The sequence below is a fragment of the Paeniglutamicibacter sp. ZC-3 genome, from assembly GCF_025847175.2.
Taxonomy (GTDB): domain Bacteria; phylum Actinomycetota; class Actinomycetes; order Actinomycetales; family Micrococcaceae; genus Paeniglutamicibacter; species Paeniglutamicibacter sulfureus.
The window spans coordinates 1-57,671 of the sequence record NZ_JAOYTG010000003.1 but is presented as its reverse complement, the minus strand read 5'-3'; the positions used below and the strand labels follow the sequence as shown (position 1 = coordinate 57,671).

The window sequence follows — 57,671 nt, the reverse complement described above, 5'->3', positions numbered from 1 at the left end:
GCCCGGGAAATGGCGGCGGTGGATGCCCGGGCATCCACCGCCTTGCCCGTTCCCCGTTCCCCGGTTACCGTCCCGCGGGCCCGGAGAATGGGCCGATGAGCAGCTGTGCCCGTTGCCGGTGGGATTGGTGCAGCAGCGCGGTCTCGCGGGCCAGGTCCGTTCCGGAGCCGTGGCCTGCAACGATCCGCTGGCGGACCGCGGCAAGGTTCATCGCGGTGGTGGTGAACTGCTTCATGTGGCGGCTCCGGCCGATTCCTGCCGCCCATTGCCTGGCCCGGCGCCGGCCCGCGGGAGTGGCAAACATCTCGACCTCCGCGTCGGTGAACCACCCGGCATCCCGGTAGTCGGCAAGGCGCCGCAGCGTCAGCTTCCGCTCGGCCCGCTGCAATAGCACCACGGCGATCACGGCGGCCATGAACAGGGGAACCTGCAACAGGAAATAGAAGCTTAGGAAGTCGGCGAAGAAGATGCCAACCCCGCCGTTCCAGAGGAAGTGCCCGATCATCGCCGGGACAAGGCCCATCAGGAGATACAGCGGCCATCTGCCCCGCCTGCCGCGTTCGGCGCACAGCCCCAGGGCAAAACCCGTCCAGGCGGTGAACATCACGTGGGCGAAGGGGGAGAAGAGCCCGCGCAGCACAAAAACCGTGGCCAGTTCGCCCGGCGCCCCCGGTTCGGCATAGCTGGAGCCGAAGTAGAGGATGTTCTCGGTGAACGCGAAGCCGGCGCCGACGATGCCGCCGTAGACGATCCCGTCAATGGGCCCGTCGAAATGCGCGCGGTTGATCCAGAAGATCAGCAGCACACCGGCGCCCTTGGCCAGCTCCTCCACGATCGGCGCCTGCACCACCGCGCCGAAGAGGTCCATCCCAAGCCGTCCGGCCGGGTCGAAGAACAGCTCCATGAACACGTCTCCCACCAGCAGCGACCCGGCCACCGAGGCGCCCGCGCCCCACAACAGGCCCAGGGCCAACAGCGCGCGCGGTTCCGGATCCCAGCGATCCACCCAGCGCAGCCCCAACAAGCACAGTGCCAGGGGGACCATCGCCAGGGCGCCGAGCCACAGCACCGTGCCGGATCCGAAGACCCCGGAGAGGAACCAGGCGACGGCCAACAGCACTGCCGTGCACACCACCAGGGCCAGTGTGACGACGCCCCCGGGGCGGGTTGGAGGGGCGCCGCCGGGCGGCGCCTGCGCGGGCATGGAGCCCGGGGCGGTGCTGCCCGTCCACGGATCGTGCAGTGCGGGGTTGGGGGAGGGCTCCGGGGGCTGTGAGGTAACGCGCATGTCTCAAATCCTACGTGGAGCACCCGCTGTGCTAATTTTGATGGAGCAAGCAACCTTTAAATTCCGTCCAGTGAGGCGGGGAAGGAGGCCGCACATGAGCAACGAGCAGAACCATGCCCGTGCCACGGCGCCCGTCAGTGCCCGGATTGTCCTCTCCAGCGAAGACATCGATCGGGTCATCACCCGCATCGCCCACGAAATCATCGAGGCGAACAAGGGAACGGCAGACCTGGTGCTCCTGGGCATTCCCTCCCGCGGCTTCCCCCTGGCCCAGCGGTTGGCGCAGCGCATCAGTGCCACCGAGCCGGGCCTGGACGCAGCCGCCATCACCGGGCAACTCGACGTCACGATGTACCGCGACGACCTCCGCCACTCCACCACCCGCACCCCGGTGCCCACGCGCCTTCCGGCCGGCGGCATCGACGACAAGGTCGTGGTGCTGGTCGATGACGTGCTGTACTCCGGACGCACCATCCGCGCCGCGCTGGACGCCATCGCCGACCTGGGCCGCCCGCGCATCGTCCGCCTGGCGGTGCTGGTTGACCGCGGCCACCGTGAACTTCCCATCCGCGCCGACCACGTGGGCAAGAACCTTCCCACCGCGACCACCGAAAAGGTGCGCGTGCACCTTTCCGAGGTCGACGGGGAGAACAACAACGAGGTCGTCATCGAGGCCCACGCATGAAACACCTGCTCTCCACCGTTGATCTCTCGCGTGCCGACGCGATCCGCATCCTTGACATCGCCGAGGAAATGGCCGCCGTGGGCACCCGCGAGGTCAAGAAGCTTCCGGCGCTGCGCGGCCGCACCGTGGTCAACCTCTTCTTCGAGGACTCCACCCGCACCCGCATCTCCTTCGAGGCCGCTGCCAAGCGCCTGAGCGCCGACGTGATCAACTTCTCCGCGAAGGGCTCCTCGGTCTCCAAGGGCGAATCGCTCAAGGACACCGCACAGACCCTGCAGGCCATCGGCGCGGACGCGGTGGTCATCCGCCACGGCGCCTCCGGGGCCCCGGCCCGCCTGGCCGCCACCGACTGGATTGACGCACCGGTGGTCAACGCCGGGGACGGCACCCACGAACACCCCACCCAGGCACTGCTCGACGCGTTCACGTTGCGCGCCCACTGGTCCAAGGTCCGCGGTGAGGGCTCGCTCGGGGCCGACCTGGCCGGGATGAAGATCGCCATCGTCGGGGACATCCTGCACTCCCGGGTCGCCCGCTCCAACCTCTGGCTGCTGCGCACCCTGGGCGCCGAGGTCACCATGGTGGCCCCGCCGACCCTGCTGCCGCACGGCTCGCACGCCTGGCCGTGCACCATCAGCTACGACCTGGATGCCACGCTGGCCGGCGGCGTCGACGCGGTGATGATGCTGCGCGTGCAGGGCGAGCGGATGCATGATTCCTTCTTCCCCAACACCCGCGAATACTCGCGCCTCTGGGGCTTCGACGACGCCCGGCTGGCGGCGCTCGACGCGCAACCCGGGACCGAGACCATCATCATGCACCCGGGCCCGATGAACCGCGGCCTGGAAATCTCCTCGGCGGCCGCCGACTCGCCGCGTTCCACGGTGCTGGCCCAGGTGGCCAACGGCGTCGCGGTGCGCATGGCCGTGCTCTACCTACTGCTATCGGGGGACCAGCAGCGTCCCGCCGGCCTCTAAAGAACTTGTCAAGAAACGGGAGCCAATCCTCATGAGCACCACCAACAACGCCTACCTCATCCGCGGCGCCAGGCCGCTGGGCAACGCGGCCAGCGACATCCTGGTCCTGGACGGCAAGATCGCCGCCCTCGGCGCGGACGCCGCCACGCACGCCGCCGCCGCCGACGCCACCCTCATTGAGGCCGCCGGCCAGATCGCCCTGCCGGGCCTGGTCGATGTGCACACGCACCTGCGCGAACCCGGCCGCGAGGACGCCGAGACCGTGGAAACCGGCACGCGCGCCGCCGCACTGGGCGGCTTCACCGCCGTGCACGCCATGGCCAACTCCAACCCCGTGGCGGACACCGCCGGGGTCGTGGAGCAGGTCTGGTCGCTGGGCAAGCGCTCGGGCTGGGTCGATGTGCGCCCGGTCGGTGCAGTCACCGTGGGCCTGGCCGGTGACCAACTCTCGGAAATCGGCGCAATGGCCGACTCCCGCGCGCAGGTCCGCGTCTTCTCCGACGACGGCATCTGCGTCTTCGACCCGCTGATCATGCGCCGCGCCCTGGAATACGTGAAGGCCTTCGACGGTGTCGTCGCCCAGCACGCCCAGGAACCGCGCCTCACCGAGGGGGCCCAGATGAACGAGGGCGAGGTCTCCGCCGTGCTCGGCCTGGCCGGCTGGCCGGCCGTTGCCGAGGAGTCGATCATCGCCCGCGACGTGCTGTTGGCCGAGCACGTCGGCTCCCGCCTGCACGTCTGCCACGTCTCCACCGCCGGGAGCGTCGAGATCATCCGCTGGGCCAAGTCCCGCGGCGTGAACGTCACCGCCGAGGTCACCCCGCACCACCTGCTGCTCACCGACGAACTGGTCAAGAGCTACGACCCGGTCTACAAGGTCAACCCGCCGCTGCGGGCCGAGGCAGATGTCATGGCGCTGCGCGCCGGACTGGCCGACGGCACCATCGACGTCATCGGCACCGACCACGCACCGCACCCCTCCGAGGCGAAGGAGTGCGAGTGGGCCGCCGCGGCCATGGGCATGACCGGCCTGGAAACCGCGCTCTCGGTGGTGCAGCACACCATGATCGAAACCGGCATGATCACCTGGGCCGACTTCGCCCGCATCACCTCCACCGCCCCGGCGGCCATCGGCCGCGTCGCCGACCAGGGCCGCGAGCTGGCCGTGGGCGAACCCGCCAACATCACCATCGTGGATGCCGACGCGCGCTGGGTTGTCGACCCGTTCGCAATGGCCACCAAGGGTCGGAACTCCCCGTTCAAGGGGCTCACGCTGCCGGGCAAGGTCACCGCGGTGTTCTTCCACGGCCACCCCACGGTGCTGGGCGGAGAGTTGAACACCCCGCGGCCCACCGAGGCCGCCTAGATGGGCCAGTACACCGCAGCCGTGGTCATCACCCTGGCGATCGTGGTGCTGATGGTGGCGCTGATCCTGCTGGGTTGGCGCAACCGCCTGCGCCGCCAGGCATCCGTGCCGGCCCCGAGCCCGGTTCCCGAGGACGCCGACGGCACTCCCGCCCTGGGCGCGCAGCTCGGGGACAGTGCCGAGGGCATCTACGTGTGCACCACCACGGCCGGGGACTGGCTTGACCGCATCGCCGCGCATCGGCTGGGCATCCGCACCAACGCGGACCTGTCCATCCACGCTGCCGGCGTGCTGCTGGCCCGCCGCGGGGCATCCGACCTCTTCATCCCCGCCCACGACCTGACCGGGGTTTCCCGGGCCAGCGGCATGGCAGGGAAATTCGTGGAGAAGGACGGCCTGCTGGTCATCAGCTGGATGCTGGGCACCATGGCCGTGGACACCGGCTTCCGCCCCCGATACCACCAAGAACTCCCGGACCTCGCCGCGCGGATCGCCGCACTGGCAGGCACCGGAACCAACGACACGCAACCACCCGCCGAAACAAAGGAAAACCAGTGACAGCAGTACAGGGAACCGAGCAAGCCCTCTTGGTGCTCGAAGACGGACGGGTTTTCCGCGGCCGTAGCTACGGCGCCATCGGCACCGCCTTGGGCGAAGCGGTCTTCTCCACCGGCATGTCCGGCTACCAGGAGACCCTCACCGACCCCTCCTACGCCCGCCAGATCATCGTGCAGACCTTCCCGCACATCGGCAACACCGGGGTCAACGACGACGACGCCGAATCGAACCGCATCTGGGCCGCCGGCTACGTGGTCCGCGACGCCGCGCGCCGCCCCTCGAACTGGCGCGCCCAGCGCACCCTGGACGAGGAACTGCGGGCCTACGACGTCGTGGGAATCCAGCAGGTCGATACCCGCGCGCTGACCCGCCACCTGCGTGACCGCGGCGCCATGAAGTCCGGCATCTTCTCCGGCGACGCCGCCAAGGCGTCCGTGGAAGAGCTGGTGGCGGCAGTGAACGCCCAGCCGTCCATGGAGGGACAGAACCTCTCCGCACTGGTCTCCACCAGGGAGGCATACACCGTCGAGCCCAAGGACCACGGTTTCGCCGGAGAACCACTGTTCTCCATCGCCGCGATCGACCTGGGCATCAAGTCGATGACCCCGCAGCGCTTCGCCGAGCGCGGGGTGCGCGTCCACGTGCTGCCGCACAACGCCACCTTCGAGGACGTGGCGGCCCTCGGCGCCGACGGCGTGTTCATCTCCAACGGCCCCGGCGACCCGGCCACGGCAGCCACCCAGGTGGAACTGGTCCGCCAGGTGCTCGACGCGAAGATCCCGTACTTCGGCATCTGCTTCGGCAACCAGATCCTGGGCCGCGCCCTGGGCTACGGCACCTACAAGCTGCGCTTCGGCCACCGCGGCATCAACCAGCCGGTGCTCGACAAGGCCACCGGCAAGGTGGAAATCACCAGCCAGAACCACGGCTTCGCCGTCGACGCACCCCGCGAGGGCGCAGCAAACGCCCCGCTGGAGCGCTTCGGCCGCGTCGAGGTGTCCCACATCTCGCTCAACGACTCCGTCGTCGAGGGCCTGGCCTGTCTGGACATCCCCGCCTTCTCGGTGCAGTACCACCCCGAGGCGGCCTCCGGACCCCACGACGCCAGCCACCTGTTCGACAGGTTCATCACCAACATGCGCGCGGCCAAGAACACCGCCGCCACCGCATCCACCCAGGGAGAGAAGTAATGCCGAAGCGCGAAGACCTCAAGTCAGTCCTGGTCATCGGCTCCGGGCCGATCGTCATCGGCCAGGCAGCCGAGTTCGACTACTCCGGCACCCAGGCGCTGCGGGTGCTCAAGGAGGAGGGCCTGCGGGTCATCCTGGTCAACTCGAACCCCGCCACCATCATGACCGACCCGGAGTTCGCCGACGCCACCTACGTCGAGCCGATCACCCCGGAGGTCGTGGAGAAGATCATCGCCAAGGAGCGCCCCGACGCGATCCTGCCGACCCTGGGCGGACAGACCGCACTGAACACCGCCATCGCCCTGGACAAGGCAGGCGTGCTGGAAAAGTACAACGTCGAGCTGATCGGCGCGAACATCGAGGCCATTGAACTCGGCGAGGACCGCGAGAAGTTCAAGGGCGTCGTGGAGCGCTGCGGCGCCGAATCGGCCAAGTCCGTCATCGTGCACACCATGGACGAGGCCTTTGCCGCGGTCGAGGAACTGAACTACCCCGTGGTGGTGCGCCCGTCCTTCACCATGGGCGGACTGGGCTCGGGCATGGCCTACAACGCCGAGGACCTGCGCCGCATCGCCGGCGCCGGCCTGCAGTACTCGCCGACCACCGAGGTGCTCCTGGAGGAGTCGATCCTGGGCTGGAAGGAGTACGAGCTGGAAATGATGCGCGACAAGAACGACAACGTCGTGGTCATCTGCTCCATCGAGAACTTCGACCCGGTTGGCGTGCACACCGGCGACTCGATCACCGTGGCCCCGGCCATGACGCTGACCGACCGCGAGTACCAGCGCCTGCGCGACATCTCCATCGCTGTCATCCGCGAGGTGGGCGTTGACACCGGCGGCTGCAACATCCAGTTCGCCATCGAGCCGGACACCGGGCGCATCGTGGTCATCGAGATGAACCCGCGCGTCTCGCGTTCCTCCGCGCTGGCCTCCAAGGCCACCGGCTTTGCCATCGCGAAGATCGCCACCAAGCTCTCGCTGGGCTACACCCTGGATGAGATCCCCAACGACATCACGCTCAAGACCCCCGCGGCCTTCGAGCCGGCCCTGGACTACGTCGTGGTGAAGGTCCCGCGCTTCGCCTTCGAGAAGTTCCCGGCGGCCGACGCGACGCTGACCACCACGATGAAGTCCGTCGGCGAGGCCATGGCCATCGGCCGCAACTTCACCGAGGCCCTGCAGAAGGCCCTGCGCTCCCTGGAGCAGAAGGGATCCGAGATCGCGTTCAACAAGCCGATGGACTTCGAGATCGAGCAGCTGCTCGAGGACTCGGTCAAGGGCTCCACCGAGCGCCTGTACAACGTGCAGCGCGCCCTGCTGGGCGGCGCGTCCATCGAGCAGGTCTTCGAGAAGACGGCCATCGACCCGTGGTACCTTGACCAGCTGGTGCTGATCAACGAGACCGCCGCGATGATCCGCTCCAATCCCGACCTCAACGAGTACGTGCTGCGCGAGGCCAAGCGCCACGGCTTCTCCGACGCGCAGATCGCCACGCTGACCAACAAGTCCGAGGCCGTGGTCCGCGGGATCCGCCACGCGCTGGGCATCCGGCCGGTGTTCAAGACCGTTGACACCTGCGCGGCCGAGTTCGAGGCCTTCACCCCGTACCACTACTCCTCCTACGACGAGGAGACCGAGGTCGCGCTGCACGAGAAGCCCAGCGTGATCATCCTGGGCTCGGGTCCGAACCGCATCGGCCAGGGCATCGAGTTCGACTACTCTTGCGTGCACGCCACCATGGCGCTGCGCAATGCCGGCTATGAGACCGTGATGGTCAACTGCAACCCGGAAACCGTCTCCACCGACTACGACGTCTCCACCCGCCTGTACTTCGAGCCGCTGACGCTCGAGGACGTGCTGGAGGTCATCCACGCGGAGGAATCCACCGGCGGCGTGCTGGGCGTGTTCGTCCAGCTCGGCGGGCAGACCCCGCTGAAGCTCGCGCAGGAACTGGCAGACGCCGGCGTGCCGATCCTGGGCACCTCCCCGGAGGCCATCGACCTGGCCGAGCACCGCGGCGCCTTCCAGCGCGTGCTGGATGCCGGAGGCCTGATCGCCCCGAAGAACGGCACCGCCGTCTCCTTCGAGGAAGCCAAGCGCATCGCCGACGAGATCGGCTACCCGGTCCTGGTCCGCCCAAGCTACGTGCTCGGCGGGCGCGGCATGGAGATCGTGTACGACGAGGCCAACCTCGCCCGCTACATCACCAACGCCACCGAGATCACGGCCGACCACCCGGTGCTGGTGGACAGGTTCCTCGAGGACGCCATCGAGATCGACGTCGACGCCCTCTTTGACGGCAAGGACCTCTACGTCGGCGGCATCATGGAGCACATCGAGGAAGCCGGCATCCACTCCGGCGACTCCGCCTGCGTGTTGCCCCCCATCACCCTGGGCCGGGACGTGCGCGACCGCGTGGTCGAAGCCACCCGTGCCATCGCCGAGGGCGTGGGCGTGCGCGGGCTGATCAACATCCAGTTCGCGTTGGCTTCCGACGTGCTCTACGTGATTGAGGCCAACCCGCGCGCCAGCCGCACCGTGCCGTTCACCTCCAAGGCCACCGGCGTGCAGCTGGCCAAGGCCGCGGCGATGATCGGGGTCGGCGTGTCCATCGCGCACCTGCGCTCGGTGCACAAGATGCTGCCCGAATCCGGCGACGGCGCCAACCTGCCCGATGGCGCCCCGGTCTCGGTGAAGGAAGCCGTGCTTCCCTTCGCCCGCTTCCGCACCCCGGAGGGCAAGGTCGTCGACTCGCTGCTCGGCCCGGAAATGCGCTCCACCGGCGAGGTCATGGGCATCGACAAGTACTTCGACACGGCCTTCGCCAAGTCCCAGGCCGCTGCCAACAACCCGCTGCCGACCAAGGGCAAGGTCTTTGTCTCGGTAGCCAACCGCGACAAGCGCTCCATCGTGATCCCGGTCAAGCACCTGGCCGACATCGGGTTCGAGATCATCTCCACCGGCGGCACCGCCGAGGTGCTGCGCCGCAACGGCATCCCCTCCACCGTGGTCCGCAAGGTCCGCGAGGGTTCGGCCGAGGGCGAGTCCAACATCGTCGACCTGATCACCGAGGGGGAGATCGCCATGATCCTGAACACCCCCTCGGGCGGCGAGGCACGCGGGGACGGCTACGAGATCCGCGCCGCGGCCGTCTCGGTGGGCACCCCGATCATCACCACGGTGGCCGAATTCGGCGCCGCGATCCAGGCGATCGATGCGATGCGCCACTTCGAGTGGACCGTCACCTCGCTGCAGGAGCACGCCAAGACCCTGCAGGCTGCCGGCATTGCCGAGGCCAACGCCGCAGCGGCCGCGGTGAATCGGGACGGCGCGAATGCCTAGCGCCGAAGCGCGGGCGGCCGCGGCTGCCGCCCGCGCCCCCTTCGGGCAGCGGCTTGCGGCTGCCATGGCCGAGCACGGTCCGCTGTGCGTGGGCATCGACCCGCACCCCGGCCTGCTGGCGGCCTGGGGGCTGGGAGACGACGTGCACGGGCTGCGCAGCTTCTCGCTTTCCGTCGTGGAGGCCCTGGCCGGGCACGTCGCGGCACTCAAGCCGCAGGTGGCGCTGTACGAACGCCACGGCTCGCGCGGCCTGGCGGTGCTGGAGGAAACCCTGGCGCTGTGCGCCCACGGCCACGTCCTGTCCATCGCCGACGCCAAGCGCGGGGACATCGGCTCCACCATGGCCGCCTACGCGGATGCCTGGCTGGGGGAGGGCAGCCCGCTGGCTGCCGATGCCGTGACGCTGAGCCCGTACCTGGGCTACGAGTCGCTGCGCCCCGCCCTTGACCTCGCTGCGGCCACCGGCCGCGGCGTGTTCGTCCTGGGCCTGACCTCCAACCCCGAAGGCAAGTCCGTGCAGCACGTCGGCGGCGCCGACTCCGTGGCCAAGGGCATCATCGGACAGGTGGCCGCCGAGAATGCCGGCGCGACCCCGTTCGGGTCCACCGGACTGGTCATCGGCGCCACCGTGGGCGCGGCATTGGAGGAGCTGGGCATCGACCTGGCCGCCTCCAACGCCCCGATCCTGGCACCGGGCCTCGGCGCCCAGGGCGCAACGGGTGCGGACATGAAGGCGTCGTTCGGCGCGTTCTGGCCGCAGGTGCTCGGCACCTCCAGCCGCGACGTGCTCAAGGCAGGTCCCGACGCCGGAGCCCTGCGCGACGCCGCCGCGGCAACCCGGGATTCGCTGCTCTAGCCACGGGACGCCTGTGCAACCGGTATCGGTTCCAGGTCAATGCCCCCGGTGCACCCCCCCAAGGGGTCGCGCCGGGGGCATTGTCGTCCCCTTCGGGGCACCTCGGGGACGGGCGAAACGGCCAGGCCAGACCCGGCCGTGGCCTGATCCGTCCCGGCGCCGGGCGAGTGGCACATCGGTGCATGTGGGGCGCGCATCGGACGCCGGGAGAAGATTGCGGGATGATCTTGCTTACACCCGTGTCCCGGTAACCCGCCCCACGACCGGAATTTGCCACTCGTTCACGCATTTGCGGTAGCCACAGCGCGATTAACCATTGCATCGAGGCCCATCATTAGTTATCTTCAGTTCAGGGCTTGTTGCCCTGGTGCTTGACCCAATAGATGGAACGGCGGCAAAAGGCATGGTACTGCGAGAACTCTCAGACGAGGACCGTATTCGCGCACGGGCAAAGGCGTTGGCGGCCCGCACGCGCCGGGCCGAAATCAAGAACCAGTTCGGCGCCGGCAAGCTGGGCATCAATGAACTTCTGGACCTGGTTCCCCACGATGAGGCCATCGGACGACTGCGGGTCATGGACCTGCTGGAGTCGGTCCCCGGCGTCGGTGAAATCCGCGCCCACACGCTTATCGATAGACTAGGCATCTCACCCAGCCGACGCCTGCGCGGGCTGGGGCGCAAACAGCGCATCGCATTGGTGGATCATTTCCAGCAATCGCCACCCAAAACGAAAGAGTAACGAAGCACACCATGACGGTTAGCCCCCACCCCGCGGTCACAGTCCTCGCCGGTCCCACGGCCGTAGGGAAGGGAACGATCTCCACCTACATTCGCGACAACTATCCCCAGGTGTGGCTCTCGGTTTCCGCCACGACGCGCAACCCGCGCCCGGGCGAAGTCGACGGTGTGCACTACTTCTTCGTGGGTCCGGAGAAGTTCGGAGAACTGGTCGAAAACGGGGAAATGCTCGAGTGGGCAGTCGTGCACGGCCAGAACAGCTACGGCACCATCCGCACCAAGGTCCAGGAGGCGGTGGCCGCGGGGAAGCGGGTGCTACTGGAGATCGACCTGCAGGGCGCACGCCAGGTGAAAGAGAATTTGCCGGACGCGACATTCGTGTTCCTGGCCCCTCCCAGCTGGGAGGAATTGGTGCGCCGACTTGTGGGCCGCGGCACCGAAACCCCCGAGGAGCAGCAGCGCCGGCTGGAAACCGCTAAACTGGAACTTGCCGCGGAATCGGAATTTGACGTGACCATCGTCAACGACGACATTTCGCGGGCCGCAAACGAGCTGGTGACCCTCATGGGGCTGACCCCGCACGCACGCTAATAAACTTTTGTGCAAGACCCGCCGCGTCCCGGCGGATGCAGTACCCCCTTACGTCTTGATCCACCATCTAGTTATTTGGAGGCTTCGTGAACACGAACCTTGAAGGCATCATCAGCCCGTCCATCGACTCGCTGCTGACCACCACCGATTCGAAGTACGCCTTGGTGATCAACTCCGCCAAGCGCGCACGCCAGATCAACGCGTACTACGCACAGCTGCACGAAGGCCTCTTCGAGTACGTCGGCCCGCTGGTCGACACCCGCCTGAACGAAAAGCCGTTGTCCATTGCCCTGCGCGAAATCAACGAGGGCATGCTCAACGTCTCGAAGATCGAGGAAGCCGCCGAGTAGCCACTCGGCCGCAAACGATTACAACGCGTGGGTGCCGGCGCACCCGGGAGATGCGGCCGTAACGGGCCACACACCCCCGGGCCGGCGCGACGCACTAACGCATCGGTGGTAGCAGTGAAGCGCATTGTCCTAGGTGTATCCGCAGGGATCGCCGCCTACAAGGCAGCTTTGCTGCTACGGCTGTTTAAAGAGGCCGGCCACCAGGTCGACGTCATCCCCACGGCGGCCTCGCTCGAATTTGTTGGCCTTGCGACCTGGGAGGCGCTGAGCGGACGCCCGGTGCGCACCAGCGTGTTCGAGGCGGTGGACACCGTCAACCATGTCCGCCTCGGGCAGGAAGCGGACCTGGTGGTCATCGCACCCGCCACGGCCGACGTCATGGCACGGGCCGCCGCCGGGATGGCCAACGACCTGCTCACCGGCACGCTGCTGGCCACCGGCGCCCCGGTGGTCATGGCCCCGGCCATGCACACCGAAATGTGGGAGCACCCCGCCACCGTCGCCAACGTGGCACTGCTGCGCAGCCGCGGCGTGCACGTGATCGAGCCCGCCGTCGGACGCCTGACGGGCAAGGACTCCGGTGCCGGCCGGTTCCCCGAGCCCGAGGACATCTTCGCGGCCCTCGGGCCGTATCTGGCAGGAACGCCGGGTGCGTCCCTGCCCGACGCGGCGGGTGCGGTGGACCTGGCGGCAGGGGCCGCCTCTCCGCTGGCCGGGAAGATCGTCGCGATTTCCGCCGGAGGCACCCGCGAGCCGCTGGACCCCGTGCGCTACCTGGGCAACCGCTCCTCGGGCCGGCAGGGCATCGCCCTGGCCAAGGCAGCACTGGCCGCCGGCGCCACCGTCCGCTTCATCGCCGCCCACATGGATGTGCCGGCTCCTGCCGGCGTCGAACTCAGCACGGCCTCCACCGCCCGACAGCTGCAGGTGGCCGTCACCGAGGCCGCCCGAGGCGCGGATGCGCTGATCATGAGCGCAGCTGTCGCCGACTTCCGGCCTGCCCAATACGTGGATTCGAAGATCAAGAAGTCCGACGACCACGCCGACCCGGTGATCACCCTGGTGCGCAACCCGGACATCCTGGCCACGCTGGTTGCCGACCGCACCGCCGCGGGCAGCGCCGGCGACCTGCCGCAACTGATCGTGGGCTTTGCCGCGGAGACCGGCGACGCGGAGGCGGGAGTGCTCGAGTACGGGGCGGCGAAGCTGAAGCGCAAGGGCTGTGAAATGCTCGTCGTCAACGAGGTGGGGGAGAACCTGACCTTCGGGACAGACGAGAACTCGGTGACCATCCTCTTCGCCGACGGCGCCGCCGCGGTGCACGCCTCCGGGTCCAAGGACGAAGTGGCCGCCTCCGTCATCGATGCGGTGGGACGGGCGCTGGCCCCGGCCCGGCGGCACTGACGGCCCCGGCGGCCGGGAAAAGAGTCAAGTTTGCTTCCGCGCGGCGTTATGAAGCGCCGCGGTGCGCCACGAATTGTCATCATGACGGTGTGGCCACTTCCACATGACCTCGACGATCCGCTGATCTGACCGGCGTGTGCTGTTACCGGTAGAGTGGCACAGTGACTTTAGAATCCCCGCAGCTCCGCCTCTTCACCTCCGAATCGGTTACGGAGGGCCACCCGGACAAGATCTGTGACCAGATCTCCGATGCCATCCTCGACGCCATGCTGGCCCAGGACCCCAACTCCCGGGTCGCCGTGGAGACCTTGACCACCACCGGACTGGTGCACGTGGCGGGCGAGGTGACCACCGACGGCTATGTGGAGATCCCGGAGATCGTCCGCCGCACCATCCTGGACATCGGCTACGACTCCTCGGCCAACGGCTTCGACGGTGCGCGCTGCGGCGTCTCGGTGTCCATCGGGCAGCAGTCGCAGGAAATCTCCGACGGCGTCTTCAACTCGCTGGAGGTCCGCGAGGGCACCGCCGTTGACCCGCGCGATGCCCAGGGCGCCGGCGACCAGGGACTGATGTTCGGCTACGCCTCGGATGAGACAGCGACGTTGATGCCCACCCCGATCCACCTGGCGCACCGCCTCTCCGAGCGGTTGACCCAGGTCCGCAAGGACGGCACGCTGTCGCTGCTGCGCCCCGACGGCAAGACCCAGGTCACCATCGGCTACGACGGGGACCAGCCGGTCTCCGTGCAGACCATCGTGGTCTCTTCCCAGCACGCCTCCGAGTTCTCGCTGGAGGATTTGAAGGACGGCCTGTTGGCAGAGGTCGTCAACCCGGTGCTTGCCGGCACGGAGCTTGACACCTCCGAGACCCGCATCATCCTGAACCCCTCGGGCCCCTTCATCATCGGCGGGCCCGTGGGCGATGCCGGGTTGACCGGCCGCAAGATCATCGTCGACACCTACGGCGGCTACGCCCGCCACGGCGGCGGCGCCTTCTCCGGGAAGGATCCCTCGAAGGTCGACCGCTCGGCCGCCTACGCCATGCGCTGGGTGGCCAAGAACGTGGTCGCGGCCGGCCTGGCACGACGCGTCGAGGTCCAGGTCGCCTACGCCATCGGCGTGGCTCGCCCGGTGGGCCTGTACGTGGAGACCTTCGGCACCGAGACCGTCGACCCGGCCAAGATCACCGCCGCGATCAATGAGATCTTCGACCTGCGCCCGCTGGGCATCATCGAGGACCTAGACCTCAAGCGCCCGATCTACCAGAAGACCGCCGCGCACGGGCACTTCGGCCGTGAGGAGGCCGACTTCACCTGGGAAAACCTGGACCGCGTCGACGCCCTCAAGGCGTACTTCAACGCCTAAGGGGCGATTCTCCGGCCCGAAGACGTTTTGCGGGGATCGGGTGCCGCGCCCGCGAGGCGATGCGGCACCCGATTTTCGGTTAAGAGCGTTTCGACCGGGTTGGCCAAAGGTGGCCGGATGTCGACGGTAGGGTAATTCTCAAGGCGGGTAAAGGGGAGGTGCGGTGCATGGAGCGCTCGGCCCAACCATCGTTGTTGGCGGGCTTTGACCTGTCATCCCCTCTGCCCGGCATCCCCAACATGGCCGAGGAACTGCCAGTCGCCCGGGTCGTGATCGATTCCCCCGTCCCGCACCTGGACCGCCCCTTCGACTACCTGGTGCCGGCCGAGCTCGACGAGGCGGCGCAACCCGGGGTCCGGGTCAAGGTTCGCTTTGGCGGGCAGGAACTGGCGGGTCTCCTCGCCGAAAGGCTCGAGCACTCCGATCCCGGGATCAAGCTGCAGCCGCTGCGCACCGTGGTGTCGCCGGAGGTTGTCCTCTCCGCCCCGGTGCTTGCAGTGGCCCGCGCCGTGGCCGAACGCTATGCCGGCGGGGTCTGGGACGTGCTGCGCTCGGCCGTCCCTGCCCGCATGGCCAGGGTCGAGACCGAGAAATACGCCGTCAGGGATTCCCCGGCGGAGGAACCCTCGCCGGACGGGCCCGTCGAACCCTCCGCCGCCTTGCTCTCGGAGTACCACGGCGGGGCGGACTACGCCCAGGCGCTGCGGACCGGAGGAGCGCCGCGCGCGGTGCTCTCGGCGGTGCCCAACAGGCCCGGGGACTGGCCGGCGCTGTTGCTCGAGGCCGCCGAACTGACCCTGGCCTCCGGACGCGGCGTGCTCATCGTGGTCCCCGACGCCCGCGACCTCACCCGGCTTTGCACCACCCTCGATGAGCGCATCGGCGACCACGGCTACGCCCGACTCAGCGCCGAGGACGGCGCGACCCCCCGCTACCGCAACTTCCTGCGTGTCGCCCGCGGGCAGGCCCGGTTGGTGGTCGGCACCCGCAATGCCGCCTTCGCCCCGGTGAAGGACCTGGGCCTGGCGATCATCTGGGACGATGCCGACAATTCCCACGCCGAGCCGCGCGCCCCGTACCACCACGCCCGCGAGGTGCTGCTGCTGCGGTGCGGGATCGAGAACGCCGGCCTGCTGCTTGCTGCTCCCGGGCGAAGCGCCGAGGCGCAGCGGCTGATCCGCAGCGGCTGGGCCGCCGAACTTGTCGCGGAGCGGAAACTGCTGCGCGCCCACGCGCCGCGGGTCATCGCCGCCTCCGACGAATTCGAGGCCGACCGGGACCCGATGCTGCACGCGGCCCGGCTCCCCGCGGCAGCCTGGCGCGAGGCCAAGGCGGCGCTGGCCCACGGGCCGGTGTTGGTGCAGGTGGCACGGACCGGGTTCATGCCCGCGCTGCGCTGCGAACGTTGCCGCACCCCCGCCCGCTGCACCGCCTGCAACGGCCCGCTGGCCCTTGACGATGCCCGCGGGGCGCCGGCCTGTGGCTGGTGCGGACTGGTGGCAAACCCCTGGAACTGCGTCGAGTGCGGATTCATGCGCCTGCGCGCCGCATCCATCGGCGCGGACCGCACCGCCGAGGAACTGGGCCGCGCCTTTCCCCATGTCAAGGTAGTCGCCGCCACCGGGGCCAAGCCGCTGTACACCGTGCCTGCGGCCCCGGCGCTGGTCGTGGCAACCCCGGGTGCCGAGCCGGTGGCCCAGGACGGGTACGCGGCGGTGCTGTTGCTGGACGGGGACCGAATGATGGCCCGCGAAGGGCTGCGCACCGGCGAGGAAGTACTCAACCGCTGGATGGGTGCCGCGCACCTGGCCCGCGGGCGCGATGCGGCCGACGGCCGTCCGGGCGGCGGCACCGTGGTGGTTGCCGGGGAACCGGGCGAGCCGATGCGCGCCCTGGTGCGCTTCGACGCCGCAGCCTACGCGGAGGCCGAACTCGATGAGCGGCGCACCCTGGGCCTGCCCCCGGCCGTGCGCACCGCCATGGTCAAGGGGCCCGCGGCGACCGCCGACAAGTTCATGGCGGCGCTGGAGGTGGGCGATGAGGTGCGCCGGCACGGGCCGGTGCTGCTGGGGGAGGGAGAGCACCGTTGGCTGCTGTTCTTCTCCTACGCCCAGGGCCCTGCGGTCACCGCTGCCCTGCGCGCCCTGCGCGCCACCTTCAGCGCGGCGAAGGAGCCAGTCGTCTCCCTTCGCATCGATCCGGACGGGATCCTCTGATCGCGTGGTCGATCCGGTGGCAGATGCCGGCGTGGCGCGACGTTCGCCCGGGCCCTAGTTGTTGTGCTGTGCGTGGTTGCCTGTCGCCACACCCGCGGTCCGGTCACGGTACGTGGTGCGCGGCATGCCTTGCGGCGCCCAGGGATGCTCGGAGGCCAGGAAGTCCTCGATGAGCGATGCGGCCTCGGCCGCCTTTTCGTAGTGGATCAAGTGCCCGACATCGCCAATGACCCGCATCCGGGCCCGCGGGAAGCTGCGGGCGAGCGCGCGCTGGGCGCGGATCGATCCCAATTCGTCGTGCTCTCCGACCACCAGCAGCGTGGGCTCGTTGATGCGGGCCGCGACGTCGCGCACCGTCGCGGTGATCGAGGCGCCATAGGCCTCGCGCAGGGTGCTGCGCGAGGTGAAACCGGAGAAGTAGCGCCGGTGCTGGTCAACGACATAGGAGCGCATCGCCGGATCCCTGGACTTGAGCATGGCCAGCGACATGATGTCGGTGACCAGGCGCGAGCGCAGCAGCGCCTCGCCCGCTGCGGCCGGCAGCCTTTCCCCGGCGGCGTAGTACGCCCCGGCGGCCCGGGACATCGCCGCCTGGCTGCCCTCCAGCGCGGGCTCGCAGATCGGGTTGATGAGCACCAATTGTGCAAAGGAACCCGGGTGCCGCGCCAGGTACGTTGCCGCGACGATGGTGCCGAAGGAGTGCCCCAGCAGGATGGTCTCCGGGCCCAGCCCCAACTGCCCGCGCAGCGCGCCGATGACCTCGCCGTAGCCTGCCACGTCGTGGCGCGGAGCCGCCGCGGCGGAAACTGCGTTCGGATCCCCGGTGAAGGGTGTCGAGGCGCCAAAGCCGGGCAGGTCAGGCACGATGATCGCGTAGTGAGGCAGCTGGCCGATGATGCGGGCCAGCCCGTGGTGGTCGCCGCGGAAGCCGTGAACCGCCAGGATGACGCCGCGGCAGGGGCCCAGGGCCGGGTACATCCAGCTGGAAACCTCCGAGCCGTGGATGTGGTGGATGCTTTTCAGGGCGCGGCGCGAGGCATGCGGCGGGATCGGGAGCATGCCTCCAGCCTATCCGCTGCGCGGGGCTGAACGGGTGAATGCGCGCGGAAACGGGCACATGTGCGGCTCCGGTTCGGCAACGATTCGCCTACGCTTCACCCGCGGGGCTATGCGGTCGCGCCGGTGCCCCGGTAATGTCGACAAGACCATGTGAAGCACGCTTTACGCCCACTGCAACACCGAAGGATGGCCCCACCGTGGAAGCCGCAGCGTCCCACCGATCCCAACTGGCGGCACTGCGCGCCCGGCCCGGAGCCAAGGTGCTCATCGTGGGCGGTGGCATCAATGGCGTGGCGACCTTCCGCTACCTGGCGCTGCAGGGGGTCGACGTGGCGCTGGTGGAACGCGGCGACTACTGCCAAGGTGCCTCGGGCGCCTCCTCGCACATGATCCACGGCGGCATCCGCTACCTGGAAAACGGCGAATTCCGCCTGGTCCACGAGGCGGTGCGGGAACGCAACACGCTGCTGGAGATCGCGCCGCACTACGTCAAGCCGCTGCGCACCACCGTCCCGATCTTCTCCACCTTCTCCGGGCTCCTGGCCGCCCCGTTGCGCTTCGTGACCCACCGACCCGGGCTGCGGGCCGAACGCGGGGCGCTGCTGATCAAGATCGGCTTGGTCATGTACGACTTGTTCGCCGGGGCCATTGGCCGCAACACCCCCTGGCACCGGTTCCGCGGGGCCAAGGCCTCCCTCGCGGTGCTCCCGAAGCTGCGGACCGACGTGAAGTACACCGCCACCTACTTCGACGCCTCGGTGCACAATCCCGAGCGGCTCACCTTGGACGTGCTGCGCGACGGGCTGGAGGCAAACCCGCACGCGAGGGCCAGCAACTACGTGGCCCTCATCGGGCACGGCGAGCGCGGGGCGCACTTGCGCGACGAGCTCACCGGGGAGGAGTTCGACTTCGACGCCCAGGTCATCGTCAACGCCACCGGGGCCTGGGTGGATCAGACCAATGCGGTGATCGGCACCCCGAGCCGCTTCATGGGCGGGACCAAGGGCAGCCACATCGTGCTGGATCATCCCGGGCTGCTGGCCGCCTGCGACGGGCGGGAGATCTTCTTCGAGCACTCCGACGGGCGCATCGTGCTGATCTACCCGCTGGGGGACCGGGTGCTGGTGGGCACCACTGACATCGATGCGGACATGGGGGAACCGGCGCGCTGCACCGATGCGGAAGTCGCGTACTTCTTCGAGCTGATCGGCCACGTCTTCCCCTCCATCAAGGTCGGAGAGGAGCAGATCGTCTACAGGTTCTCCGGGGTGCGTCCGCTGCCGAGCCATGAGAACACCGCCCCCGGATTCGTCTCACGGGACTACCGGATCGAGCATTCGCGGCTGGCCGGGGGAACCCCGATGCTTTGTCTGGTCGGCGGGAAGTGGACGACGTTCCGCGCGCTGGGCAAGACGCTGGGCAACAAGGTGCTGGCCGAACTCGGGGTCTCCCCGGTCCCCGGCAACCGCATGCTTCCCATCGGCGGGGGAAAAGACTACCCCAAGACCCCGGCGGAACTGGAGGCTTGGTTCGCCCAGCGCGCCGCACTGGCACCGCGGGCGCGGCTCGAGGTGCTGCTGCAGCGCTACGGCACCCGTGCCGACGCCGTGCTGGAGCACATCGGCCCCCACGACCCGACGCTGCCCGGGTGTCCGGAACTCTCCGCGGCGGAGGTGCGCTACCTGGGCACGCACGAGCAGGTCGGGACGCTGGCCGACGTGTTCATCCGCCGCACCTCGCTGGCCTTCCGGGGACGGGTGACCGAGTCGCTGCTGGCCCAGGTGGCCGAGGCGCTGGCGCCCGTGCTCGGCTGGGACGCAGCCGATACCGCAGCGCAGGTCGATGACTGCCGGCGCGTGCTCACCGAGGAGCACGGGGCGCATGTGGCCCTGAGCAACGCCTGACTCCGCGCACCGCACGACGCTTTCCGTCGTCGAGCGCGACCCCCCTGAACGGCACCTTTGAAAGGCACCGACATGAACAACTACGTCATCGCGATCGACCAGGGCACCACCAGTTCCCGGGCCATCGTCTTCGACCATGCCGGCACCGTGGTCTCCACGGGGCAGATGGAACACGAGCAGATCTTTCCGCATGCGGGATGGGTTGAGCACGATGCGGTGGAGATCTGGAACAACGTCCGCAAGGTCATCGGCATCGCACTGGCCGAAGCCAACCTCACCCGGCACGACATTGCCGCCGTGGGCATCACCAACCAGCGCGAAACCACCGTGGTGTGGGACAGGCGCTCCGGCAAGCCCATCCACCACGCCATCGTCTGGCAGGACACCCGCACCCAGGGCATCGTCGAGGAACTGGCCGCCGACGGGGGAGTCGACCGGTACAAGGAACGCGTGGGCCTGCCGCTGGCACCCTATTTCTCCGGCACCAAGGTCAAATGGATCCTGGACAATGTGGAGGGCGCCCGCCAGGAGGCGGAGGCGGGAAACCTGCTCTTTGGCACCACGGACACCTGGGTGACCTGGAACCTGACCGGCGGCACCGATGGCGGGGTGCACATCACCGACGTCACCAACGCCTCGCGCACGCTGTTCATGGACCTGGAGAAGCTGGAGTGGGACCGGGGGATTCTGGCCGACTTCGGGGTGCCGGTCTCCATGATGCCCGCCATCAAGTCCTCCTCCGAGGTCTACGGAACCGTGCACACCTCGCAGCTTCTGCGCGAGGTGCCGATCGCCGGGATCCTGGGCGACCAGCAGGCGGCCACGTTCGGGCAGGCTGCCTTCGAGGCCGGGGAGGCCAAGAACACCTACGGCACCGGCTGCTTCCTGATCTTCAACACCGGGACGGAAATCGTCCGCTCCAAGAACGGCCTGCTGACCACCCTGGGCTACAAGCTGGGCGACGCCGCACCGGTCTATGCGCTGGAAGGGTCGATCGCCGTGGCCGGTTCGCTGGTGCAGTGGCTGCGCGACAACATCGGGATGATCTCCACCGCTGCGGAGGTCGAGGAACTGGCAGCCAGCGTGGAGGACAACGGCGGGGTGTACATCGTGCCCGCATTCTCCGGGCTCTTCGCCCCCTACTGGCGTGCGGACGCGCGCGGGGCCATCGTGGGGCTGACCCGCTACGCCAACAAGAACCACATTGCCCGGGCGGCGCTGGAATCCACCGCCTTCCAGACCCGGGAAGTGCTGGATGCCGTGAACGCCGATTCCGGGGTCCCGCTCACCGAACTCAAGGTCGATGGCGGCATGGTCGCCAACGACGCGCTGATGCAATTCCAGGCGGACCTGCTCGGGGTTCCGGTGATCCGCCCTAAGGTCACCGAGACCACCGCGCTGGGCGCCGCCTACGCCGCCGGGCTGGCCGTCGGCTTCTGGAAGGACCTCGGGGAGCTGCGCGCCAACTGGTCCGAGGACAAGAGATGGGAGCCGGCCATGGAACCGGCGGAGCGCGATCGGCAGTTGCGCCTGTGGAAGAAGGCCGTCACCCGCACCTTCGACTGGGTCGATCAGGACGTGCCGTAGGCCACTGCGGACGGCCCCCGGGGGCGGGCGTGCCTCCGGCGCGCCCGCGGGACCGGCACCTTGTGGGGTAGAATATGGGGCATGAACGCAGTGCTCTTGCTAAGTTAGCCGCATGGGATAAACACCCCCCCATGCGGCCGCCCCTTGCATGCAAGGGGCTTTTGTGTGTCAGGGGGGCCTACGCCGCCGATGCACGCCAGCAACCAGCAGGACAGCCACGTTCCACCCACAGGCGCATGAACAGAAGAAGGCGAAACCCGATAGTGAGCACCCAGCCGACCGGCACCGAAACCGCTGACAACGAGTCCACCGCAGCGGCCTACAGCTTCCAGGAGATGGAAGCCAAGTGGGCCCCGGTGTGGGACAAACTCGGGGTCTTCACGCCCAAGGACGACGGCAGCGCAGAACGCCGCTATGTGCTTGACATGTTTCCCTACCCCTCCGGCGACCTGCACATGGGCCACGCCGAGGCCTTCGCCATGGGAGATGTCGTCTCCCGCTACTGGCGCCAGCAGGGCTATGACGTGATGCACCCGATCGGCTGGGACTCCTTCGGTCTGCCGGCCGAGAACGCTGCCATCAAGCGCAACGCCCACCCCGCCGAGTGGACCTACAAGAACATCGACACGCAGGCCGCCAGCTTCAAGCGCTATGCGATCTCCGCCGACTGGGACCGCCGCATCCACACCTCGGACCCGGAATACTACCGCTGGACCCAGTGGCTGTTTACCCGCTTCTACGAAAAGGGCCTGGCCTACCGCAAGAACCACCCGGTGAACTGGTGCCCCACCGACCAGACCGTGCTGGCCAACGAGCAGGTCGTCAACGGCGCCTGCGAACGCTGCGGAACCGTCGTCACCAAGAAATCGCTGAACCAGTGGTACTTCAAGATCACCGACTACGCCGACCGCCTGCTCGATGACATGGAAGAGCTCAAGGGCCACTGGCCCGAGCGCGTGCTGGCCATGCAGAAGAACTGGATCGGCCGCTCGGAGGGCGCCCACGTCGACTTCGTCATCGAGGCCGCCGGCGGCAAGGACGCCCACAAGACCACGGTCTTCACCACCCGCCCGGACACCCTGCACGGCGCCACGTTCTTCGTGGTCGCCGCCGACGCCGAGCTGGCGAACGAACTGGTCACCGAGGAACACCGCGAAGCCCTGGAAGCCTACCAGGAGCAGGTCAAGGCGCTGAGCGAGATCGAGCGCCAGGCCACCGAGCGCGAGAAGACCGGCGTGTTCACCGGCCGCTACGCCACCAACCCGCTCAACGGCGAGAAACTGCCGGTCTGGGCCGCTGACTACGTGCTGGCCGACTACGGAACCGGCGCGATCATGGCCGTCCCGGCACACGACCAGCGCGACCTTGACTTCGCCCGCACCTTCGACCTGCCGGTGCGCGTGGTGCTTGACACCGGCGAAGAGGACCCGGCCGAGACCGGTGTCGCCACCGCCGGCGAGGGAACCCTGGTGAACTCCGGCGAGCTGGACGGCCTGCCCAAGGCCGAGGGCATCGCCCGCGCCATCGAGATCGTCGAGGCTGCCGGAACCGGCGAGAAGTTCGTCAACTTCCGCCTGCGCGACTGGCTGCTGAGCCGCCAGCGCTTCTGGGGCACCCCGATCCCGATCATCCACTGCGCACACTGCGGCGAGGTCCCGGTTCCCGACGACCAGCTGCCGGTGCGCCTGCCCGATGACCTGCGCGGCGAACAGCTCGCCCCGAAGGGCACGTCCCCCCTGGCCGCGGCCGAGGACTGGGTCAACGTTCCCTGCCCGAAGTGCGGGGCCGCCGCCAAGCGCGACACCGACACCATGGACACCTTCGTGGACTCCTCCTGGTACTTCCTGCGCTTCGTCTCCCCGCACTACACCGAGGGACCGTTCGACCCGAAGGCCGTGCGCGACTGGATGCCGGTGGGCCAGTACGTCGGCGGGGTCGAGCACGCCATCCTGCACCTGCTCTACTCGCGCTTCTTCACCAAGGTCATCTTCGACCTGGGGCTGATCGACGTGAAGGAACCCTTCAGCGCGCTGCTGAACCAGGGCCAGGTGCTCAACGGCGGCAAGGCCATGAGCAAGTCGCTGGGCAACGGCGTGGACCTGGGCGAGCAGCTGGACAAGTTCGGCGTCGACGCCGTGCGCCTGACCATGATCTTCGCCTCCCCGCCGGAGGACGACGTGGACTGGGCCGATGTCTCCCCGGGCGGATCGGCCAAGTTCCTGGCCCGCGCCTGGCGCATGGCCCAGGACGTCGACAGCACCCCGGGAACCGATCCGGCCAGCGGCGACAAGGCGCTGCGCCAGGTTACCCACAAGGCGGTGCACGAGGCGGCCGGCATGCTCGAGGGCGGCAAATTCAACGTCGTCGTCGCCAAGCTGATGGAGCTGGTCAACGCGACCCGCAAGACCATCGACTCCGGCGCCGGCGCGTCGGATCCGGCGGTCCGCGAAGCAGCGGAGGCCGTGGCCGTCATCCTCTCGCTCTTCGCCCCGTACACGGCCGAGGACATGTGGGCGGCGCTGGGCCACGAGCCCTCGGTCGCCAACGCCGGCTGGCCGACGGTCGACGAGGCCCTACTGGTCCAGGACACCGTCACCGCCGTCGTGCAGATCAAGGGCAAGGTCCGGGCACGCCTGGAGGTCTCGGTCGACATCACCGCCGAGGAACTCGAGGCCCTGGCCCTGGCCGACGAGGCGGTCGTCCGCTACCTTGACGGCGCCGCCATCAACAAGGTCATCGTGCGTGCGCCGAAACTGGTGAACGTGGTTCCTGCCTCCTAGGGGCGGCAGGTAGCCTACAGATATGGACGCCACCCAGCAGCCACCCCCCACACCGCCGCGGCCCACCCGCACCGGCGGTTGGATGGGGCGGCTCTGGAAGCAGCGCGTTGCGGATCCCGCCCACCGTGCCCGCCCCGCCCGGGGCCTGGTTCCGGTGGGCGTGGTCAGCGACTCCGCCGCGGCGCTGCCGGAGGACTGGGTGCGGCAGCACGCGCGCTTCCTGCGCGTGGTGCCCATGCCGGTGATGGTCGACGAGCAGATCTTCTCCGAGGGCACCGACGATGTGCCCACCGAACTGGCCCTGGGCCTGGCGATGGGCAAGGCGGTGCGCACCTCGCGCCCGGCGCCGGGACAGATGCTGCGCGCCTACCGGGAACTCGCCGATGCCGGGGTGAAGGAAATCATTTCCATCCACCTCTCCTCGGCGCTCTCCGGGACGGTGGACGCCGCACGCCTGGCGGCCGAGTCCTCGCCGGTACCCGTCACCGTCGTCGATTCACTCACCGTGGCCCTGGCAGAGGGCTTCACGGTGATGGACGTCGTGGAACTTGCCGCCGCGGGTGCGCCGCTGGCCGAGCTTGAGGCAGTGGCCAACCGCGCCGCCGAAAACCACGTGTACTTCGCCGTCCCCTCACTGGAGCAGCTGCGCCGCGGCGGGCGCATCGGCACCCTGGCCTCGGTGCTGGGCACGCTGCTGAACGTCAAGCCGATCCTTTCGGTGCGCGACGGGCAGATCGTCGCCCACGAAAAGGTGCGCACGCATTCGCGCACGCTGGCCCGACTGGTGGCCATTGCCCGCGACGAGGCGGCCGCCCGGGGGCCCGAAGCGCGCCTGGCGGTGCACTACTTCGGGAACCAGGACGCCGCCGAGGAGATCGTGCAGGAACTGGCCGGGGCCTCGCTGTTGGAAGTGCTGGCGGTCCCGGTCCCCGCAGTGCTTGGCGCCCACACTGGTGCCGGCGTGCTGGCCGTGGCGATTTCCGGAGGCATCGCACCCCCGGTGCCCGGACCTGTACGGCACGAGCCCAAGACAAAAGCGGAACCGAAACCAAGGCCCGAACCAAAAGCGAAACCGGTGCCTAGGCCCCGCAACATTGAGCCGCGTCGGGAATCGCGCCGCCGCACAGCCTCGCCCTCGGCCCAGGGTACGCCCGTCACGCCAACCTCGGCGTCACCGGACGAGCCGGCCAATCCCGAGGCTTCCGGAACCCCTTAGCGCATTCTCCGCTTCAGACCTTGGGCTGCCGCGGGCCGTGGTTCTCCACAACCCGGCGGTTCCCGTCCCGCACGGCACCGGGGGTCGTGTGCACTGGAGGACATGGGCTCGCACGAGTGGGTGGATCATGCCGAACGGAGCAACCTGGCTCCGGTCCCGGGCCGCCTGCGCGTGCTCATTGGCAGGTCCGCCGCGATTGTCCTGATCCTCGGAGCCCTGACCTGGATCTCGGTGTCGTTGCTGTTCAACCCGCCGCCGCGTGCTCCAAGGGGTGCCGAGTCCATCCCCTTGGAAGTGGCGGAGAGCGGCCAGACGGATCCCGCGGCGGAGCCGGGTGCCCAAGATCCGCCACCGGAACCGGAGGAGACCCCGGAGACGGAGCAAGGACCTCCGAAACCGGGCACCACCGGCCCGCCGGGAAGCGGTGTGAGCGCCGTGGTCCACTTGGTTGGAGCCGTGAAGAAACCCGGGGTGTACTCCCTGCCGCTGGGATCCAGGGTGCTTGACGCGGTGGAACTGGCCGGCGGGCTGGCGAAGGATGCCGCTCCGGAGGCGATCAACTTGGCGGCACAGATCCGTGATGGCGAACAAATCCGCATCCCGCGCCGTGGCGAGACCGGACAGGTTCCGGTGCCCGGGGTTCTGGATTCCAGCCGTTCGGAGGGTGCGGGCGGGCCAGGCGTGCCGCCGGGGAAAATCAATGTGAACACCGCGGAGCAGGCGCAATTGGAGGAGCTGCCGGGCATCGGTCCCTCGCTGGCGGGCAGCATCCTGGAATTCCGGCAGGCCAACGGCCCGTTCAAGAACCTCAGCGAACTTGATGCCGTGAGCGGCATTGGTCCGGCCCTGATGGGGAACCTGCGCGAACACGTGGTCTTTGAATGAGTTTCCCGGGCCGTGGCCATGTCGGAGGCGGGGTCACCGGGCTGCTTGGTCACTGCAGGACGGCCGGAAGGGGATGCCCGCCCTTGGCTCCGGCACAGCCGGAAAGTTGGGGGCCTGCGTTCCCTTGGTCTGCCTGGCCAGGAAGTCCAACGCCTCCCTTCTGTGGGCAGGAGTTGCCCACAGGGGCCTTCGTGCCGCAGCCGGGGAATTCGACCTTACGGAGCGCGCGCTCGTCACGCACTGTCTGGGCACGTGGTGCACCGACGGCCGTCCACCACGCATTGTGACCGTGGCCTTGACGGTGTTGGCCGGAAATTTCGCGCTCAAGCGCAGGGGGTGCCCAGCGTGCAGGCAACCCGTTGGAGCTTGTCGCTCGTGGACGGCGGGCGAGCGGAAGGCTTCCCTCAACGCGTCGGGCCGGGCGGCCCATGTTCGGCGGACCGGCAACTCGTGGGCTGTCGCAATGCGGTCGAGGCGATCGGTGCAACGAATCGAGTGGCGGAAAATATCTAAGTCCGGCATGTGTCAAGCTGGCGGATGCCTTACGCGCCCGAATGGCCCGGCGGCCGAAAGCGGAGCCGGATACCGAGCCCGGTCGGGTTGATCTCCGCGAGTGCTGGGCGTTGGCCGATGCCTGAGTTGCGGCGCTGGGAGGATTGCAGCTGCACCAAGTGTTCTGTGCGGTGGGTGTGTGGCTGTTTCGACTTTGATAACGTTGTCAAGCGTCGTCCATACCAAAGGCTAAGCGCATAGCCTTTGGTATGTTTGGATGGTGACCACAGATAAGCAGCAGTCCGGCGTCTGGCCGGCGACCGGATACGAAGCACGCCCGTGGGTGCGCGCCGGGAACGAAGTCGCCTCACGTAGGGCCAAGCTCTAGGCCCGCGGCGACTACCGGGCCGCCGTCCCGCCGCTCATCGCTGCAGCACCGGTTGCTCTGCCCGCCGAGGTGATCGCCCTAGCCGATGATGCGAGCCAGGAACTCGCCCGATTCGACGCCGAGGCCGGAACGATGGCCGCCCCGTTCGCATCCATCCTGCTGCGCAGCGAGTCTGCTTCCAGCTCGGAAGTGGAGAACCTCACCTCCAGCGCCAAGCAGGTGGCCCTCGCGGAGATCGGCGAGTCGAAGTCCGGGAACGCGCGCTTGGTCGTCGCAAACGTTCGCGCCATGACCGCGGCCATCGCGCTGTCCGACCATTTGGATGAGCACTCGATCATCGCGATGCACGATGCGTTGCTGCGGGACACTGCGCCCGAATATGTCGGTTATTGGCGCAACGAACAGGTATGGATCGGCGGCGGCAGCATTTCGCCGCACGCCGCAGCGTTTGTGCCGCCCCACCACACCCGCGTTTCCAGCCTGATGGCCGACGTTGTCGCATTCGCCCGGCGCACGGACGTGCCGGTGCTCATCCAGGCGGCGATTGCGCACGCGCAATTCGAGACCATCCATCCCTTCCCCGACGGCAATGGCCGGACCGGACGGGCACTCCTGCAGGGCATGCTCCGCCACGGCGGCCTGACCCGCAATGTCACCGTGCCCGTCTCGGCCGGGCTCCTCTACGACACGGATGCCTACTTCCGAGCGCTGACCGAGTATCGGGCCGGGAACACAAGCGCCATCGTCACCGCCGTGGCGGAGGCATCCTTTGCCGCGATCCGGAACGGCCGTGTACTCGTGAGAGACATCCAAGACGCAGCTGCGCGCTGGGACGACTTGATCATGGCCCGAAGCGACTCATCCGTGCACAAGGCGAAGAGCTACCTGCTCCGCCAACCCGTGGTGAACGCAAAGACCCTGGCCGGTGAGTTGCAGATCAGCGACGTCGCGGCCCAGAAAGCCATCGACCGGCTGGTCGACGCCGAGGTGCTCACTCAGACCAACACCGGCCGCAGGAACCGTGTCTGGCAGGCGCCGGAGATCCTCGCCGCACTCGATGCGTTCGGCGCACGGGCCAGGCGCCGCCGCGGCTGAGAGTCGCAAAGCCCGATGTTCGACACTCGCAGAAAGATCTAGACATGCCCTTATCTGCCAGTTATCTCGGGGAACACATTGAGTCCTGGAGCATGGGAACCGAAGCGTGGGCCGCGCCTAGGCGCATCTACCGCACATCGGGGCCAACCTGGGCCCGTGTCCGAACTGGTGTCCCGACGCGGAAGCCCCGGGGGCAGTGCCGAAGAAGCCCTGGAGGCCGACTGCGGACTCTGCTTCGATGAGCCGACCGCCTGGATCTGAACCACCGATGAACCTGGGCTACGACCAACAGGCATTTTTTCCTTAAGTTGCTGACGCCCGGCAGAATCACCTGAATCGCCCATCGGACCGGCCAACCCCGGGAGTGCGGGAACCGGTCGGCGCCCCTCTTCTCGTTCTCCGGATCATCGGGCGTGTTTCTCCACAGTCGGGCGCCGACGCTGAATGCACGGCAGCGGAAACGTGTGCACTGGAGGGCATGGGTTCCTACGCGCGGCGTGATCACACCTCAGAAAGCAAATGGCACGCGGCACTCGCCATGGGCAGGCTCGCGGACCTGATGCATGCAGCCTTGTCCCGGCGTTCGAAGGGGGAGTCGGATCTGGAGCCCGGCCGCGTAGACCTGCGCGGGTGCTGGGCGTTGGCCGGGGCGTGGGTGGCGGCGTTGGGCGGGGTGCAGCTGGGCCAGCTGCACCAGGTATTTTGGGCAGTCGGTTTGTGGTTGGTGGCCGGTGCAGGTCTTCTGGCGTTGTTGCGCCCGCGGCATGGGCGGCTGGGCCCGGCCGCGACCCCCAGTTTTGCCGCACCCGCCCTTGGCTGTGCCGCCGCGGCCCTGGTCTTCACGCAATTGTTCTTGACCGGGGCGGGCACGAACCCTGACTCGCTTGAACAGGCAGCCCGCGCTGGGACGCCGGTTCGCATCCAGTTGTCGTTCACCGAGGCCCCGCGGGCATCGTTGCAAACTGACAAGTTCTCCGAAGATGCCCGGCCCCACCGGCAATTCACCGTCGCCGCGCGTGCTCTGGTGGTCGCCGGCAACGGCAGTTGGCAGATCTCGGGGGTACCGGTGCGGCTCAGCTACCCCGAATCCCGGGCGCCGGACATTCCACTGGCCGGCGGGAGCACCGTTGAAGTGCTCGCCACGGTCTCGAACAGCGAGCCAGGGGATAGGCAACGCTTCTGGCTCAATGCCTCCGCCGATCTCCTGCCCCTGGGCAAATCCACGGCGCCGGGCGTTTTCCAAGGCATGCGAGAACGCTTTGTCGGTGCCAGCGACGCACTTCCACAACCCGCCCGCGCCCTGCTCCCTGGCATGGTGTTTGGTGACCGCAGCGGGGCGGACGAGGAACTGTCGGAAGCGATGAAGGTTGCCGGACTGTCCCACCTCAGTGCTGTCAGCGGGGCAAACTGTGCGATGGTACTTGGTTTTGTTATATCCGTCGGCCGTTTGCTGGGATTGGGTCGGCTGCCCACGTTGGGCTTGGGCTTGGCGGCATTGCTCGGCTTCGTGTTCCTGGTGGGTTACGAACCCAGCGTGTTGCGCGCAGCGGTGATGGGCACCATTGCGGCCGTGGGCCTGCACGCGTCCCGCGGCAGGAATGCCATGGCGGCCCTGACGCTGGCCGTGGTGGTCCTGCTGGCCATCGATCCGTGGTTGGCCTGTGAGCCGGCGTTCCAACTTTCGGTCCTGGCCACTGCCGGCATCGTGATCATCGGCAGGCCGATGGCGGCACGGTTGAATCGGTGGGTGCCGTCCATCGTGTCCGATGGAACGGCCATTGCCTTGGCCTCGCAGATCGCCTGCCTGCCGGTGCTGGTGGCGCTTAGCCCGGCCTTCTCGCTGTACTCGGTGCCGGCAAACCTCCTGGTTTCACCGTTCATTTCCCTCATCACGGTGGCAGGGACGCTCGCCGTGGTCGTCCTGATGGTGTTCCCGCTGGCGGGAATGGCGCTGGTGTGGGTCGCCGGCATGCCCACCATGGTGGTGGGCCTCGTGGGAACGTGGATTGCAGCTCTCCCGGGGGCGCTGCGGCCATGGCCGGTCGGGGTGGCGGGCGTCCTGCTGGCCTGGGGAATTGTCTTGGGAACCCTGCTTGCCCTGGGCCACGTGCATCCCGCCGCAGGATCCTGGCATTCCCGCATGGGGTTGGCGGCGCAGGGCGTGGTGACGGGGATGTTGCTCGGGCTGCTGCTGCCGGTCACCGCACTGGTACCGGCACCGGCCGTCGACTGGATGGTGGTGTCCTGCGACGTTGGCCAGGGCGACGGGTTGCTGATCAACGCCGGGGATGCCGGGGCGGTGGTGGTTGACACGGGCAAAACGGCCGAAGACATCGCCGCCTGCCTGAAGCACATGCGCGTCACGCGGGTCGCTGCCCTGTTCATCACCCATCGCCATGCCGACCACGACGGCGGGATTGCAGGGGTCGGCGACCGGCGACCGGTTGACAAGATCTACTACTCGGCTGCTGACGACCCCGCGGATCCGCCACATCTGACCGACTCCCGGGGCAGCCAGGTGACCGCCAGCCAGCTTGGGTCGGGGGCGACCGGAGCCGCAGGCCCCGTGGCCTGGAAGGTCCTGGGCCCGATCCCGGACGGTGTGTTCACGGGAGAAAACGACGCGTCCCTGGTCGTCCGCTTCGAAATAGAGGCGGACGGTTTGCAGCGGCGCATTTCCATCCTGGCAACCGGGGACATGGAAGACGAGGCCATGGACCAGTTGATCGACAAGGGGCTGATCGGACACGCCGACATCTTGAAGGTGTCGCACCATGGTGCCGAAAACGGTGGCGTGCGCACGGCGCCGACCGTCCGTCCGGCTCTGGCATTGATCAGCGTGGGTGCAGACAACACCTATGGGCACCCCTCGGATGAGGCCTTGCAGGCACTCGAGGAGAACCACGTGGCAGTCTTCCGCACCGACCTGCGGGGCACCATCATCGTTGGCTGGGACGGGAAGTCGCTTCGGGTCTCGTCATTGGGTCCGACAGCGGAACGGACGTCGACACGGGGACCGTCAAAGGGTGGGGAATGATGAAGCATTTGGCGTTGGAGATAAGATCGATGGGGTTCGTTAAACACTATGTAAGGGTCGGTCATGGCAGCGCCACGAGGCACATCCAAGAATGCGGGCATTTCATGGCGGTCAGTGGCGCCCGCCCCGTTGATCCTGCTGCAGGGCTCCGAGGAGCTGCTTGCCACCAGGGCCTTCGAAACCGTACGCAACACCTTGCGTGGGGGTGCCGAGATCGAACTGACCCGCTTTGAAGCCAACAGCTACGAGCGCGGGGAAATGCTGCTGGCGTCCAGCCCGTCGCTCTTCAGTGAAACCAAGCTCATTGAGGTCCGCGGGCTGGCCACCATGAACGAGGATTTCCTCAACGACACGCTCGCCTACGCGAAAGCCCCGGCACCTGAGGTCACCTTGGTCATGCACCACGGAGGGGGAGTGCGCGGCAAGAAACTGCTTGACGCACTCAAGGCCGCCGGCGCGGTGGTCGTTGATTGCCAGCCGTTGAAAAAGGACGCGGAAAAGATCGACTTCGTCACCCAGGAGTTTCGGACGGCGAAGCGCAAGCTAAGCGCCGAAGGCGCACGCGCCCTGGTTGCCGCCCTGGGCAGCGACCTGTCCGAACTGGCCGCAGCCTGCTCACAGCTCCTGCAAGACACCACGGGCGCGATCGACCAGGACATGGTGGACAAATACTACGGCGGTCGCGTGGAGGCCACGGGGTTCAAGGTCGCCGATGCCGCGCTGGCCGGTCGGGCGGACATCGCGCTGAGCACGCTGCGCCACGCCTTGGCCACGGGCACCGATCCGGTGCCGATTGTCGCCACGCTGGCCATGAAGCTGCGCCAAGTCGCGAAGGTCGCGGGGGCGCGCAAGTCGTCCGGGCAGCTTGCCAGTGAACTGGGCATGCCGCCCTGGCAGGTCCAGCAGGCCCAGGAGCAAGCTCGGCATTGGAACGTCGATGACCTTGCCCGTTGCATCCGGCTGGTGGCAGAGGCGGATTCGCAGGTCAAGGGCGCCTCGCGTGACCCGGAATACGCCGTTGAGCGGGCCGTTACCCAGATTTCGTTGGCGGCGCGCCGCTAGTTACGGCAGGTAACGCCACGCGGCGCCGGCCGAAAAGGATCAAGACAGTTTGCACGTGGCCTCACCACCGGAATGCCCACGGCCATTTCCAAACCCCAATCCAAGGGGCAAGCCATACGCGGGTTGGGACGCTAGGATCGACACATGAAACGGCGGTGGAAATTCGTGCTTGCCGTTGGCGTGTTTGGGGTTCTCATCGCTCTTGTTTTGGTTGTAGTGCGACCCGGTCTCGCGTGCCCGGCAGTGGGGTACGCGGATCTGGGCGACGTTGAACTTGAATTTACCAGCGAGCCGGACTCGGTTGCTGCCTGCTTCGGGTACGAATGCACTCCACAACCCGTCCAGAGATCTAACGACGGCAAATGGAAAGTTCCGCAGTCCTACCCCTACATGCCGCAAGATTCGGACCTGCATGGCAACGTAGGGCCGGGCAATGTCACCGCCATTCGAATCATGGCTGCGCGCCCGGCGGCCGCACCGATCGTCAGTATTATGGCCATCCGTTCGGAACCTGCCGAAGGCGGCCAGTTCTGGTCCACGTGTCCTGGTCCAACGAGGTACATGCCGGTGCGGGTTCCCTGAGAACGTCAGCGGCGGCATAATGGTCGATTCGGAGCATCGGCTGGTACCGGCAATCATTGTGATACAAAAATCGCCCGGCCGGGAATACTACAGGAGCTTCCCATGGCCCCCCTGTGATCCCCGGCTTCGAAGAACCATATGAGTGGTTAAACACGAAAGGCTCCCTTTCCCCTAGATATGGAGGAAAAGGAGCCTGACGATTCAGTGAAGCAATCCTTAGAGGGCGTTAACCTTCTTGGAGATGGCCGACTTGTGGTTGGCTGCGTTGTTCTTGTGCAGCACACCCTTCGTGGCGGCCTTGTCGATCTTGCGACCAGCTGCAACGAGTGCTGCTGATGCTGCATCCTTGTCTTCGGCTGCAACGGCAGTGTTCACTGCGCGGATTGCGGTGCGAAGCTCGGACTTGACGGCAGCATTGCGCTGGCGCGACTTCTCGTTGGTGAGAATGCGCTTCTTCTGGGACTTGATATTAGCCACTGTATTAAACTCTCTTGCTCATCGCTTGTATGGTCGGTGAGGGATATCTTCCGGGCCATTGACTGAGCGGCGTGGGGATACCTATGGCGACCCGGGAGAAGTGCCCGTCGACCTGCGCGGACACACAAGAAATAATACTAGCAGGTTCGGATGGCCATCACGAGTCGTTACCGCCCGCCGTGACTGTGAGCTACTTCCGCCGTGGCGAAGCGGGGTTCGCAGGTTTGGCCATGTATGGAGTTGCCCCGCATGGACGACGAACGGCCCCTGACCGTGAAGCCAGGGGCCGTTCGTGCCACAGAAGCTGCCTGTTATTTAGAGGGCAAGTTCCATCAGGTCCTCCATCGATATGCCGGTGTCGGTGGCCGGACGCCCCAGGATCGAGGACAGCACCTCGAAGAGCGCGGCCTGCGGGTCTTCAACCATGCGATGCGACCTCCAGCCGATGTGCTTGTCAGGGCGGACCAAGATAACGCCGTCTTCCTCGACTTCTCGTTGGTGCAGCCAGTCTCCGTAGAGGTCCTGCACCTCGAGGCCCTCGCCGATGACCACGGCTACCAGATCGATGCCCAGCCGGGAGCCGAGCTTGACCGCCGCATCCGCCCATGCCTGCCCGGTGATGCCGGTGAATAGCGTGAACTGGGTGCCCTTGGCGATGTCGTGGGTGGAGAACTTCCGGTCCCTGTCTCCGATCCAGGCATGCGGCAGGCGCAGTCCCGGATAGGTGGACTTCTGGTGGTGGAGCATCGGGTCTTCCGTTGGCTCCGGGCGTGTGCCGCCGTCGGAAACCACGGCGCTCGATTCGTAGAACTGGCCGATCTCCGTGCCCTGGGCATTAAATTCGTAGTCCTTGTTGTCCAGCGCCTCCCGGAGCGCCTTGCGGCGTGCCGCGCCTTCGGGGGAGTTCTCCTTGCGCAACTTGAGCTTCTCGATGAACTCCTCGTCCGTTGCCGCATCCGTGACTCCCAGGGCATCGAAGATCGGCTTGTACTCGCGTCCCGAGTCGTTGGCGCGGGTGACGATCTGCTTGGCCACCGGTGCCCGTTCAGCCGAATAGGTCTCCAGCAGCTCCTCGCCGGCCTGGCCCTTGAGTACTGCCGCCAGTTTCCAGGACAGGTTGTACGCGTCCTGGATGGACGTGTTGGAACCCAATCCGTGGCTCGGCGGGTGCTTGTGGATGGCGTCTCCCGCGCAGAAGACGCGGCCCTTCTGCAGGTGCGTGGCGTATTGCTCGTTGTTGCCCCACAGCGAGTAGCCCAGGATCTCGACCTCGAGGTCGTCGATGCCCACCAGGTTGCGGATGACCCTGATCGCTTCGTCGTTGTCGAGCACCGGGGGTTCCCCGTTGATGTCGAACCCCCAACAGATCAGCCACTCGTTCCACGGCCGGACCATGCGGATCAGTCCGGCGCCCAAGCCGCCGATGTTGGAGCCCGGGTTGAAGACCCAGTAGAGGATCGACGGACGGTGGGCGGCCAGGTGGGCGAGGTCCGCCTTGAAGGTGATGTTCATGGAACCGCCGATGTCCATGGCGCCTTCCATGGGCAGGTCGATGTCGGTGGCGACCTTCGAGCGGGCGCCGTCGGCGCCAATGAGGTACTTGGCGCGGATCGTGTACTCGTGGCCGGTGAGCCGGTTCAGTACCTGCACGCTTACGCCCTCGCTGTCCTGGGTGTGTCCCAGGTACTCGGTGGAGAACTGCGTCTGGGTGCCGCGCATGGTGGCGTTCTTCAGCATGATCGGTTCCAGCAGTGTCTGCGGGATGTCGCAGGGCATGGACGGGGAGGCCAGTTCGTAGTCGGCCCGGCGGTCCGGGCGCAGCCCCCAGGTGGGCCGGCGCCCGATTTCCTCGCCGGCCATGGACTCGCAGTAGACGGTGTCACCCATCAGCTCGTGAGGTGTCGCCTCGGCCAGGACCTGGTCCTCGATGCCTGCATCGCGCAGCACCTCCATGGTGCGCTGGTTGGTGATGTGCGCCCGCGGGGTGTTGGCTGTCCAGCGGTATTTGGTGATCATGATGTTCGGGATGCCCTGGTTGGACAGGAACAGTGCGGCCGAGCTGCCGGCAGGACCGGATCCGACGATCAGGACGTCGGTCTGGACCACGTTCGCGGTCTCCGGAGAAACGGTATCGGTGATTCCATCATTGAAAACAGGCATTGCGTGCCTCTCTTACTTGGACTGGTGCTCACTGCCCGGGGCGGGTGGAGCTGGGTATGCCACGAGTGTTGCAGCTCACATGCCCACGGTGGGTGGCCCTTCGCTTTGCTGGCCGCACAGTTGTAAAAGATGTCCGCTGAGTGCAAAACCCCTCGGACACCCTTGGAGGCCGGTGGCGGGGTAGCGTCTTTTGGTCCGTTGTGATTCCGGATACAATTGTGGCTCCATGGGCCACAATCAAGATGATGCCGAACGGGCATCCGTTGCCGAGCAGGGACAAGACCGCGCAGTTGCGCCCGGATCCAGGCCGGCCAAGCAACTGCGCTTCAGCACCAACGGCATTCCGGCAACGAATCGGGTTGAGTTGTGGGAGCACCACAACGCCAAGGCGCTTATTCCCCTGGACATCAGGACCATTGATGAGGAGCCGCTTGAGGCCAGGGAAGTCAGCCTGGGCTACGGCTCGCTCAGGTTTGGCGGCGTCACCGGCAGCGCCCAAGTCGTGGAACGCAGCGAACGTTTCATCCGGCGGAATCCCACGGATGCGATAGCCGTCTTCTTCACGCTTCGCGGGGAGGCGCTCTTCTACCATCGCGATGGCCACGAGATCGTGAGGCCCGGCCAGGCCATCATCTGCGACGCGGACCGCCCGTTCATGCGCGGTTTCAGCAAGGGACTGAAGGAAATGGTCCTGACCATCCCGCGTGAAGAATACCTGGAACTTTCCGCGGGACAGCCGCTGCTCAAGCCCCGGATCATCGATTTCAGCCAGGGGGCGGCGTCAAATCAGCAGATGCGCGCGCTGGCCGGACTGGTTAGCTCCACACTCTCCGGGCAGCCAGGGAATCGGCCGTGTCCCGAAGGCTCCGCCCTGGACCTGCTCCAGATCCTGGTATCAGGAGGAAGCAGGGAGACCGGTGCCGGGTACCTGGCTGCGGCGCATGCCCATATCGAAGACCATTTGTGCGACCCGGAACTCGGGACGGCCAAGATAGCTGCTGCCATCGGCATCAGTGAGCGGCACCTCTCGCGCATCTTCTTAGAAGCGGGAGAGCCATCCGGCAGCTACATCAGGGAGCGGCGCCTGGAGTTGGCCCGCGGCATCCTGACCGACCCGGCCAGGCAATCGGTGCCGGTCGGGGCTGTGGCACTGCAGGTCGGCTTCGCGTCGCAAAGCTATTTCACGCGCGCCTTCAAGTCCCATTACGGCATCACGCCGTTGGCTTCTCGCCGCGAGGCGCTGTGGGGCACCTAAGGGGGTAGGTCAGGCAACGGATCTTGCCGCCGGTTCGCGGTGAAGTTGAATCAGGCCGCGGCGAGTCGTTCGGCGACTCGGGTAAAGGCCTGCTGGCCCAGGATCGCGCCCTCGCGACGGATACCCGCCTCGTGCAGGCGAATGACCCGATCCAATTTCACCTCGCTGGGACGGCCCTGCCGATCCCAGGCACCGGTGCCGATGTCCACATAGTCGCGGTCCTGGGCCTGCCCGTTGTTGCGGTCCTTGGAGGTGAGCATCAACGCCAGCAGATACTGGCCGTCGCGCCCGACCAACAACACCGGGCGGTCCTTGCCCTGCGCATGGTCCTCCTCGTAGGGAACCCAGGCCCATATGACTTCACCCGGGTCCGGGCGTCCGTCGGCGCGCGGGGAATACGCTGCGTTTACCGCACCCCGGAAGTCCCCGGGGTAGCCGCCGAACTCCCAGCTGGCGGTCTCGCCCGAGGCCGGAGACGTGGCCGGGTCCCGCCTGCGGGTCGAGGTGGAGCCGGGGCGATTGCCGGCCGGGCGGCCGGTGCTGCGCTGCTGCCTTGCCGCGCCCCTGAGGGCTGATTCGAGTGCGCGGCCCAGGAGCCTGAGGATGGAGGCGGTGTTGAACTTCATGTGGTCAAACTACCAGTTCGGGCATGCTCCTGAGTCGCAATGCGACACCGTGCCCCAAGCATGGGAGAATGGCCTGTGCGAAGTATTTTGCACCCCCCTGAACATTTTCGTCCCCCATTAGCGAGGTCCCTTACGTGTCACCCATGGCCCGCACCGCACCGGTGCCTGCCGCGACTGATCCGGCGATCATCAGAAACTTCTGCATCATCGCCCACATCGACCACGGCAAGTCGACCCTGGCCGACCGGATGTTGCAGCTCACCGGAGTCGTCTCCTCACGCGATATGAAGGCCCAGTACCTGGACCGGATGGACATCGAGCGCGAGCGCGGCATCACCATCAAGTCCCAGGCCGTTCGCATGCCGTGGGAGGTCGACGGACAGTCCTACGCGCTGAACATGATCGACACCCCCGGGCACGTCGACTTCACCTACGAGGTCTCGCGTTCGCTGGCCGCCTGCGAGGGTGCCATCCTGCTGGTTGACGCCGCCCAGGGCATCGAGGCCCAGACGTTGGCGAACCTTTACCTGGCCATGGAGAATGACATGACGATCATTCCCGTGCTCAACAAGATCGACCTTCCGGCAGCGCAGCCCGAAAAGTACGCCGCCGAGATCTCCAAGCTCATCGGCTGCGACCCGGAGGACATCCTCCAGGTTTCGGGCAAGACCGGCATGGGCGTCGAGGCGCTGCTGGACAAGGTCGTCCGCGACCTGCCGGCACCGGTCGGCGATCCGAACGCCCCGGCCCGGGCCATGATCTTCGACTCCGTGTACGACACCTACCGCGGCGTTGTCACCTATGTCAGGGTCGTGGACGGCAACCTCTCGCCGCGCGAGAAGGTCCAGATGATGTCCACCGGCACCGTCTACGATCTGCTGGAAATCGGTGTTTCCTCCCCGGAGCCAAAGCCCAGCAAGGGCCTGGGCGTCGGCGAGGTGGGCTACCTGATCACCGGCGTGAAGGACGTGCGCCAGTCAAAGGTCGGCGACACCGTCACCAACTTCGCCAAGCCGGCCGAAAAGTCCCTGGGCGGCTACCAGGACCCCAAGCCCATGGTGTTCTCCGGCCTGTACCCGATCGACGGTTCTGACTACCCGGCCCTGCGCGATGCGCTGGACAAGCTGCAGCTCAACGACGCCGCGCTGACCTACGTCCCGGAGACCTCCGTGGCCCTGGGCTTCGGTTTCCGAGTGGGCTTCCTTGGCCTGTTGCACCTGGAAATCACCCGTGAGCGCCTCGAGGCCGAGTTCAACCTTGACTTGATCTCCACCGCACCCAACGTGGTGTACGAGGTCATGACCGATGACAAGAAGCTGCGCACCGTGACCAACCCGAGCGAGTTCCCCGACGGGAAAATCCTCGAGGTCCACGAGCCGATGGTGGCCGGCACGATCCTGGCACCGAACGAATTCGTCGGCGCCATCATGGAACTGTGCCAGTCACGCCGTGGTGTCATGCGCGGCATGGACTACCTTTCCGAGGAACGCGTGGAGATCCGCTACTGGCTTCCGCTGGCGGAAATCGTCTTCGATTTCTTCGACGTGCTGAAGTCAAAGACCCGCGGCTACGCCTCGCTGGACTGGAAGGCCGACGGCGAACAGGTCTCCGACCTGGTCAAGGTCGACATCCTGCTCCAGGGCGAACAGGTCGACGCGTTTTCCGCCGTCACGCACCGCGACAAGGCCTACGCCTACGGGCTCATGATGACCCAAAAGCTGCGGGAACTGATTCCGCGCCAGCAATTCGAGGTGCCGATCCAGGCAGCCATCGGTTCACGCATCATTGCCCGTGAGTCCATCCGCGCCATCCGCAAGGACGTTTTGGCCAAGTGCTACGGCGGTGACATCAGCCGCAAGCGCAAGCTGCTGGAAAAGCAGAAGGCCGGCAAGAAGCGGATGAAGATGGTCGGCCGCGTGGAGGTTCCCCAGGAAGCCTTCATCGTCGCCCTGTCATCCGACGAGCCCAAGAAGAAGTAGCAATGCCTTCTGCCTTGCCCCTCGGGGACCCGGCGCCGTCGGACGGGTTGCTTCCGGCAACCTGCGCCGAGGGCGCCGTGGACCGGAGTTTTTCGGTCTACGTCCACATTCCGTTCTGCGCGGTGCGCTGCGGTTACTGCGACTTCAACACCTACACGGCCCACGAGCTGGGATCCGGCTCCAGCCAGGACACCTACGCCGAGGCGGTCTCCGCGGAAATCGCCTTTGGCGCGAAGGCCCTGGAGGAGTCGGGCGTGCCGCGGCGCGAGGTCTCCACCGTCTTTTTCGGCGGCGGAACCCCCACGTTGCTGCCCGCCGAGGACCTGGTCCGGGTGCTGGCCGAGATCCGCACCCAGTGGGACCTGGCGCCCGACGCCGAGGTCACCACCGAGGCCAACCCGGATTCGGTGACGCCCGAATCCCTGCAGCTGCTGGCCGACGGCGGGTTCACCCGCGTGTCCATCGGCATGCAGTCGGCGGTCCCGCACGTCCTGAAGACCCTTGACCGCACCCATGACCCCGCGCGGGTTGGCCAGGCCGTGCAGTGGGCCAAGGACGCCGGCCTGCAGGTCAGCGTCGACTTGATCTACGGCACCCCGGGGGAGTCGGTCGAGGACTGGCGCACCAGCGTGGCCACGGCCTTGTCCTACGATCCCGACCACATTTCGGCCTATGCGCTGATCATCGAGGAGGGCACCCGGCTGGCCGGGCAGATCCGCCGCGGTGAAGTCGCCAACATCGACGACGACGACCACGCCGACAAGTACCTGATCGCCGACGAGCTTTTTGCCGCCGCCGGATACAAATGGTACGAGGTCAGCAACTGGTCCAAGGACGAATCCACGCGGTGCCTGCACAACCTTGCCTATTGGCAGGGCGGCGACTGGTGGGGAGCGGGCCCCGGCGCGCATTCACACGTGGGCGGGCTGCGCTGGTGGAACGTGAAGCACCCGGCCGCCTACCAGCAGCGCATCGACGCCGGCACCTCGCCGGCGGCAGGACGGGAAACCCCTGACGCCGAGGCGCGCTACCTGGAGAAGGCGATGCTGCTGACCCGCATCGTGGATGGAATGGACACCGCGGACCTTGAGCCCGCGGGCCGCAAGGCCATTGCCGGGCTGATCGCCGATGGACTGGTGGTGCCCGAGGCGGCCTTCGCCAGGAAGGTCGTACTTACCCTGCAGGGCCGGCTGCTGGCCGATGCCGTGCTGCGGCGTTTGCTGGATTTCTAGTCCCAGGCGATTTGGCAGGGCACAAAGGAAGGTGTGGTCGGAAACCCCGAGGGGATTTCGACCACACCTTCCTTTTTGGGACGTTTCGCTGCTACCGGAAGAGGCGCAGGTTCAATCCGTAGCGGTAGGGGCGGGACTTGTTGACGTTGATTCCCGCACGCACTCCGCTGATGGTCAGGAAGAGCCAGATGGCCACCACCAGGATCGCGAAGATCCAGCCAATCCCGGGGATCATCGAGAACAGGTGCAGCACGATGGCCAGGACGGTCAGCGGGAAGGTGAAGTTCAGCGCTTCCCTGGATTCCTGGGCAGTGAACGGGCCGCGCGCCCGGAAGACCGCGTAGATGACCAGGGAGGGAATGCAGCCTAGGATCGCGCCGAAGTGGGCGATCATGGCCCATTGGCGGTCCTCGGAGGGGGTCAGGGGCAGGGGCGCGGCCGAGGAACCTTCGAATCGATCCGACTGGCTGTCGCCGCCGGGAGCATTTCGTGCCTCGTTTACCACTGCTGATGTCCTCTTCGTTGGGTTGGTTGAACCGTTGGCCAGTTTATCCCCAATCGGGTGACACCGGCGAACACGAAATGCCGTTCGTTGCGCAATTGGGACCAGCTGGCGGATTTGGCCGGGATTCCGCCTTATCCCCGATGGTCCCACGTGCCCGTTCGCGTCGGCGCGGTGATCAACCTCACGTGCAGGTGGGCGGGTCAGTGGTCCCCGGCGGTCAGGAAGTCGATGACTTCCTCGACCCGGCCCAGCAGCGACGGCTCCAGATCGGCGTAGGAGCGCACCTGGCCCAGGATCCTCTCCCAGCCCTGGGCGACATCGATCTGCTCCTGGTGCGGCCACCCCAGCCCCTTGAGGATGCCGGTCTTCCAGTCGGTGCCGCGCGGCACGACCGGCCACGCCTTGATCTTCAGCACGGAGGGGCGGATGGCCTGCCACACATCGACGTAGGGGTGCCCGACGATCAGGACGTTGCCGACAGCGCCGGGAACGCGCATCGCCTCGGCGGCGATCCTTGCCTCCTTGGTTCCTGCCACGAGGTGGTCGACCAGGATGCCGAGCTTGCGCTGCGGGGAGGGCGCGAAGGCACGGATGGCACCGGCCAGGTCATCGACGCCGTGCAGCGGTTCGACGACGATGCCCTCCACGCGCAGGTCGTGGCCCCACACCTTCTCGACCAGCTGGGCATCGTGCTTGCCCTCGACCCAGACGCGGCTGGCACGCGCCGTGCGTGCCTTCAGGTCGGTGACCATGCGCGAGCCGGAGGCGCTGCGTGCGGTTCCCTGGGGAGCCGGGGGAGCGGCGGCGGGTTCGATGATTTCCACCGGCTCACCCTCGAGCAGGAAGCCGAAGCCGGCGCGGAAGGACTTGGTGCGTCCGTGGCGGTCCTCGAGAACCATCACGCGCATGCCGCCGGATTTTTCGGTGCGAACCACCTCGCCGACCCATCCGCTTTCCACGTCCTCCAGCAGCAGGCCGCGGGCCAGCGGGACCTTGCGCAGTGTGCGTTTCCTGGGGGCGCTGATGTCCTGGGCGCCCCAGCCGTGGTAGCTCATCGTGTCACTTTCAGCTAGTGGTCAACAGGTCCCGGACCCATGTACGCAGCGGATTCGTTTGCCAGGGGCCGGGCAGCGTTCCGCCCTCCCACTGGCTGATGTGTCGAACGCGGCATCGCGGTCACGGACCAAACCATGCTAACAAGGGATGCGAAAGGTATTAGACTTAGCAGTTGAACGTGTCGAGTGCCAATGCCTGCCGTCGGGCCTCGGTGCGCGGCCGGGGGTGTGGACACTGCCCCCGGGACCATGGTGATCCGGCTTGCTGGGAGAGGTGAGAATGACCGAACCACGTAGGCTCGAAGTCCTTCGAGCCATCGTTGAGGACTACGTGCAGTCACGGGAGCCCGTTGGTTCGCGTGCCCTGCTCGATCGCCACGATTTGGGCGTCTCCGCCGCCACGATCCGCAACGACATGGCATCGCTGGAGGAGGAAGGGCTCATCGTGGCCCCGCATACCTCCTCCGGGCGGATCCCCACGGAAAAGGGCTACCGGCACTTCGTTGACCAAATCGGGGACATCAAGCCGCTCTCGGGCGCGGAACGACGCGCCATCGCGGCGCTGCTCGAGGGATCCCACGACGTCAACGACGTGCTGGAAAACACCGTGAGGCTGCTGGCCAGCATCACCCGGCAGGTTGCCCTGATCCAGGTGCCGCACTATTCGAACGCCACCGTTCGCCACATCGAATTGGTGGGACTGGGCGGCGGGCAGACCCTAGTGGTGCTCATCGCCTCCAGCGGCAAGGTCGAACAGCGCGTGATCCTGCTCCCGCCCTCCTTGGGGGAGTCGGACCTGCAGCAACTGCGCGCGGTGCTTCTCTCCGTCCTGGACGCCAAGCCGATATCCGACGTCGTCCGGCTCGCCCAGGGCGTCCCGGAACTCGTCGAGCCGCGCCTGGCGCCGGCGGTCCGTGCGTTGGCCGAGGCCCTTGGCGCCCTGGCGCGCAATTCCTCGGTGGACAGGATCCTCACCGCCGGCACCGCGAACCTGGCCCGCGCCAACCTGGATTTCCCGCTGAGCATCACCCCGGTGCTGGAGGCGCTCGAGGAACAGGTGGTGCTTTTGCGCCTCTTCTCCGAGCTCGAACAGGACGCCCACGGCATTGCCGTGGGGATCGGCACGGAAAACCAATACGGCGCCCTGACCGAGGCCTCGGTGGTCGCCACCGGATACGGTCCCGGCGAACAGGCCATGATCGGCGTGCTGGGTCCGACGCGGATGAACTATCCCACCTCGATGGCCGCGGTTCGCGCCGTCGCCCGATATCTTTCCCGAATCCTGGCCGGCTAATGCGGGTCGTAACATATTTCTTGAAGTACGAAAGGACACAGCGAGCACTGTGAGCACCCATTACGAAGTCCTGGGCGTCAGCAAGGACGCCACCGGCGAGGAAATCAAGAAGGCCTACCGCAAGTTGGCCCGTAAGCTCCACCCGGACGTGAACCCCGGCGAGGACGCGAGCGAGAAGTTCAAGCTGGTCACCCGCGCCTACGAGGTGCTCTCCGATGCGGACAAGCGCGCCAACTACGATGCCACGGGCAACGAGAACGGCAACGGCCAGACCGGATTCGGCGGCGGCGGAGGATTCGGCGGGGGTGGCTTTGGTGACATCTTCGAGCAGTTCTTCGGCGGCGGCGGGGCCCAAGGTCCTGCTTCGCGCACCCAGCGCGGCCGCGACGCGCTGATCACCGCCACCATCGACCTGGCCGACGCGGTGGCCGGGACCGTCTACCCGCTGGAGATGGAAACGGCAGTCAGCTGCCCGACCTGCGAGGGCAGCTGCTGCCGTCCGGGCACCTCCCCGGTCACCTGCACCATCTGCCACGGTGCCGGACAGGTCCAGCGCCCGGTGCGCTCGTTCCTGGGCCAGATGATGACGGTTGAGACCTGTGCCGCCTGCCGCGGCTTCGGCACCACCATCCCCGACCCCTGCATCGACTGCAACGGCCAGGGCCGCATCCGCGAACGCATTTCCAAGCAGCTCAAGGTTCCGGCCGGCGTTGCCAGCGGCACCCGCATCCACCTGGCCAGCCAGGGCGAGGCCGGCCCGGGCGGCGGACCGAACGGCGATCTTTACGTCGAGATCGAGGTCCGCCGGCACAAGATCTTCGAACGCGACGGCGTTGACCTGCACGCGCGCATGAACGTGCCGATGACGGCCGCCGCCCTCGGCGCGGACCTGGACCTGGAGACCTTCGACGGCTCCCAGGTCATCGAGGTCGAATCCGGTGCGCAGTCAGGGGACACCGTTCGGCTTCCGGGCTTGGGCGTCCCGCGCCTGCGCGGCGGCAAGCGCGGGGACATCATCGTCCACCTGCAGGTGGAGACCCCCACCAAGATCGACTCCGAACAGCGTGAGCTGCTTCAGCAGCTGGCCAAGCTCCGCGGCGAGGAATTCGCCGAGGGCCGCATGGAAAACAGCGGCGGAATGTTCTCGCGGCTGCGCGGGAAGCTGGGCAACCTGGGCGCATGAGCAACCAGTGCTTCTTCCTGTCGCCCGGTGAGCTCAAGGATGCGCGGGTAGACGCCGAGCTGCACCTGGACGGCCCCGAGGGGCACCATGCGGTAACGGTCAAGCGTGTGCGCGTGGGCGAAATGATCGACCTGGTCGACGGCTCGGGGGTGCGGGCGGTCGCCGAGGTCACCGCGACGCAGAAGGCGGCACTTGTCGCAACGGTGCGCGCCCTCGAAGCCGAGGCGCTGCAGCCGGTGGCCATCACCCTGGTGCAGGCGCTGGCCAAGGGGGACAGGGATTTGCAGGCGGTGGAGTCCGCCGTCGAACTGGGCATCGACGCGGTGCGTCCCTGGCAGTCGGACCGGGCCATCGTGCGCTGGAACGACGCGAAGGCCGCCAAGGCCCTCGCCAAATGGGAGGGCACGGTGCTCGCCGCGCTCAAGCAGTCCCGCCGCAGCTTCCTGCCCGAGGTGCGCCCGATGCTCAACAGTGCAGAGCTTGCCCGGGACATCGCCGAACGCGTCTCGGGCCCGGTTCCTGCCCTGGTGGTCGTCCTGCACGAACGCGGCACCGAGTCCCTCGCGGCCGTGGTTGCCGGGTGGCTGGAAGCCGCCCCCGTGCCGGTGCCGGACGAATCCGGGACGCGACAGGAGATCCAACTGGTGGTGGGACCCGAGGGAGGGATCTCCGATGCCGAGCTCGACCGCTTCACCGCGGCCGGAGCCAAGGTGGCCCTGCTGGGAAGCCATGTGCTTCGCGCCTCCACGGCCGGCCCTGCCGCACTGGTGCTCACCCGGCACCTGCTGGGCCAGCTCTAGGACACCAAGGATCCCCCCCGTTCCCCGCTGGAATTTTTCCGGCGGGGAACGGGGGGATCTTTTTGTGCTGGTGGGGTTCCCGCCAAGCGCCAGGGGTGCAAGGCCTAGTGCTTGACGGTGAAGTCCTTGGACTCGGTGCCGGAGCGGCCGCCGGTCTGCGCGTCGACGCCCCAGGCCGTGAACGTGTATTCGCCGGGGGCCAGCACATAGCTGAAGGAAAATTCGTTGTGTCCCAGCGCATCGCCGCCGGTGTGCAGTGCACCGGAGGCCACAACGGTGTCCTCGTCGCCGGATTCGGCGCGGCGGGTGATTTCCCAGAATTCCCCGCCGGAGAACATCGCGCTCACGCCGTGGAAGGTGACCTGGCCGGCCTTCTGTGTGGATCCGAATTGTGGGTCGATGATCCACAGCGGCGCGGCCAGCGCGGTGTCGCGCCCGAAGTCGTGGTCCAGGGTGATGTGGTCAAAGGCCTCGTAGCCGGTTTCGCCGTCGACGAGGATCCGCACGGTGGGTTCCAGTCCCTCGGTGAGGATTCCGGCGTTCGACGCGGCCGCGGTGGCCGTGAACACCAATTGGGCGATGGAACGTTCGGCCAGTCCCTCATCGACGTCCGAGCCGAAGGCCTTGGCCGAAAGGTCCAAGGTGATGACGTTGTCGGGGCCGATTGAGGCGCCGACGGACGAGCTGGGGCGCCAGGCGCTGAAATAGCGGGGGTCCGCCGGCTCTTGGGAGAGCATGTAGCGCACCGAGTCGGCGATGGGGTCGGCCGCCTCCTTGACGCGAACGAACTCCCGGTACAGGGAGACGGTTCCGTCGTTTTCCGCCAACCAGTACACCGGGATGTGTGCGGTGGTGTTCAGTGATTCCATTTCCACGCTCGGCAACGGCGCAGGAGACTGCACGCTGGTTGCCGCTTTAGGCATGGAATACCGCTCGCCCGGTACGCCCAGCCCGCACGCGGCCAGGGCACCAAGTGCCACAGTCATCCCCAGCACCGCAAGGCGGGAACGGGGGGACCGGCTGGAACGGGACATCGGAATACTGGGCTCTCTGCAGGAATCTGGGGCGAATGGCTGGACCGGCATGGCGGGGGATTGCCGTGGGTCCTTCCCCAGCTTGGCATAGGTTGACGACCGGTAGGGCGGGATATCCGCGATTCGCGTGGACTGTTGCCTGATTGATATGTATCGATGCAAGTTGTGCCCCAATCGTTGCCTTCCCAATTTGCAAACCATTCGCTATATGGTTTCTTGGCCGCACGCCCGTGCCGCCACACGGGTAGTCCTGGTCGGCACTTCCAAGTCCCGAAGCTTCCATCCACGATAGGATTGGATAAGTGCAGGGAACCCTGGCCGCGGAACGACCGCAGGCGCCATTCGCCGGCACGGAATGCGGAGGCTTCAACAGTCATATGGACCAACAATTGAACCAAGTGGGCCAGCCCCGGGGAACCGACGCCCTGGTCCAGTTCGACAGTTCGGACCAAATGGTCGCCACGCTCGGTGCGCACGATGAGCTGCTGCGCGTGATCACGGGAGCCTATCCGCTGGCGGAATTGCACGTCCGCGGCAACGAGCTGAAGGTCAGCGGCGATGCGGTCCAGGCCCACAAGGCCCTGCGCGTGATTTCCGAGGCCCGCACGCTGGCCGGAAACGGCACCCGCATTTCCGCCCAGACCATTGAGCAATTGGTGCGCATGCTGGAAAGCACCGGCGCCGACGAGGCCCAATCGGTGCTGGGCCTGAAGATCCTCTCGGGCCGCGGCAAGGCCATCCGCCCCAAGACCGTGAACCAGAAGAGCTACGTCGACGCGATCGACGAGAACACCGTCATCTTCGGCATCGGCCCCGCAGGCACCGGCAAGACGTACCTGGCCATGGCCAAGGCGGTCGCCGCGCTGCAGGCCAAGGAAGTCAGCCGCATCATCCTGACCCGCCCGGCCGTCGAGGCGGGGGAGAAGCTCGGCTTCCTGCCCGGCACGCTCACCGACAAGATCGACCCCTACCTGCGCCCGCTCTACGATGCGCTGCACGACATGATCGAGCCCGACTCGATGCCCAGGCTCCTGGCCGCCGGCACCATCGAGGTCGCGCCCCTGGCCTACATGCGCGGGCGCACGCTCAACGACGCCTTCATCATCCTGGACGAGGCGCAGAACACCACGCCCGAGCAGATGAAGATGTTCCTCACGCGGCTCGGCTTCGGGTCCAAGATCGTCGTGACCGGTGACATCACCCAGGTCGACCTTCCCGGCGGCACCAAGTCCGGGCTGCGCGTGGTCACCGAGATCCTCGAGGGCGTTGACGACATCGCCTTCTGCGAGCTCGACGCCAGCGACGTGGTCCGCCACCGGCTGGTGGGTGCCATCGTCGGCGCCTACGAACGCTGGACGGTGCGCCAGGACCCCAATTTCAACCGGTCCCAGGCGCGTGCCCGCCGTCGCGCCGGCACCTCGAAGAACCCCGAACACGCGGCCGAAAAGAAACAGCAGGGCCCCGCGCCCGAAAACCAGGAGCAATCCCCATGAGCGTAGAGGTCAACAACGAATCCGCGGTTGCGGCGGACCTGGAGCGCGTCAGCGCGCTGGGACGCCATATCCTGGCGGAACTCTATGTGCACCCGGAAACGGACGTCTCCATCATCCTGCTCGACGAAGAGCCCATGAGCGCGCTGCACGTGGAGTGGATGGACCTCGAAGGCCCCACCGACGTGATGAGCTTCCCCATGGACGAGCTGCGCCCCGGCGTCCCCGGCTCGCCCACGGAGGCAGGCATGCTCGGTGACATCGTGATTTGCCCGCAGGTCGCCACCACCCAGGCCCAGGCCCAGGGGCACTCCGTGGAGGACGAGATCCTGCTGCTGACCACCCACGGCATGCTGCACCTGCTGGGCTTCGACCATGCCGAGCCGGAGGAAAAGGAGATCATGTTCTCCCTCCAGCGCCAACTGCTCGAGGACTTCCTGGGCCGCCCGGCTCCCCGGGAGACGATGGACTAGTGACCGCGGTCATTCTCGCGCTCAGTGCGCTGGTCTTCATCCTCAGCGCCGCGCTGCTCACGGCCGCCGAATCGGCCTATCTCTACCTTTCGCGGCAGCAGGCCGAAGCCCTGCGCAACGACTACGCCTCGCCGCACCTGGCGAACATCCTCGCCGATTCCCAAAGCCACACGCACGCGGTGCGCTTCTGGCGGATCTGGTTCGAGACCGCCTCCGCGGTGGCAGTCGCCATCCTCTACCTGGACCGCCTCGGCAACATCTGGCTGGCCGGGCTGTTGGCCACCGTCACCATGGCGGCGGTCAGCTTCGTGCTGGTCGGGGTGTCTCCGCGACGCCTGGGACGCAGCCACGCCGACACCGTCGTGCGCTACACCGCGCCGTTGATCCGCTTCCTGCGCGTGGTACTCGGGCCCATCCCGACCTGGCTGGTGGGCATCGGCCAGGCCATGAGCCCGCGCTCGGTCGCCGAGGAGGATGGCTTCCTGTCCAAGGAACGCCTGCGCGATCTTGTCGACAGGGCCACGGAGGGTGACGCGCTGGAGGACGAGACGGCGGAAATCATCAACTCGGTCTTCGACCTGGACGACACCTACGTCCGTTCTGTCATGGTGCCGCGCACCGAGATGAAGACCATCGACAAGGGCGAAGGCCTGAAGGCCGCGATGGACTTGTTCCTGGCCTCGGGTTGCTCGCGCGTCCCGGTCATCGGAGAGGACACCGATGACATCCTTGGCATCGTCTACCTCAAGGACGTGGCCTACAAGCTGCACCTGAGCCCGGAGAGCACCGACAAGGTCGAGGATCTGGCGCGCAGGGCACGCTACGTGCCGGAGTCCAAGTCCGTGGCCGAGCTGCTGCCCGAGCTGCAGCAGGAATCCACCCACATGGCCATTGTCATCGACGAATACGGCGGAACGGCCGGCCTGGTCACCCTCGAGGACCTCATCGAGGAAATCGTTGGCGAGATCGACGACGAGTACGATCGGCAAAAGGTCGACATCGAGGAGGTGGGCGATGGCAGCTTTGTGGTGCGCGCCCATACCTCCATCGACGAACTCGGGGAGCTTTTCGACATCGACATCGACGAGGACGAAGTCGACTCGGTGGGTGGACTGCTGGGAAAGGTGCTCGAATCGGTGCCGGTGCTCGGATCCCACGCCACGTTCGAAGGCATCGAAATGAAGGTCCTCTCACTGAGCGGCCGACGCAACCGGATCGGCAAGATCCTGGTGCGCAAGGAAACAACACCACCCACGACCGGCGAACAATCCGCCGCCAAAGATGCAGGGCATCACAAGGAGCAATCATGAGCCGGAACATCAAGAAGCCACAGATGCTGCCCACCGGAGGCTGGCCCGAGGACTTCCGCGCCGGATTCACTTCCTTCGTGGGCCGCCCCAATGCGGGCAAGTCGACGCTGACCAACGCGCTGGTGGGGCAGAAGGTGGCCATCACCTCCTCGAAGCCGCAGACCACCCGCCACACCATCCGCGGCATCGTGCACCGTGAGGATTCGCAGCTGATCCTGGTCGACACCCCGGGCCTGCACCGCCCGCGCACGCTGCTGGGCCAGCGCCTGAACGACCTGGTTGCCGACACCCTCTCCGAGGTCGACGCGATCGGCTTCTGCCTGCCGGCCAACGAGAAGATCGGCCCCGGCGACAGGTTCATCGCCGCCCAGCTGGCACAGCTGCAGAAAAAGCCCATTGTCGCGATCGTGACCAAGGCCGACACCGTTGACCGCGCGGCGCTGATGGCCCAGTTGATGGCAGTCACCCAGCTGGGCGTCGAAACCCTGGGCGAAAGCGGTTGGGCAGCAGTGGTCCCGGTGTCCGCCACCGGGGACTTCCAGGTCTCCGAGGTCGCCGACGTGCTGGTGGCCCAGATGCCGCTGTCCCCGCCGTTGTACCCGGATGGGGAGCTCACCGACGAGCCGGAAGCGAAGATGGTTTCCGAGCTGATCCGCGAGGCCGCCCTGGAGGGCGTACGCGACGAGCTGCCGCACTCCCTGGCCGTGGTCGTGGAGGAAATGGTTCCCCGCGAGGGACGCCCGGAGGACAGCCCGTTGCTGGATGTGCGGGTGAACCTGTACGTCGAGCGCTCCAGCCAAAAGGCCATCGTCATCGGCAAGGGCGGGGCACGGCTGCGCGACGTGGGAACGCGTTCGCGCAAGGCCATCGAGGCGCTGCTTGGCACCCGGGTGTACCTTGACCTGCACGTGAAAATCGCCAAGGAATGGCAGCGCGACCCCAAGCAGCTGGGCAAGCTCGGCTTCTAGTCCTGCAGCCCACCTGGATATTCGGCCCCGTGCGCAGCCACCCTTTCGGGGGACCGTGCACGGGGCCGTTGCGTGGGCCGGCGCGGCCTACCTGGCGATCCGGCCCACGATCATCCGCGCCAGCAGCCTGTCAATCCCTGGCAGGTGAGTGGCCCGGATGATCCACCGGCGCAGTAGCCGGTCGGTCCTGTTGGCGGGAAGGAACGACGAGGCGGCCCGCCTCCCGGAGGCTTGCGCCACGTCCACGAGGGGTTTCCACCGTCGCTCGAATTCCGCCAGGGCCTGGCCGATCCCCGCCGCCGAGTCCACCGGGCCCAGCACGTCACCCAGCAGGGCCCCGGCAATGGCCAGCGAGCCGCCTTGGCCCGCAAGCCACGACACCGCAGCGCACGCGTCCCCAATCAGCACGGTCCGTCCTCGGTGCCACCCAGGCATGACGACCCCCGCGACGACGTCGTCGTACGGATGCTCGGGACACAATTCCAGCAGCCGTCCACCGAACCGAAAACATGCCCTGCGCGCCGTCCCGGGTCAGGAATGTCAACCGCACGGCCGACAGATGCCGTCACGGGAGGCAACCGCAGCTCGTGGGCACGCAGGACCCCCCCCGCCCTGCTGGACAGTGCGGCACCGGCGGGCGCACCGGGAACACACTGGCCAGCCTGCTCTTCCCTCGGCGGTTCGCCGTCCACCGGGTCATTGGCCGCGATGGCCCACAGGGCAGCTAAGGGGCAGGCCCAGGCCACACGATGTCCGGCATTTGACACATTTATCCGTCAACTCACATTCGGTGTTCGTGCGGTGATATGTTGGATTAATGCATTTCGGACTACTTCTACTAAGCCGCCGCGGCGAGAACCAAACAGGACTCTAACGCGTCCTTCGGCCGACCCCTCGCTGCGGAGTCACCCACTGTCCCGGCTCACTTTCTCACCATCAAAGAAAAGGCCCCTTGAAATGCTGAACCTGCAAAAGCCCTCCGGAATGCCCGTCCACAAGTATGTGCCGTTCCAGGACCAGATCCACGTCTCCCTGCCTGACCGCACTTGGCCGGACAAGTACATCACCACCGCCCCGCGCTGGTGCGCAGTTGACCTGCGCGACGGCAACCAAGCGCTGATCGACCCGATGAGCCCCGAGCGCAAGCACAAGATGTTTGACCTGCTGGTGAAGATGGGCTTCAAGGAAATCGAGGTGGGGTTCCCCTCGGCCTCGCAGACCGACTTCGACTTCGTCCGCCAGCTCATCGAGCGCGGCATCCCGGACGACGTGACCATCCAGGTCCTCACCCAGTCCCGCGAACACCTGATTGAGCGCACCTACGAGGCGCTCGAGGGTTGCAAGCAGGCCATCGTGCACCTGTACAACTCCACCTCGGTGCTCCAGCGCCGCGTGGTGTTCAACCAGGACCAGGACGGCATCGTCGACATCGCCCTGACCGGCGCGCGCCTGTGCAAGAAGTACGAGGAGCAGCTGGTCGGCACCAAGATCACCTACGAATACTCACCGGAGTCCTTCACCGGCACCGAGCTGGAGTTCGCCAAGCGCATCTCCGACGCCGTGGCCGAGGTCCTGGAGGCCTCCCCGGAAAACAAGATGATCCTGAACCTGCCGGCAACCGTGGAGATGGCCACCCCCAACGTGTACGCCGACTCCATCGAGTGGATGCACCGCAACCTGGCCAACCGCGACTCGATCGTGCTGTCCCTGCACCCGCACAACGACCGCGGCACCGGCGTCGCCGCCGCCGAGCTCGGCTACCTGGCCGGCGCGGACCGCATCGAGGGCTGCCTCTTCGGAAACGGGGAGCGCACCGGCAACGTCGACCTCGTCACCCTGGGCATGAACCTCTTCGGCCAGGGCATCGATCCGATGCTCGACTTCTCCGACATGGACGAAATCCGCCGCACCGTCGAATACTGCAACCAGCTGCCCGTTGCCGAGCGTTCCCCCTACGGTGGCGACCTGGTCTTCACCGCCTTCTCCGGCTCCCACCAGGACGCCATCAAGAAGGGCTTCGAGTCCATGGAGGCGGACGCGAAGGCGGCCGGCAAGACCATCGACGAGATCACCTGGGGCGTGCCGTACCTGCCGATCGACCCGAAGGACATCGGACGCTCCTACGAGGCAGTGATCCGCGTGAACTCGCAGTCCGGCAAGGGCGGGGTCGCCTACCTGCTGAAGAACGAGCACTCGCTGGATCTGCCGCGCCGCGCGCAAATCGAGTTCTCCGGGGTCATCCAGCGCAAGACCGACGGCGAAGGCGGGGAAATCTCGGCAGCCGAGATCTGGAACGTGTTCCAGGACGAGTACCTGCCGGTCACCGAGGGCTCGGACGCGCAGGAGTGGGGCCGCTTCAAGCTGGGTTCGGCCACCGCCGAGACCGCCGAGGACGGAAGCTTCGCGCTGACCGCCACGCTGCTCATCGACGGGGTCCCGCACCGCCGCACCGCGGCCGGCAACGGCCCGATCAACGCACTGGTCAACATCCTGGGCAACGAGGGCGTGGACGTGCGCGTGCTGGACTTCACCGAGCACGCCTTGTCCGAGGGCGGCAACGCCGCCGCCGCCGCCTACGTCGAGGCCGCCGTGGGCGAGCGCGTGCTCTGGGGCGTCGGCATGGACACCAACACCACCATGTCCTCGCTGAAGGCAGTCATCTCCGCGGTCAACCGCGCGGTGCGCGACCAGGCCTAGGCATGCCAAGCGGCGGCGGGTGCACCTTCGGAAACCCCGGAGGATGCACCCGCCGCCGCATTTCTCTGGGATCATGGACTACGTGTCACGTTCAACCTTTGCAGCAAAGAGCTACCGCACCCGCGGCATCGTCTTGCGCACCCACAAGCTCGGCGAGGCCGACCGAATCATCACCCTGCTGAGCCCCGAGCTCGGGGTGGTGCGCGCGGTGGCCAAGGGTGTGCGGCGCACCAGTTCCAAGCTGGGGGCCACGCTCGAGCCGTTCATGGAGGTCGACGCCCAGATCGTTGCCGGACGCTCGCTGCACACCATCATCCAGGCCCAGCTGCGCCACCCCTACGGCCAGGCGCTGGTGGCCGACTACTCCGCCTACACCGCCGGGGCCGCAATGCTGGAGACCGCCGAGCGCCTCACCGACGCCGACGCCGAATCCATAGCCCCGCAATACCGCCTGCTGCACGGCGCGCTGGCCACCCTGGCCCGCGGCGGGCACGAATCCGGTACCGTGCTGGACTCCTACCTGCTGCGCGCGCTGGCCACCGCCGGCTGGGCGCCCAGCTTTACCCATTGCGTCCGCTGCGGCGCGATGGGCCCCCACCAGGCCATCAACATCCCGCTGGGCGGTGTGGTCTGCCATGACTGCCGGCCCGCCGGATCAATGTCCCCGTCACCGGCTACGGTTTCCCTGCTTGCAGCCCTGCTCGAGGGCGACTGGGCAGTGATCGACGCGGCGGACGGGGCCACCCGCGCCCAGGGCGCGGCAGTGGTGGCCAACTACCTGCAATGGCACCTTGAACGAGCAGTAAAATCCCTCAAACTCGTGGAGCGACAATGAGCAAAGCCCCCAAGATCACCGGCAAGCCCGGGCCCAGCGTTCCGGCGCTGCGGCCGCAGGACGCGCCCATGCCCTACATCCAGCCCGAGCTCATCCCGCAGCACGTGGCCATCGTGATGGATGGCAACGGCCGCTGGGCCAACGCGCGCGGGCTGCCGCGCACCGAGGGTCACCGCGCCGGCGAGGCCGCGCTGCTGGACGTCATCGCCGGGGCTGTGCAAATGGGCATCAAGTACGTCTCGGTGTATGCCTTTTCCACAGAGAACTGGAAGCGCAGCCCCGAGGAGGTTCGCTTCCTGATGGGCTTCTCCCGCGACGTGCTGCGCCGCCAGCGCGACACCCTCAACGAATGGGGCGTGCGCATCCGCTGGGCCGGACGCGAGCCGCGGCTCTGGCGAACAGTGGTCAACGAGCTCAAGGCCGCCGAGAAACTCACCGCCGGCAACCAGACCTGCCAAATGACCATGTGCGTGAACTACGGCGGGCGGGCCGAGATCGCCGATGCGGTGAAGGCGATCGCCGAACAGGTCGCCGCCGGGACGCTGAAGCCCTCGCAAATCTCGGAGAAGACGGTGGCCAGGCACCTGGACGAGCCCGAGATGCCGGATGTCGACCTGTTCCTGCGCACCAGCGGCGAGCAGCGCACGTCCAACTTCCTGCTCTGGCAGTCCGCCTATGCGGAAATGGTGTTCATCGACGAGTTGTGGCCCGACGTCGACCGCACGACCCTGTGGGATGCGGTGCGCGAATACGCCAGCCGCGACCGCCGGTACGGGGGAGCGGTGGACAAGCCGGCCATCGCCGGGGACGCGGCCGCCAACGCCTGAGAGAACGCGCTCAGCGTTGCCCGTCGTCGGCGCACGGCCCGGGCTCCGGCAGGTAGCCGGCGCCCCAGCGGTCCATCGCCGCATAGGCTGCAGCCCTCGGCTCGGGCAGGGATGAGAACACGTCGTGCATGGCCCCGTGGAGGATCGCGTTGGTGACCTCGCTGCCCAGTTTCAGGGAACGCTCGCGCACCACGTTGACCTCGATGACACTGTCGTTGTGCAACATGGCCTCGTCGAAGCTGGTGCCCAGGTGCGTTGACTTCGAGGTCAGCACCAACACCGGGACCTTGATGTCCAGGCCCCTGGCCACCTCCCGGTGCCCGGCCATCACCGCGGTGATCCAGCCGGCGGTCGTCGGGAAGGCAATCGGCGGGCGCCAGCGTGGATGCAGATCCCAGGAGCCATTGCCCTGCCGGGACAGCGAGCGCCAGTAGTTGTCCAATTCCGGCAGGTGCAGCTTGGCCCGGGGCCGTAGTCGGGCAATGGGCTCGACCACGCCCTGGGCGGCGTAGCGCACCAGGTAGCTGCCCTGCATCTCCAGCCACGGACTGTTCAGGATCAACGCGTCGAAGGCCTCCGGGTGCCGGTTGACCCACAGGCTTGTCACCAGCCCGCCGGTGGAATGCGCCAGGCAGATGCCCGTCGCGTCCGCGCCTTCGACGGAACGGATCATCTCCAGCGCCGCGTCCAGGTCCGCGTCGTACTCGTTCAGGGACGCGGTGAATCCGGGGTTCAGGTGGTGTGCGCGCAGGCTGCGACCGTAGCGGCGCAGGTCCAGCGCGTAGAACGCGTAGCCACGATCGCTCCAATACCGGGCCAGCTCGGCGTTGTAGAAGTAGTCGCTCCAGCCGTGGACGGCCAGCACGAAGCCGACGTGCCGCCCTGCCGTCGCCGACGTGCCGTCGGTGGATGCTTCCGGTGCCAACGGTCCGGGCCACAGTGCGCCCAGTGCGCTGCGCAACCGGGAGCCAAGGGCGGGACGTGCATGCGCGGGTGCAGGGGTCGGACGCAGGTGGCGCACCAGGGTGGCGCACAGCTCGCCTTCGTCGTCCTCGCCCAGCGGCAGGGTGGTGTAGCTGAAGCCCTCGCCCAGGATGTCCGGCTCCCAGGTGCCCGGAAGGGTGGTTGCGCTGTACTCCGGCCACGTTGCGCTGGGATCGTCCGGAAGCGGTGGTGCGGGTCCGGAGCCGAGGGAGGAGGCGTGCGACATGTGTTGAGCATAACCAACTTGAAGTTGTTTGGAGCCGTGGATGCGGGAAGACTAGGAGTCATGCGCATATATCCCACGATTTTCCGTCTTGTTTTCACGAAGATGGACCCCGAAAAGGCTCACCACTTTTCCTTCGACGCCCTCCGGTGGGCAGAGAAGCTCGGGGTGTCTGTCATCGCGCGGAAGCTGTGTGCCCCGGACCCTGCGCTGCGCCGCACCGTGATGGGGATCGATTTCCCCTCGCCCTTCGGCCTGGCGGCGGGCTTCGACAAGGAGGGGGCAGGCATTCCTGCCCTGGCCGACCTTGGCTTTGGCCATGTGGAGGTCGGAACCATCACCGGTGTCGCCCAGCCGGGCAACGAGAAGCCCCGGCTTTTCCGCCTCGTGGAGGACAAGGCGGTCATCAACCGCATGGGGTTCAACAATGACGGGGCGCGCGCGGTGGCCCCCCGCATCCGCGCCGCACGGCTGCGCCTGGGCACCCGCTTTGGCGCCGGCCGCCCGGTCATCGGCGTGAACATCGGCAAGACCAAGACCGTGGAACTCGATGACGCCGTCTCCGACTACCTGGTCTCCACCCGTGAACTGGCCGCCCACGCCGACTACCTGGTGGTCAACGTGTCATCGCCCAACACCCCGGGGCTGCGCCTGTTGCAGGGCGTCGAGACGCTGCGGCCGCTGCTGAGCGCGGTTGGCGCCGAGGCCGACCGCGTCGCCGGACGCCACGTCCCGCTGCTGGTCAAGATCGCCCCCGACCTCAACGACGACGACATTGCCGACGTCGCCACGTTGGCCACCGAGCTGGGGCTTGACGGCATCATTGCCACCAACACCACCATTGCCCGCGAACCGCTGGTCTCCGACGCGTTCAAGGTTGCCGAGATCGGGGCCGGCGGACTCAGCGGCGCACCGTTGAAGGCCCGCTCGCTGGCGGTTCTGCGGGTGCTGCGCGAAAAGGTCCCGGCTGAAATGGCGATCATCTCCGTGGGCGGGGTCAGCACCGGGGACGATGTCATCGAGCGCCTCGAGGCCGGCGCGGACCTGGTCCAGGGCTACACCGCGTTCCTCTACGAGGGGCCGCTATGGGTCCGCGGCATCAACAAGGCGCTGGCAAAGGCACAGGCCCAGGGCAGGTCCCTGGCCAGGAAGTAGGCGCATGCGCCGAGCGGGGCGCCTTCACCGATCAATCGGCGAAGGCCCCCGACTCCGTTTGGGCCGACGGGCGGGGGAGCGAGGGTGCGCGT

General features: G+C 67.2%; 46 protein-coding genes. 36 read left to right on the top strand and 10 right to left on the bottom strand.

From position 1 onward, the window contains the following. Positions 1–64: 64 nt before the first annotated feature. Entirely contained in the window at positions 65–1,288 is a 1,224-nt protein-coding gene (locus OIU93_RS04860; RefSeq protein ID WP_264268961.1) for a PrsW family intramembrane metalloprotease, read from the bottom strand. 94 nt (positions 1,289–1,382) lie between these two features. Here OIU93_RS04860 and pyrR point away from each other — a divergent pair, with 94 nt between their 5' ends. The 13 genes from pyrR (at position 1,383) to OIU93_RS04795 (ending at position 16,930) form a co-directional block, all read left to right on the top strand. After that, on the top strand, positions 1,383–1,973 hold the full coding sequence (pyrR, locus tag OIU93_RS04855) for a bifunctional pyr operon transcriptional regulator/uracil phosphoribosyltransferase PyrR (protein WP_264268960.1): 591 nt from the start codon (positions 1,383–1,385) through the stop codon (positions 1,971–1,973). Next, entirely contained in the window at positions 1,970–2,950 is a 981-nt protein-coding gene (locus tag OIU93_RS04850; protein ID WP_264268959.1) for an aspartate carbamoyltransferase catalytic subunit, read from the top strand. The genes pyrR and OIU93_RS04850 overlap by 4 nt, the downstream gene beginning before the upstream one ends. Positions 2,951–2,981: 31 nt before the next feature. After that, positions 2,982–4,316, top strand: a complete 1,335-nt coding sequence (locus tag OIU93_RS04845; protein WP_264268958.1) for a dihydroorotase — start codon at positions 2,982–2,984, stop codon at positions 4,314–4,316. Further along, positions 4,317–4,874: a hypothetical protein gene (locus OIU93_RS04840; RefSeq protein ID WP_264268957.1), complete on the top strand. Its 558-nt coding sequence runs from the start codon at positions 4,317–4,319 to the stop codon at positions 4,872–4,874. Continuing rightward, positions 4,871–6,064 carry a glutamine-hydrolyzing carbamoyl-phosphate synthase small subunit gene (carA, locus tag OIU93_RS04835; protein ID WP_264268956.1) on the top strand — a complete coding sequence of 398 codons (1,194 nt, stop codon included), beginning with the start codon at positions 4,871–4,873 and terminating at the stop codon, positions 6,062–6,064. Before OIU93_RS04840 ends, carA begins: the two co-directional genes overlap by 4 nt. Beyond that, positions 6,064–9,408, top strand: a complete 3,345-nt coding sequence (gene carB, locus OIU93_RS04830) for a carbamoyl-phosphate synthase large subunit (RefSeq protein ID WP_264268955.1) — start codon at positions 6,064–6,066, stop codon at positions 9,406–9,408. Before carA ends, carB begins: the two co-directional genes overlap by 1 nt. Beyond that, positions 9,401–10,264 carry an orotidine-5'-phosphate decarboxylase gene (gene pyrF / locus OIU93_RS04825; protein WP_264268954.1) on the top strand — a complete coding sequence of 288 codons (864 nt, stop codon included), beginning with the start codon at positions 9,401–9,403 and terminating at the stop codon, positions 10,262–10,264. The genes carB and pyrF overlap by 8 nt, the downstream gene beginning before the upstream one ends. 403 nt (positions 10,265–10,667) lie before the next feature. Then, a complete protein-coding gene (gene mihF / locus OIU93_RS04820) occupies positions 10,668–11,003 on the top strand; it encodes an integration host factor, actinobacterial type (RefSeq protein WP_264268953.1) in 336 nt (111 codons plus the stop codon). An 11-nt stretch (positions 11,004–11,014) separates the two neighbouring features. Then, positions 11,015–11,593 (top strand): guanylate kinase, encoded by a 579-nt coding sequence (gmk, locus tag OIU93_RS04815; protein ID WP_264268952.1) that lies wholly within the window; start codon positions 11,015–11,017, stop codon positions 11,591–11,593. A gap of 86 nt (positions 11,594–11,679) precedes the next feature. After that, the gene (rpoZ, locus tag OIU93_RS04810; protein WP_217387924.1) at positions 11,680–11,943 is read left to right on the top strand and encodes a DNA-directed RNA polymerase subunit omega; all 264 of its coding nucleotides are present in this window, start codon (positions 11,680–11,682) and stop codon (positions 11,941–11,943) included. 114 nt (positions 11,944–12,057) lie between these two features. Further along, entirely contained in the window at positions 12,058–13,347 is a 1,290-nt protein-coding gene (coaBC, locus tag OIU93_RS04805) for a bifunctional phosphopantothenoylcysteine decarboxylase/phosphopantothenate--cysteine ligase CoaBC (protein ID WP_264268951.1), read from the top strand. Positions 13,348–13,508: 161 nt separating this feature from the next. Then, positions 13,509–14,714, top strand: a complete 1,206-nt coding sequence (gene metK, locus OIU93_RS04800) for a methionine adenosyltransferase (RefSeq protein ID WP_264268950.1) — start codon at positions 13,509–13,511, stop codon at positions 14,712–14,714. A gap of 167 nt (positions 14,715–14,881) precedes the next feature. Next, positions 14,882–16,930 (top strand): primosomal protein PriA, encoded by a 2,049-nt coding sequence (locus OIU93_RS04795; RefSeq protein ID WP_264268949.1) that lies wholly within the window; start codon positions 14,882–14,884, stop codon positions 16,928–16,930. 54 nt (positions 16,931–16,984) lie between these two features. On the opposite strand, the gene OIU93_RS04790 is transcribed toward OIU93_RS04795, so the two are convergent. Then, positions 16,985–17,989 carry an alpha/beta fold hydrolase gene (locus OIU93_RS04790; protein WP_264268948.1) on the bottom strand — a complete coding sequence of 335 codons (1,005 nt, stop codon included), beginning with the start codon at positions 17,987–17,989 and terminating at the stop codon, positions 16,985–16,987. A gap of 197 nt (positions 17,990–18,186) precedes the next feature. Here OIU93_RS04790 and OIU93_RS04785 point away from each other — a divergent pair, with 197 nt between their 5' ends. The 9 genes from OIU93_RS04785 to OIU93_RS04745 all read left to right on the top strand — a co-directional run bounded on the left by OIU93_RS04785 (position 18,187) and on the right by OIU93_RS04745 (position 33,017). Next, positions 18,187–19,893 (top strand): glycerol-3-phosphate dehydrogenase/oxidase, encoded by a 1,707-nt coding sequence (locus OIU93_RS04785; protein ID WP_264268947.1) that lies wholly within the window; start codon positions 18,187–18,189, stop codon positions 19,891–19,893. A 72-nt stretch (positions 19,894–19,965) separates the two neighbouring features. Next, positions 19,966–21,480 (top strand): glycerol kinase GlpK, encoded by a 1,515-nt coding sequence (gene glpK / locus OIU93_RS04780; RefSeq protein ID WP_264268946.1) that lies wholly within the window; start codon positions 19,966–19,968, stop codon positions 21,478–21,480. Between the two features lie 263 nt (positions 21,481–21,743). After that, positions 21,744–24,260, top strand: a complete 2,517-nt coding sequence (gene leuS, locus OIU93_RS04775) for a leucine--tRNA ligase (RefSeq protein WP_264268945.1) — start codon at positions 21,744–21,746, stop codon at positions 24,258–24,260. A gap of 22 nt (positions 24,261–24,282) precedes the next feature. Further along, entirely contained in the window at positions 24,283–25,476 is a 1,194-nt protein-coding gene (locus OIU93_RS04770; RefSeq protein WP_264268944.1) for a DegV family protein, read from the top strand. A gap of 102 nt (positions 25,477–25,578) precedes the next feature. After that, positions 25,579–26,361 (top strand): ComEA family DNA-binding protein, encoded by a 783-nt coding sequence (locus OIU93_RS04765; RefSeq protein WP_264268943.1) that lies wholly within the window; start codon positions 25,579–25,581, stop codon positions 26,359–26,361. 949 nt (positions 26,362–27,310) lie between these two features. After that, a complete protein-coding gene (locus OIU93_RS04760) occupies positions 27,311–28,336 on the top strand; it encodes a Fic family protein (protein WP_264268942.1) in 1,026 nt (341 codons plus the stop codon). Between the two features lie 538 nt (positions 28,337–28,874). Further along, entirely contained in the window at positions 28,875–31,373 is a 2,499-nt protein-coding gene (locus OIU93_RS04755) for a ComEC/Rec2 family competence protein (protein WP_264268941.1), read from the top strand. Positions 31,374–31,436: 63 nt separating this feature from the next. Next, entirely contained in the window at positions 31,437–32,435 is a 999-nt protein-coding gene (gene holA / locus OIU93_RS04750; RefSeq protein ID WP_264268940.1) for a DNA polymerase III subunit delta, read from the top strand. A 144-nt stretch (positions 32,436–32,579) separates the two neighbouring features. Continuing rightward, the gene (locus OIU93_RS04745; protein ID WP_264268939.1) at positions 32,580–33,017 is read left to right on the top strand and encodes a hypothetical protein; all 438 of its coding nucleotides are present in this window, start codon (positions 32,580–32,582) and stop codon (positions 33,015–33,017) included. Between the two features lie 216 nt (positions 33,018–33,233). Here the strand turns inward: OIU93_RS04745 and rpsT are convergent, their stop codons facing one another. Continuing rightward, positions 33,234–33,494 carry a 30S ribosomal protein S20 gene (rpsT, locus tag OIU93_RS04740; protein ID WP_264268938.1) on the bottom strand — a complete coding sequence of 87 codons (261 nt, stop codon included), beginning with the start codon at positions 33,492–33,494 and terminating at the stop codon, positions 33,234–33,236. Positions 33,495–33,809: 315 nt separating this feature from the next. Beyond that, the gene (locus OIU93_RS04735) at positions 33,810–35,654 is read right to left on the bottom strand and encodes an FAD-dependent monooxygenase (RefSeq protein ID WP_264268937.1); all 1,845 of its coding nucleotides are present in this window, start codon (positions 35,652–35,654) and stop codon (positions 33,810–33,812) included. Between the two features lie 226 nt (positions 35,655–35,880). Between OIU93_RS04735 and OIU93_RS04730 the strand changes: the two genes are divergently transcribed. Beyond that, positions 35,881–36,909 carry an AraC family transcriptional regulator gene (locus tag OIU93_RS04730; protein ID WP_264268936.1) on the top strand — a complete coding sequence of 343 codons (1,029 nt, stop codon included), beginning with the start codon at positions 35,881–35,883 and terminating at the stop codon, positions 36,907–36,909. A 50-nt stretch (positions 36,910–36,959) separates the two neighbouring features. On the opposite strand, the gene OIU93_RS04725 is transcribed toward OIU93_RS04730, so the two are convergent. Beyond that, positions 36,960–37,535, bottom strand: coding sequence for a type II toxin-antitoxin system PemK/MazF family toxin (locus tag OIU93_RS04725; RefSeq protein ID WP_264268935.1), 576 nt, complete (start codon positions 37,533–37,535; stop codon positions 36,960–36,962). Positions 37,536–37,669: 134 nt separating this feature from the next. On the opposite strand from OIU93_RS04725, the gene lepA reads away from it, so the two are divergent. Together lepA and hemW are read left to right on the top strand one after the other, a co-directional pair. Beyond that, entirely contained in the window at positions 37,670–39,514 is a 1,845-nt protein-coding gene (lepA, locus tag OIU93_RS04720; protein ID WP_264268934.1) for a translation elongation factor 4, read from the top strand. A gap of 2 nt (positions 39,515–39,516) precedes the next feature. Then, positions 39,517–40,746, top strand: a complete 1,230-nt coding sequence (gene hemW, locus OIU93_RS04715; protein ID WP_264268933.1) for a radical SAM family heme chaperone HemW — start codon at positions 39,517–39,519, stop codon at positions 40,744–40,746. 91 nt (positions 40,747–40,837) lie between these two features. Here the strand turns inward: hemW and OIU93_RS04710 are convergent, their stop codons facing one another. Next, positions 40,838–41,251 (bottom strand): DUF4870 domain-containing protein, encoded by a 414-nt coding sequence (locus OIU93_RS04710; RefSeq protein ID WP_264268932.1) that lies wholly within the window; start codon positions 41,249–41,251, stop codon positions 40,838–40,840. Between the two features lie 200 nt (positions 41,252–41,451). Beyond that, the gene (locus OIU93_RS04705; protein WP_264268931.1) at positions 41,452–42,306 is read right to left on the bottom strand and encodes a DUF3097 domain-containing protein; all 855 of its coding nucleotides are present in this window, start codon (positions 42,304–42,306) and stop codon (positions 41,452–41,454) included. 280 nt (positions 42,307–42,586) lie between these two features. Here OIU93_RS04705 and hrcA point away from each other — a divergent pair, with 280 nt between their 5' ends. Genes hrcA through OIU93_RS04690 form a run of 3 tightly spaced genes read left to right on the top strand, consistent with a single transcriptional unit; the run spans position 42,587 to position 45,583 of the window. After that, positions 42,587–43,600, top strand: a complete 1,014-nt coding sequence (gene hrcA / locus OIU93_RS04700; protein ID WP_264268930.1) for a heat-inducible transcriptional repressor HrcA — start codon at positions 42,587–42,589, stop codon at positions 43,598–43,600. Positions 43,601–43,649: 49 nt separating this feature from the next. Next, entirely contained in the window at positions 43,650–44,783 is a 1,134-nt protein-coding gene (gene dnaJ, locus OIU93_RS04695; RefSeq protein ID WP_264268929.1) for a molecular chaperone DnaJ, read from the top strand. Then, a complete protein-coding gene (locus OIU93_RS04690; RefSeq protein WP_264268928.1) occupies positions 44,780–45,583 on the top strand; it encodes a 16S rRNA (uracil(1498)-N(3))-methyltransferase in 804 nt (267 codons plus the stop codon). The genes dnaJ and OIU93_RS04690 overlap by 4 nt, the downstream gene beginning before the upstream one ends. Positions 45,584–45,687: 104 nt before the next feature. Here the strand turns inward: OIU93_RS04690 and OIU93_RS04685 are convergent, their stop codons facing one another. After that, the gene (locus OIU93_RS04685) at positions 45,688–46,569 is read right to left on the bottom strand and encodes a GerMN domain-containing protein (RefSeq protein ID WP_264268927.1); all 882 of its coding nucleotides are present in this window, start codon (positions 46,567–46,569) and stop codon (positions 45,688–45,690) included. 425 nt (positions 46,570–46,994) lie between these two features. On the opposite strand from OIU93_RS04685, the gene OIU93_RS04680 reads away from it, so the two are divergent. The 4 genes from OIU93_RS04680 to era are packed head-to-tail and all read left to right on the top strand — an operon-like array spanning position 46,995 to position 50,858. Next, the gene (locus OIU93_RS04680; RefSeq protein WP_264268926.1) at positions 46,995–48,110 is read left to right on the top strand and encodes a PhoH family protein; all 1,116 of its coding nucleotides are present in this window, start codon (positions 46,995–46,997) and stop codon (positions 48,108–48,110) included. Then, on the top strand, positions 48,107–48,580 hold the full coding sequence (gene ybeY, locus OIU93_RS04675; protein WP_264268925.1) for an rRNA maturation RNase YbeY: 474 nt from the start codon (positions 48,107–48,109) through the stop codon (positions 48,578–48,580). Before OIU93_RS04680 ends, ybeY begins: the two co-directional genes overlap by 4 nt. Next, entirely contained in the window at positions 48,580–49,890 is a 1,311-nt protein-coding gene (locus tag OIU93_RS04670) for a hemolysin family protein (protein ID WP_264268924.1), read from the top strand. Before ybeY ends, OIU93_RS04670 begins: the two co-directional genes overlap by 1 nt. After that, a complete protein-coding gene (era, locus tag OIU93_RS04665; protein ID WP_372342869.1) occupies positions 49,887–50,858 on the top strand; it encodes a GTPase Era in 972 nt (323 codons plus the stop codon). The genes OIU93_RS04670 and era overlap by 4 nt, the downstream gene beginning before the upstream one ends. An 87-nt stretch (positions 50,859–50,945) precedes the next feature. Here the strand turns inward: era and OIU93_RS04660 are convergent, their stop codons facing one another. After that, a complete protein-coding gene (locus OIU93_RS04660; protein ID WP_264268923.1) occupies positions 50,946–51,266 on the bottom strand; it encodes a hypothetical protein in 321 nt (106 codons plus the stop codon). A gap of 549 nt (positions 51,267–51,815) precedes the next feature. Here OIU93_RS04660 and leuA point away from each other — a divergent pair. From leuA to OIU93_RS04645, 3 genes are all read left to right on the top strand, one after another. Beyond that, positions 51,816–53,555 (top strand): 2-isopropylmalate synthase, encoded by a 1,740-nt coding sequence (leuA, locus tag OIU93_RS04655; RefSeq protein WP_264268922.1) that lies wholly within the window; start codon positions 51,816–51,818, stop codon positions 53,553–53,555. An 82-nt stretch (positions 53,556–53,637) separates the two neighbouring features. Then, positions 53,638–54,390, top strand: a complete 753-nt coding sequence (gene recO, locus OIU93_RS04650) for a DNA repair protein RecO (RefSeq protein WP_264268921.1) — start codon at positions 53,638–53,640, stop codon at positions 54,388–54,390. Further along, the gene (locus tag OIU93_RS04645; RefSeq protein WP_264268920.1) at positions 54,387–55,217 is read left to right on the top strand and encodes an isoprenyl transferase; all 831 of its coding nucleotides are present in this window, start codon (positions 54,387–54,389) and stop codon (positions 55,215–55,217) included. The genes recO and OIU93_RS04645 overlap by 4 nt, the downstream gene beginning before the upstream one ends. A gap of 10 nt (positions 55,218–55,227) precedes the next feature. On the opposite strand, the gene OIU93_RS04640 is transcribed toward OIU93_RS04645, so the two are convergent. Then, positions 55,228–56,427, bottom strand: coding sequence for an alpha/beta hydrolase (locus OIU93_RS04640; RefSeq protein ID WP_264268919.1), 1,200 nt, complete (start codon positions 56,425–56,427; stop codon positions 55,228–55,230). A gap of 60 nt (positions 56,428–56,487) precedes the next feature. Between OIU93_RS04640 and OIU93_RS04635 the strand changes: the two genes are divergently transcribed. Further along, on the top strand, positions 56,488–57,579 hold the full coding sequence (locus OIU93_RS04635) for a quinone-dependent dihydroorotate dehydrogenase (protein WP_264268918.1): 1,092 nt from the start codon (positions 56,488–56,490) through the stop codon (positions 57,577–57,579). Positions 57,580–57,671: the final 92 nt, after the last annotated feature.

Bases quoted from the DNA above. Each gene is read 5' to 3' on its own strand.
- OIU93_RS04860 (WP_264268961.1), bottom strand. From the start codon at position 1,288: ATGCGCGTTACCTCACAGCCCCCGGAGCCCTCCCCCAACCCCGCACTG.
- pyrR (WP_264268960.1), top strand. From the start codon at position 1,383: ATGAGCAACGAGCAGAACCATGCCCGTGCCACGGCGCCCGTCAGTGCC.
- OIU93_RS04850 (WP_264268959.1), top strand. From the start codon at position 1,970: ATGAAACACCTGCTCTCCACCGTTGATCTCTCGCGTGCCGACGCGATC.
- OIU93_RS04845 (WP_264268958.1), top strand. From the start codon at position 2,982: ATGAGCACCACCAACAACGCCTACCTCATCCGCGGCGCCAGGCCGCTG.
- OIU93_RS04840 (WP_264268957.1), top strand. From the start codon at position 4,317: ATGGGCCAGTACACCGCAGCCGTGGTCATCACCCTGGCGATCGTGGTG.
- carB (WP_264268955.1), top strand. From the start codon at position 6,064: ATGCCGAAGCGCGAAGACCTCAAGTCAGTCCTGGTCATCGGCTCCGGG.
- pyrF (WP_264268954.1), top strand. From the start codon at position 9,401: ATGCCTAGCGCCGAAGCGCGGGCGGCCGCGGCTGCCGCCCGCGCCCCC.
- mihF (WP_264268953.1), top strand. From the start codon at position 10,668: ATGGTACTGCGAGAACTCTCAGACGAGGACCGTATTCGCGCACGGGCA.
- gmk (WP_264268952.1), top strand. From the start codon at position 11,015: ATGACGGTTAGCCCCCACCCCGCGGTCACAGTCCTCGCCGGTCCCACG.
- OIU93_RS04795 (WP_264268949.1), top strand. From the start codon at position 14,882: ATGGAGCGCTCGGCCCAACCATCGTTGTTGGCGGGCTTTGACCTGTCA.
- OIU93_RS04790 (WP_264268948.1), bottom strand. From the start codon at position 17,989: ATGCTCCCGATCCCGCCGCATGCCTCGCGCCGCGCCCTGAAAAGCATC.
- glpK (WP_264268946.1), top strand. From the start codon at position 19,966: ATGAACAACTACGTCATCGCGATCGACCAGGGCACCACCAGTTCCCGG.
- OIU93_RS04770 (WP_264268944.1), top strand. From the start codon at position 24,283: ATGGACGCCACCCAGCAGCCACCCCCCACACCGCCGCGGCCCACCCGC.
- OIU93_RS04765 (WP_264268943.1), top strand. From the start codon at position 25,579: ATGGGCTCGCACGAGTGGGTGGATCATGCCGAACGGAGCAACCTGGCT.
- OIU93_RS04755 (WP_264268941.1), top strand. From the start codon at position 28,875: ATGGGCAGGCTCGCGGACCTGATGCATGCAGCCTTGTCCCGGCGTTCG.
- holA (WP_264268940.1), top strand. From the start codon at position 31,437: ATGGCAGCGCCACGAGGCACATCCAAGAATGCGGGCATTTCATGGCGG.
- OIU93_RS04745 (WP_264268939.1), top strand. From the start codon at position 32,580: ATGAAACGGCGGTGGAAATTCGTGCTTGCCGTTGGCGTGTTTGGGGTT.
- OIU93_RS04735 (WP_264268937.1), bottom strand. From the start codon at position 35,654: ATGCCTGTTTTCAATGATGGAATCACCGATACCGTTTCTCCGGAGACC.
- OIU93_RS04730 (WP_264268936.1), top strand. From the start codon at position 35,881: ATGGGCCACAATCAAGATGATGCCGAACGGGCATCCGTTGCCGAGCAG.
- OIU93_RS04725 (WP_264268935.1), bottom strand. From the start codon at position 37,535: ATGAAGTTCAACACCGCCTCCATCCTCAGGCTCCTGGGCCGCGCACTC.
- hemW (WP_264268933.1), top strand. From the start codon at position 39,517: ATGCCTTCTGCCTTGCCCCTCGGGGACCCGGCGCCGTCGGACGGGTTG.
- OIU93_RS04705 (WP_264268931.1), bottom strand. From the start codon at position 42,306: ATGAGCTACCACGGCTGGGGCGCCCAGGACATCAGCGCCCCCAGGAAA.
- hrcA (WP_264268930.1), top strand. From the start codon at position 42,587: ATGACCGAACCACGTAGGCTCGAAGTCCTTCGAGCCATCGTTGAGGAC.
- OIU93_RS04690 (WP_264268928.1), top strand. From the start codon at position 44,780: ATGAGCAACCAGTGCTTCTTCCTGTCGCCCGGTGAGCTCAAGGATGCG.
- OIU93_RS04685 (WP_264268927.1), bottom strand. From the start codon at position 46,569: ATGACTGTGGCACTTGGTGCCCTGGCCGCGTGCGGGCTGGGCGTACCG.
- OIU93_RS04680 (WP_264268926.1), top strand. From the start codon at position 46,995: ATGGACCAACAATTGAACCAAGTGGGCCAGCCCCGGGGAACCGACGCC.
- ybeY (WP_264268925.1), top strand. From the start codon at position 48,107: ATGAGCGTAGAGGTCAACAACGAATCCGCGGTTGCGGCGGACCTGGAG.
- era (WP_372342869.1), top strand. From the start codon at position 49,887: ATGAGCCGGAACATCAAGAAGCCACAGATGCTGCCCACCGGAGGCTGG.
- leuA (WP_264268922.1), top strand. From the start codon at position 51,816: ATGCTGAACCTGCAAAAGCCCTCCGGAATGCCCGTCCACAAGTATGTG.
- OIU93_RS04645 (WP_264268920.1), top strand. From the start codon at position 54,387: ATGAGCAAAGCCCCCAAGATCACCGGCAAGCCCGGGCCCAGCGTTCCG.
- OIU93_RS04640 (WP_264268919.1), bottom strand. From the start codon at position 56,427: ATGTCGCACGCCTCCTCCCTCGGCTCCGGACCCGCACCACCGCTTCCG.
- OIU93_RS04635 (WP_264268918.1), top strand. From the start codon at position 56,488: ATGCGCATATATCCCACGATTTTCCGTCTTGTTTTCACGAAGATGGAC.